41 protein-coding genes, 2 pseudogenes and 1 riboswitch are annotated in these 51,999 nt (G+C 66.7%); of the genes and pseudogenes, 27 read left to right on the top strand and 16 right to left on the bottom strand.

Annotated elements, in window-relative coordinates:
* From DMX12_RS24255 to DMX12_RS24155, 21 genes and pseudogenes are all read left to right on the top strand, one after another.
* Nucleotides 1–1,014 (top strand): class I SAM-dependent methyltransferase (locus DMX12_RS24255; protein WP_110679663.1); only part of this gene is annotated, 1,014 nt, incomplete at its 5' end.
* Nucleotides 1,015–1,018: 4 nt separating this feature from the next.
* Nucleotides 1,019–2,299: an MFS transporter gene (locus tag DMX12_RS24250; protein WP_029886048.1), complete on the top strand. Its 1,281-nt coding sequence runs from the start codon at nucleotides 1,019–1,021 to the stop codon at nucleotides 2,297–2,299.
* Nucleotides 2,296–4,665, top strand: coding sequence for a thiamine pyrophosphate-binding protein (locus tag DMX12_RS24245; protein WP_110679660.1), 2,370 nt, complete (start codon nucleotides 2,296–2,298; stop codon nucleotides 4,663–4,665). Before DMX12_RS24250 ends, DMX12_RS24245 begins: the two co-directional genes overlap by 4 nt.
* The gene (locus tag DMX12_RS30175) at nucleotides 4,665–7,184 is read left to right on the top strand and encodes an aminotransferase class III-fold pyridoxal phosphate-dependent enzyme (protein WP_110679659.1); all 2,520 of its coding nucleotides are present in this window, start codon (nucleotides 4,665–4,667) and stop codon (nucleotides 7,182–7,184) included. Before DMX12_RS24245 ends, DMX12_RS30175 begins: the two co-directional genes overlap by 1 nt.
* Nucleotides 7,185–7,354: 170 nt before the next feature.
* Nucleotides 7,355–8,527 (top strand): molybdopterin-synthase adenylyltransferase MoeB, encoded by a 1,173-nt coding sequence (moeB, locus tag DMX12_RS24235; RefSeq protein WP_110679658.1) that lies wholly within the window; start codon nucleotides 7,355–7,357, stop codon nucleotides 8,525–8,527.
* A gap of 10 nt (nucleotides 8,528–8,537) precedes the next feature.
* The gene (locus DMX12_RS24230; protein ID WP_110679657.1) at nucleotides 8,538–8,948 is read left to right on the top strand and encodes a Mov34/MPN/PAD-1 family protein; all 411 of its coding nucleotides are present in this window, start codon (nucleotides 8,538–8,540) and stop codon (nucleotides 8,946–8,948) included.
* A 46-nt stretch (nucleotides 8,949–8,994) separates the two neighbouring features.
* Nucleotides 8,995–9,267, top strand: coding sequence for a MoaD/ThiS family protein (locus DMX12_RS24225; RefSeq protein ID WP_009681732.1), 273 nt, complete (start codon nucleotides 8,995–8,997; stop codon nucleotides 9,265–9,267).
* A gap of 70 nt (nucleotides 9,268–9,337) precedes the next feature.
* Nucleotides 9,338–11,140 carry a CoA transferase gene (locus DMX12_RS24220; protein ID WP_110679656.1) on the top strand — a complete coding sequence of 601 codons (1,803 nt, stop codon included), beginning with the start codon at nucleotides 9,338–9,340 and terminating at the stop codon, nucleotides 11,138–11,140.
* Nucleotides 11,137–12,786 (top strand): class I adenylate-forming enzyme family protein, encoded by a 1,650-nt coding sequence (locus DMX12_RS24215; RefSeq protein WP_009681730.1) that lies wholly within the window; start codon nucleotides 11,137–11,139, stop codon nucleotides 12,784–12,786. The genes DMX12_RS24220 and DMX12_RS24215 overlap by 4 nt, the downstream gene beginning before the upstream one ends.
* Before the next feature lie 3 nt (nucleotides 12,787–12,789).
* Nucleotides 12,790–13,998 (top strand): acyl-CoA dehydrogenase family protein, encoded by a 1,209-nt coding sequence (locus DMX12_RS24210; protein ID WP_110679655.1) that lies wholly within the window; start codon nucleotides 12,790–12,792, stop codon nucleotides 13,996–13,998.
* Nucleotides 13,995–15,173 carry a CynX/NimT family MFS transporter gene (locus tag DMX12_RS24205; RefSeq protein ID WP_009681728.1) on the top strand — a complete coding sequence of 393 codons (1,179 nt, stop codon included), beginning with the start codon at nucleotides 13,995–13,997 and terminating at the stop codon, nucleotides 15,171–15,173. Before DMX12_RS24210 ends, DMX12_RS24205 begins: the two co-directional genes overlap by 4 nt.
* Nucleotides 15,157–16,215, top strand: coding sequence for a glucuronyl hydrolase (locus DMX12_RS24200; protein ID WP_110679654.1), 1,059 nt, complete (start codon nucleotides 15,157–15,159; stop codon nucleotides 16,213–16,215). The genes DMX12_RS24205 and DMX12_RS24200 overlap by 17 nt, the downstream gene beginning before the upstream one ends.
* A 200-nt stretch (nucleotides 16,216–16,415) precedes the next feature.
* Nucleotides 16,416–16,727, top strand: coding sequence for a hypothetical protein (locus DMX12_RS24195; protein WP_110679662.1), 312 nt, complete (start codon nucleotides 16,416–16,418; stop codon nucleotides 16,725–16,727).
* 80 nt (nucleotides 16,728–16,807) lie between these two features.
* Nucleotides 16,808–17,011 (top strand): annotated as a pseudogene (locus DMX12_RS24190) (type VI secretion system protein TssA); the annotation flags it as partial.
* Nucleotides 17,012–17,068: 57 nt separating this feature from the next.
* Nucleotides 17,069–19,585, top strand: a complete 2,517-nt coding sequence (locus tag DMX12_RS24185; RefSeq protein ID WP_110679653.1) for an excinuclease ABC subunit UvrA — start codon at nucleotides 17,069–17,071, stop codon at nucleotides 19,583–19,585.
* 100 nt (nucleotides 19,586–19,685) lie between these two features.
* Nucleotides 19,686–20,195, top strand: coding sequence for a sigma-70 family RNA polymerase sigma factor (locus tag DMX12_RS24180; RefSeq protein ID WP_029887859.1), 510 nt, complete (start codon nucleotides 19,686–19,688; stop codon nucleotides 20,193–20,195).
* Nucleotides 20,192–21,155: pseudogene (locus tag DMX12_RS24175) on the top strand (FecR domain-containing protein). Before DMX12_RS24180 ends, DMX12_RS24175 begins: the two are co-directional and overlap by 4 nt.
* A gap of 111 nt (nucleotides 21,156–21,266) precedes the next feature.
* The gene (locus DMX12_RS24170) at nucleotides 21,267–23,669 is read left to right on the top strand and encodes a TonB-dependent receptor (RefSeq protein ID WP_110679652.1); all 2,403 of its coding nucleotides are present in this window, start codon (nucleotides 21,267–21,269) and stop codon (nucleotides 23,667–23,669) included.
* Between the two features lie 213 nt (nucleotides 23,670–23,882).
* Nucleotides 23,883–25,532: an MFS transporter gene (locus tag DMX12_RS24165; RefSeq protein ID WP_110679651.1), complete on the top strand. Its 1,650-nt coding sequence runs from the start codon at nucleotides 23,883–23,885 to the stop codon at nucleotides 25,530–25,532.
* Nucleotides 25,529–26,662, top strand: a complete 1,134-nt coding sequence (locus tag DMX12_RS24160) for an HlyD family secretion protein (RefSeq protein ID WP_110679650.1) — start codon at nucleotides 25,529–25,531, stop codon at nucleotides 26,660–26,662. The genes DMX12_RS24165 and DMX12_RS24160 overlap by 4 nt, the downstream gene beginning before the upstream one ends.
* A gap of 326 nt (nucleotides 26,663–26,988) precedes the next feature.
* Complete coding sequence (locus DMX12_RS24155; RefSeq protein WP_054912540.1) at nucleotides 26,989–28,284, top strand: MFS transporter; 1,296 nt, start codon at nucleotides 26,989–26,991, stop codon at nucleotides 28,282–28,284.
* Nucleotides 28,285–28,313: 29 nt separating this feature from the next.
* Here the strand turns inward: DMX12_RS24155 and madM are convergent, their stop codons facing one another.
* The 9 genes from madM to mdcA all read right to left on the bottom strand — a co-directional run bounded on the left by madM (nucleotide 28,314) and on the right by mdcA (nucleotide 35,656).
* Nucleotides 28,314–29,078 carry a malonate transporter subunit MadM gene (madM, locus tag DMX12_RS24150; protein ID WP_009686722.1) on the bottom strand — a complete coding sequence of 255 codons (765 nt, stop codon included), beginning with the start codon at nucleotides 29,076–29,078 and terminating at the stop codon, nucleotides 28,314–28,316.
* A 2-nt stretch (nucleotides 29,079–29,080) separates the two neighbouring features.
* Complete coding sequence (madL, locus tag DMX12_RS24145; RefSeq protein WP_009686721.1) at nucleotides 29,081–29,503, bottom strand: malonate transporter subunit MadL; 423 nt, start codon at nucleotides 29,501–29,503, stop codon at nucleotides 29,081–29,083.
* Nucleotides 29,504–29,626: 123 nt separating this feature from the next.
* Nucleotides 29,627–30,547 (bottom strand): malonate decarboxylase subunit epsilon, encoded by a 921-nt coding sequence (mdcH, locus tag DMX12_RS24140; RefSeq protein ID WP_110679649.1) that lies wholly within the window; start codon nucleotides 30,545–30,547, stop codon nucleotides 29,627–29,629.
* A complete protein-coding gene (locus DMX12_RS24135) occupies nucleotides 30,544–31,158 on the bottom strand; it encodes a malonate decarboxylase holo-ACP synthase (RefSeq protein ID WP_029887237.1) in 615 nt (204 codons plus the stop codon). The genes mdcH and DMX12_RS24135 overlap by 4 nt, the downstream gene beginning before the upstream one ends.
* A gap of 1 nt (nucleotide 31,159) precedes the next feature.
* Nucleotides 31,160–31,951: a biotin-independent malonate decarboxylase subunit gamma gene (gene mdcE, locus DMX12_RS24130; RefSeq protein ID WP_110679648.1), complete on the bottom strand. Its 792-nt coding sequence runs from the start codon at nucleotides 31,949–31,951 to the stop codon at nucleotides 31,160–31,162.
* Entirely contained in the window at nucleotides 31,948–32,796 is an 849-nt protein-coding gene (locus tag DMX12_RS24125; protein WP_110679647.1) for a biotin-independent malonate decarboxylase subunit beta, read from the bottom strand. The genes mdcE and DMX12_RS24125 overlap by 4 nt, the downstream gene beginning before the upstream one ends.
* The gene (locus DMX12_RS24120; RefSeq protein ID WP_009686716.1) at nucleotides 32,789–33,088 is read right to left on the bottom strand and encodes a malonate decarboxylase subunit delta; all 300 of its coding nucleotides are present in this window, start codon (nucleotides 33,086–33,088) and stop codon (nucleotides 32,789–32,791) included. The genes DMX12_RS24125 and DMX12_RS24120 overlap by 8 nt, the downstream gene beginning before the upstream one ends.
* A 1-nt stretch (nucleotide 33,089) precedes the next feature.
* Nucleotides 33,090–33,995: a triphosphoribosyl-dephospho-CoA synthase gene (locus DMX12_RS24115; protein ID WP_110679646.1), complete on the bottom strand. Its 906-nt coding sequence runs from the start codon at nucleotides 33,993–33,995 to the stop codon at nucleotides 33,090–33,092.
* Nucleotides 33,995–35,656 (bottom strand): malonate decarboxylase subunit alpha, encoded by a 1,662-nt coding sequence (mdcA, locus tag DMX12_RS24110; protein WP_110679645.1) that lies wholly within the window; start codon nucleotides 35,654–35,656, stop codon nucleotides 33,995–33,997. The genes DMX12_RS24115 and mdcA overlap by 1 nt, the downstream gene beginning before the upstream one ends.
* A 328-nt stretch (nucleotides 35,657–35,984) precedes the next feature.
* On the opposite strand from mdcA, the gene DMX12_RS24105 reads away from it, so the two are divergent.
* On the top strand, nucleotides 35,985–37,055 hold the full coding sequence (locus DMX12_RS24105; protein WP_047149723.1) for an enoyl-CoA hydratase/isomerase family protein: 1,071 nt from the start codon (nucleotides 35,985–35,987) through the stop codon (nucleotides 37,053–37,055).
* Nucleotides 37,056–37,071: 16 nt separating this feature from the next.
* Nucleotides 37,072–38,223: an acyl-CoA dehydrogenase family protein gene (locus DMX12_RS24100; RefSeq protein ID WP_054913468.1), complete on the top strand. Its 1,152-nt coding sequence runs from the start codon at nucleotides 37,072–37,074 to the stop codon at nucleotides 38,221–38,223.
* 39 nt (nucleotides 38,224–38,262) lie between these two features.
* Here the strand turns inward: DMX12_RS24100 and DMX12_RS24095 are convergent, their stop codons facing one another.
* Nucleotides 38,263–39,195 carry a LysR family transcriptional regulator gene (locus tag DMX12_RS24095; RefSeq protein ID WP_009686710.1) on the bottom strand — a complete coding sequence of 311 codons (933 nt, stop codon included), beginning with the start codon at nucleotides 39,193–39,195 and terminating at the stop codon, nucleotides 38,263–38,265.
* 124 nt (nucleotides 39,196–39,319) lie between these two features.
* Between DMX12_RS24095 and DMX12_RS24090 the strand changes: the two genes are divergently transcribed.
* Complete coding sequence (locus DMX12_RS24090) at nucleotides 39,320–39,580, top strand: DUF2790 domain-containing protein (RefSeq protein WP_110679644.1); 261 nt, start codon at nucleotides 39,320–39,322, stop codon at nucleotides 39,578–39,580.
* A gap of 1 nt (nucleotide 39,581) precedes the next feature.
* On the opposite strand, the gene DMX12_RS24085 is transcribed toward DMX12_RS24090, so the two are convergent.
* Nucleotides 39,582–40,274, bottom strand: a complete 693-nt coding sequence (locus DMX12_RS24085; protein ID WP_029887228.1) for a tRNA (adenine(22)-N(1))-methyltransferase TrmK — start codon at nucleotides 40,272–40,274, stop codon at nucleotides 39,582–39,584.
* Between the two features lie 136 nt (nucleotides 40,275–40,410).
* Between DMX12_RS24085 and DMX12_RS24080 the strand changes: the two genes are divergently transcribed.
* Nucleotides 40,411–40,791 carry a RidA family protein gene (locus DMX12_RS24080; protein WP_054913469.1) on the top strand — a complete coding sequence of 127 codons (381 nt, stop codon included), beginning with the start codon at nucleotides 40,411–40,413 and terminating at the stop codon, nucleotides 40,789–40,791.
* A 123-nt stretch (nucleotides 40,792–40,914) separates the two neighbouring features.
* Nucleotides 40,915–42,915, top strand: coding sequence for a U32 family peptidase (locus DMX12_RS24075; RefSeq protein ID WP_110679643.1), 2,001 nt, complete (start codon nucleotides 40,915–40,917; stop codon nucleotides 42,913–42,915).
* A gap of 47 nt (nucleotides 42,916–42,962) precedes the next feature.
* Here DMX12_RS24075 and DMX12_RS24070 read toward each other — a convergent pair whose 3' ends face one another.
* Nucleotides 42,963–44,288 (bottom strand): sigma-54 dependent transcriptional regulator, encoded by a 1,326-nt coding sequence (locus DMX12_RS24070; protein ID WP_054913470.1) that lies wholly within the window; start codon nucleotides 44,286–44,288, stop codon nucleotides 42,963–42,965.
* Nucleotides 44,289–44,628: 340 nt separating this feature from the next.
* On the opposite strand from DMX12_RS24070, the gene DMX12_RS24065 reads away from it, so the two are divergent.
* Nucleotides 44,629–44,895, top strand: coding sequence for a hypothetical protein (locus tag DMX12_RS24065; protein WP_009686703.1), 267 nt, complete (start codon nucleotides 44,629–44,631; stop codon nucleotides 44,893–44,895).
* A gap of 106 nt (nucleotides 44,896–45,001) precedes the next feature.
* On the opposite strand, the gene DMX12_RS24060 is transcribed toward DMX12_RS24065, so the two are convergent.
* From DMX12_RS24060 to cobW, 4 genes are all read right to left on the bottom strand, one after another.
* Nucleotides 45,002–45,580, bottom strand: coding sequence for a VWA domain-containing protein (locus DMX12_RS24060; protein WP_110679661.1), 579 nt, complete (start codon nucleotides 45,578–45,580; stop codon nucleotides 45,002–45,004).
* Between the two features lie 89 nt (nucleotides 45,581–45,669).
* On the bottom strand, nucleotides 45,670–46,680 hold the full coding sequence (locus tag DMX12_RS24055; protein ID WP_110679642.1) for an ATP-binding protein: 1,011 nt from the start codon (nucleotides 46,678–46,680) through the stop codon (nucleotides 45,670–45,672).
* A 1-nt stretch (nucleotide 46,681) separates the two neighbouring features.
* On the bottom strand, nucleotides 46,682–50,443 hold the full coding sequence (gene cobN / locus DMX12_RS24050) for a cobaltochelatase subunit CobN (RefSeq protein WP_110679641.1): 3,762 nt from the start codon (nucleotides 50,441–50,443) through the stop codon (nucleotides 46,682–46,684).
* Nucleotides 50,444–50,446: 3 nt separating this feature from the next.
* The gene (gene cobW / locus DMX12_RS24045; RefSeq protein WP_110679640.1) at nucleotides 50,447–51,514 is read right to left on the bottom strand and encodes a cobalamin biosynthesis protein CobW; all 1,068 of its coding nucleotides are present in this window, start codon (nucleotides 51,512–51,514) and stop codon (nucleotides 50,447–50,449) included.
* A 99-nt stretch (nucleotides 51,515–51,613) separates the two neighbouring features.
* Nucleotides 51,614–51,827: riboswitch (cobalamin riboswitch) on the bottom strand.
* Between the last annotated feature and the right edge of the window lie 172 nt (nucleotides 51,828–51,999).

The raw sequence follows: 51,999 nt of genomic DNA, 5'->3' as shown, positions 1-51,999 counted from the left end.
ACCCACCCCTTGCAAGCCTGTTGGGACCTGCAACTGGGAGGGCTGGCGGCCGACGCCTTGCAACTGGCGCTGGCACACGGCCTGTTCGATCACCTGCAGCAATACCTCGCCCCCGCCCAGGTGGCGCAGGCCCTGGACTGGCAAGCCGAGAGCGCCGACTACTTCCTGGAACTGCTGTGGAGCCTGGACCTGCTCGAACGCCATGCTCAGCGCCCGGCGCGCTACCGCAATAGCCCGCTGGCCGACCGCCACCTGCGCAGCGGCGCGGCCCAGTACTGCGGCGATGCCTTGATGTTCCGCCACCGCGTGCTGCGGGAAACCGGCGCACAACTGGACGGCTACCTGCGCACGGGCATGCCGCGCCAGGTGCCGAGTACCGCCCAGCTCGACCGGGGGTGGGCCAATGCCGCGCGCTTGCAGATCGCCCAGGAACAACGAGCGGTCACCTGCGACAGCGCCTGTGCCTTGCTGGCCAGCCTGCCGGAGTACCCACGCCTGCAACGCCTGCTCGACCTCGGCGGCGGGCCGGGCCTGGTGGCCATCGCCCTGGCCCGGCAACTGCCGGCGCTCAGCGGCGTGGTCCTCGAATACCCCGAGACGGCACAGGTGGCCGCCGACAATATCGCCGCCGCCGGCCTGGGCGCCCGGCTGAGCGCGCGCGGCGCAGACCTGAACAGCGACGACATCGGCAGCGGCTACGACCTGATCTGGTGCTCGTCGGTGCTGCACTTCGTCGACGACCTGCCGGCCACCTTGCAGCGCCTGCACGCGGCGCTCGCGCCCGGTGGCCTGCTGGTGTGCTGCCAGGCTGAAGTGCCCCAGGCCCGTCAGGTCGCGGCCCAGGTGCTGCCCTACTACCTGCACATGCGCCTGCAAGGCCGCCACGTACTGGCCGAGGGCGAGCTGGCGCAGCTGCTGCGCGACAGCGGCTGGCGTGGTGTAGAGCAGGTCGATGGCGTGCGCTACCCACTAACGCCGGTAACGGCAGTCATCGCCCGCAAGGCCAAGGAGTGACACCATGACCCGCCCCCCTGTCATCGCCCTGCAACTGCTGTTCGGCTGGCTCAACCTGGCCTTGGCCGTGCCGAGCATCTACCTGATGTTCGGCCTGCCGCTGGTCATGCGCCAATACGGCTGGAGCGGGACCGAGATCGGTCTGTTCCAGCTGGCCGGGCTGCCGGCGGTGTTCAAGTTCCTCATGGCCGTGCCGGTGCAACGGGTGCGCCTGGGGCGCTCGCCGTTGCCGCGCTGGCTGGCGTTGCTCGGTGGCGTGCTGATCGTGCTGTACGCGCTGATCGCCCGCGACAACCTCATCGAACAGCGCCTGGCGCTGTTCGCCATGACCTTCGCCATCAGCATCGTCGCCACCTGGATGGACATCCCACTCAATGCCCTGGCGGTGCAATGGCTGCCGCGCCACGAACAGGTGCGTGCCGGCAGCATCCGCGCCGCGGCCTTGTTCGTGGGTGCGATCGTGGGCGGCGGCGCGATGTTGCTGGTGCAGTCGCGCCTGGGCTGGCAGGCGCCGTTCGTGATCATGGGCGCGGCATTGGCACTGGGGGTGCTGGCGCTGCTGCTCGTAGCCAGGCGCCTGCCGAGCGTGCCCACACCGGCAGCCATGGCACCGGGCCTGGTGGCCGATTGGGCCGGCTTTTTCGGCCAGCCGGCGGCACGCCAGTGGACTTGGTTGCTGCTCAGCGCCTTCCCGTTCATCGGGGCGGCCTGGCTGTACCTTAAACCCCTGCTGCTCGACCAGGGCATGGCCCTGGAGCAGGTGGCCTGGCTGGTGGGCATTGCCGGGGGCACGCTGGGCGCATTTGCCAGCCTGGTGGGCGGGCGCCTGATTCCGCTGCTGGGCACAGCACGGGCGATTGTCCTGTACCTGCTGGCGGCGCTGCTGGCCTTGGGGGTGCTGGGCCTGGCGGTGTGGCTGCGGCTGGGCCAGCCCTGGCTGATCGCCGGTGCATTACTGCTGGCCTTGGCCATGGGGGCGGTGTCGGCGCTGATGTTCGGCCTGACCCTGTTCTTCAGCCGCCAGCAACGCAGCGCCAGCGACTATGGCCTGCAGTCGAGCCTGTTCGTGGTCACCCGTCTGGCTGCACCGGTGCTCGCCGGCCTGCTGCTCGACCGCCTGGGCTATGGCGGCCTGTTGGCCAGCCTGGGCGCTGGCCTGGCGCTGGCGCTGGTACTGGCGTGGCGGGTGCGCCACAGCATCGCCCGCAGCACCGACGCCCTGTTGCGCACCCCCGGCGACGCCGCCCCAGGCACCGCTTCCATCACCCTTGAGGGCAAACCATGAAGCCACACCGCTACGGCATCTGCCTGATCAGCCGCGATCCGGCGCTACGGGCCGACGTCAGCGCCGTGCTCGACCGGCTCAACCACTGGCTGGGGCATGAGACCCCGCACGCCAGCCAGCATTGGCCCGACGCCCAGTTGCAGAGCCTGTACCGCCAGGTCGCCGGCCAGGCCGAAGCCTACCTGCGCCAACAGGCCAAGCCAGGTGCGCTGGCCCTGGAACTGCTGGCCTTCGACGACCTTGCCCAGGCCCAGGCGGCGCTGGCCACCGCCTGCCCCTGCGACCACGTGCTGCTGGATACCCGTGACCTGCAAGCGCAACCCGAGCACGACCCCTTGGGCGCCCTGCTCGACACCCAGCCCGAAGCCCGCCGCTCGCCCAGCAGCGCCGTGCTGCTGTGCCATGCGCAGCACCTGCAGCACTGGCTGACCCGCCTGGGCGGCAACCGCCTGCTGCGCGTGCCCCACGAAGACCGCGCGCTGCGCCGCGCCGACCTGCTGCGCCTGTTCGTCGACCACCTCGAGCACGCCTACTGCAACCGCTTGCTGGCACGCACCACCCTGCAATCGGCTGAGCCGGTGAGCCTGGCCCGCGACATCCAGCAGCGCATGACCCAACGCTGGGGCCAGGCCTGGGATTGCCATTTCTTCACCGGCTCCATGGTCGCCGGCCTGCTCGACTCGCTGGGCGAGCTGCTGCGGCCAACCGCCTGCGGTTTCCACAGCGCCTGCAACGAGCACGCCCTGGCCGTCAGCGCCCTGGCCGGCTGGCAGCTGTACCAACGGGCCTACGTGATCGTGATGACCTCGGGCATGCTTGACGAGATGCGCGGCACCCTGGCCAACCTCAAGCGCGCCGGTGCGCCGGGCCTGGTGGTCTGCGCCGACTCGCCGGAGTCGGTCTGGTTCGCCTTCCAGGGCACCCTGGACGCCGACAACGATGGCCATCAGGTCATCGCCGCCCGCGGCCTGTGGCAGCGCTTCGTGCGCCGCCCGGATGAAGCCGCGGCCTGTGTCGAACAGGCCTTCGCTGCCCTTGACCAACGCCCGGCGCCGACTTTCCTGTTCGCCACCCAGGCGGTGCTCGAATCCCGCGCGCAGCTGGAAGGCCCGCCCCCGCCCATGCCCGCCACAGCCACGCAGCAGGCGCTTACGGCACCGGAATTGGCGGCGCTGGAGCAGTTGCTGGAGGTGATCAACCACACGCCGTCACGCCTGCTCTGGCAATGCGGGCGGCTGGCTGCCGACGAGCGCCAGCGGGTGGTCGAACTGGCGCGCCGCGCTGGCATCGCGCTGGCCGACAGCATTGTCGCACCCGGTAGCGTATGCGCCTATCAGGACCAGGAGCCGGTGCCCAATTACCTCGGGCCGCTGTCGATGTACGGATTCAGCCGCCGCGTGCACGCGTTTCTCGAAGGCACCGACAACGAGCCGGGCAAACCCTGGCTGATGTTCGTCAAAAGCAAGATCGACCAGTCCGCCACGCCCTACTCGGAAGGTCGCCTGCCCAGGCTGTTCCACATTGCCCAGGTCAACCACCAGCCCGGCCATATCGCGCCGTTTTGCGAGCTGCCAGTGCCGCTGGCCCTGAACAGGGTGCTCGACTACCTGGAGCCGCGCCTGGCCGTACCGGCCGCGCTGCTGCGCACCCGCCGAGAGCGGCTGCAAAGGTTGCAGCGCACCCGCGAAGTGCTGCCCAGCGACCAGATCGAAACCCTGCCGATGACGCCGAACTACTTCTTTCATCGCCTCGGCCAGTTGCTTGGCGAGCTGATCGAGCGCGATGGCTACCGCTACACCGGTGTCTACGACGTGGGCCGTTGCAGCCTGTCGGCCCTGCGTAACCTGCCCCGTACCGACGCCGGCTTCTCCGGTTGGTACGGCCGGGCGCTGATGGGCGATGCGCTGATGTCGCTGCCCTACATAGCCCTGAACGACGAGCGCCATGTGCTGGCGTTCATTGGCGACGGTGCCCGCGCCCTGGTGCCGGACATCGAGCAGCGCCTGGCGATGAGCCTGGCCAGCAGCGCCGATGCCGGCCAGCGCAACGTCACGGTGATGTACCTGGCCAACGGCGTGCTGTCGATGATCCAGACCTACCTGGACAAACGCTATGCCTGCCACGGCGCCAGCCAGGTCAACGTGCCGCTGGCCGAGGGGCCGCTGTGGGAAGAGCGCGCGTTCGGCCCGCTGCGTGTCTGCCGCGCCCGGCTGCTGCAGTTCTGCCCCGACACCCTGCGCCAGGCGCTGACTGCGCCGGGGCGCCTGAACTTCTTCGACGTATGGCTGGGCCACAACTCCGAGGGCGATGGCTTGAGCCTGGTCTCGGAAACCGCCTGGAGCCGCCTGAACATGGAAAACTGCTGATGAAATTCGGATTCATTGCCCACCCCACCTCCACTGGCCTGCTGCATCAGGTCAAGCTGGTGGACATGCTCGACCGCACCCTGGAAGAACAGGCCTGGGGTTACCAGGCCGAGCGCTGGCAGCAGCGCAACCTGGTGCCGTTCATCGATTTCGGGCGCATCGTCAGCGCCTGTGGCGCCGAGTGCTCGGGAATGCTGCAGTTCATGCCGCTGACCGCCGAGCAGATGCTGCGCCAGCCGCGCGCGATTGCCGAACGGGTGCTGCAGGGCGTGGCCGCGCTCAAGGCCGAAGGCGCCGAACTGGTGGGCCTGGGCGGCTTTACCGCGATCGTCGGCAACCGCGGCGTGGCGACCATGCAGCAGGCCGAGGTGGCCGTTACCACCGGCAACTCGCTGACCGCCTTCGCCGCCTACGCCAACCTGATGGACAGCCTGCGCCTGCTGGGCATCGCCGCAGCGGACGCCGAGGTGGCGGTACTCGGCTACCCGGGGTCGATCGCCCTGGCCGTGGCGCGGTTGCTGGCCGAACAGGGCTGCCGGCTGCGCCTGGTGCACCGGGGCAACGCCCAGCAGGCCCAGGCGCACCTGGACTACCTGCCCAGCCAGTACCACGCCCAGGTCACCCTGCATGACAACCTTGAAGACTGTTACGCCCAGGTGCGCTTCTATGTAGCCGCGACGTCCAGCGGCGGCCTGATCGACCCACGCCGGCTGCTGCCAGGCTCGGTGGTGCTGGATGCCGCCTTGCCCAAGGACGTGATGGACGTGCCCCACCAGCGCCGCGACATCCTGCTGGTGGACGCCGGCCTGGTCTCCGCCAGCCCCGCCGTGCACCTGGGGCTGCGCAGCCTGGGCCTGGAGCCCAAGCGCAGCCTCAATGGCTGCCTGGCCGAAACCATGATCCTGGCGCTGGAGGGCCGCGCCGAGCCATTCTCCCTGGGCCGTGAGTTGCCGGTGCACAAGGTGCTGGAGATCGGCCGCATCGCCGAGCGTCACGGCTTCAGCCCTTCGCCCATGAGCCATGACGGCGAAGTGCTCGCCAGCGAGGCCTTCGACCGCCTGCACCGCCACCACCACCCGCGCCGTGCGCTACGCGCCAGCGACGCGACCGACGAGCCCCTGGCCTTGCGCCGCGAAGTGCTCAACAGCTTTGCCGAGCACATCAACCCGGTGCTGCGCGAGTTCTACCGGTTCAACCACATCGAGCGGGTGTTCAGCCAGGGCCAGGGCTGCTGGCTCACCGACCTGGACGGCCGGCGCTTTCTCGACTTCGTCGCCGGCTACGGCTGCCTCAACACCGGCCACAATCACCCGGCCATCAGCCAGGCCTTGCAAGGCTACCTGCAAGCGCAATTTCCCACCTTCATCCAGTACCTCTCGGCGCCATTGCACGCCAGCCTGCTGGCCCAGCGCCTGGCGGCACTGGCGCCCGGTGGGCTGAACCGGGTGTTCTTCAGCAACTCCGGAACCGAGGCGGTAGAGGCGGCACTGAAACTGGCCCTGGCCGCCAGCGACAAGCGCAGCGTGGTCTACTGCGACAACGGCTACCACGGCAAGACCCTGGGCGCACTGTCGGTGACCGGCCGGGCCAAGCACCGCACCCCCTTCGAGCCCCTGCTGCCGCGCTGCGACAGCCTGCCCTTCGGCGACCTGCACGCGTTGCGCAGGCGCCTGGAGCAAGGCGACGTGGCTGCCTTCATCGTCGAGCCGATCCAGGGCGAAGGCGGCGTGATCCTGCCACCGCCCGGCTACCTGGCTGGGGTTCGTGCGCTGTGCGATGAGTTCGACTGCCTGTGGATACTCGACGAGATCCAGACCGGCCTGGGCCGCACGGGCAAGCTGTTCGCCTGTGAGTGGGACAATACCGCGCCAGACATCATGGTGCTTTCCAAGTCGCTGTCCGGCGGCCTGGTGCCAATCGGTGCCACGTTGTCCCGCGACGCCGTGTGGGAACGTGCCTATGGCGATATCGACAGCTTCGCCCTGCACACCTCGACCTTCGGTGGCGGTAACTTCGCTGCCGCCGCAGCCCTGGCGGCGCTGGATGTGCTGGAGCAGGACGGCCTGTGTGCCAATGCCGCCGAAGTGGGGGCGTTTCTGCAGGCCGGCTTGCAGCGCCTGGTGGACCGCTACCCGTTTCTGGTGGCGGTGCGCGGCCGCGGGCTGATGCTGGCGATCGAGTTTCACCAGGACATGCGCGGCGGCGTGCAGGCGTTGGTCAAGGAACTGGCGGGGCGCATACCGGGCCAGGCCATGGCCACCTACCGCATGCTGTCGGGCGCTGCCCGCGCGCACCTGGAGGCCGCCGCCCAGGCATTGGAGCAGAACCTGGAAGACATGTTCGTGCTGCGCTTCATGACCAAGCTGTCCGAGGAACATGGTGTGCTCACCTTCGTTACCGCCAACAACAACCGGGTGATGCGTATCCAGCCGCCGCTGGTGCTCACGCGCGAGGAAGCCGAACGCTTTCTGAGCGCCTTCGCCAGCGTCTGCGAGGACTTGGCCACGTTCCAGTCCTGAGCCACGGGGGCTGCCACGCAGCCCCTTTGCGCCCTGCCACCGCCCCGCCGACAAAACCCATAGTTTTACCGCGCTTTGCCATACGAATCGGGCCGCTCGGCGGATTGAACCGGCGGCCCACACAATTGAAAATGGTTCCAGTTCGTATCTACTGAATGGAAGAAAGCGATATGACCTTACCGCCTCTGGTCGAGCCCGCAGCCGAGCTCAGCCGCGAAGAAGTGAACCGCTACAGCCGTCACCTGTTGATTCCCGACATCGGCGTACTCGGCCAGCGCCGCCTGAAGAACGCCAGGGTGCTGGTGATCGGCGCCGGCGGGCTGGGCTCGCCGACCCTGCTCTACCTCGCCGCAGCCGGCATCGGCACCCTGGGCGTGATCGACTTCGACCGGGTCGACGAGTCCAACCTGCAACGCCAGGTGATTCACAGCGTCGACACCCTCGGCGAGCTCAAGGCCGAGAGCGCTCGCCAGGCCATCGCCCGCCTCAACCCCCTGGTCAAGGTGCACACCCATACCGAACGCCTGGAGGCGGACATGGCCGTGGAGCTGTTCAGCGGCTACGACCTGATCCTCGACGGCACCGACAACTTCGCCACCCGCTACCTGGTCAACGACGCCTGCATCCTGGCCGACAAGCCCTACGTATGGGGCTCGATCTTCCGCTTCGAAGGCCAGGCGTCGGTGTTCTGGGAGAATGCCCCGGGCGGTCGCGGCCTGAACTACCGCGACCTCTACCCGGAGCCACCGCCGCCGGAGCTGGCGCCCTCCTGCGCCGAAGGTGGCGTGCTGGGGGTGCTGTGCGCGGTCATCGCCTCGATCATGGCTACCGAAGCGATCAAGCTGCTGACCGGCATCGGCGAGCCACTGCTGGGCCGCCTGATGGTCTACGACGCGTTGCAGATGAGCTACCGCGAGCTGCCCTTGCGCCGTTTGCCGCAGCGCCAGCCGGTCACCGCCCTGGGCGACTACCAGGCGTTGTGCGGGCTGGACCGCCCCGCTGCCAGTGATGCAGCGCCCGTGCCGCAGATCAGCGCGGTGCAGCTCAAGTCGCTGCAGGATGCCGGACGCGCGCCGGTGATCATCGACGTGCGCGAGCCGACCGAATGGGACATCGTGCGCATCGACGGCGCGGTGCTCATGCCCAAGTCTGCGCAGGTGGCGACGCAGATCGTCGAGCGCTACGGCCACGACACCGACCTGGTGATCACCTGCAAGTCGGGCATGCGCTCCAGAGCCGTGGCCGGCGACCTGCAACGGCTCGGCCACGGCAGGGTGCGTGACCTGCAAGGCGGCGTGCTGGCGTGGGTGCGCGAAGTGGAACCGGCCCTGCCGAGCTATTGAGGGCGCCCGCATGGTTCTGCGCATCACCGCTCAGGCCCTGGAACAGGTAAGGCACCTGGCCCAGGCCGCGCATCCCATCGAGGCCTGTGGGCTGATTGCCGCCGCCAGCGGCGAGCCGCTTGCACACAGGGTGGTACCGATGCGCAACCAGGCCGCCAGCCCCACCTGGTTCAGCTTCGATCCGCGCGAGCAGTTGCAGGTCTGGCGTGAGCTGGATCAGCGCGACGAAGACTGCCGGGTGATCTACCACTCGCACACCGCCAGCGAAGCCTGGCCAAGCCGCGAGGATATCGCCCTGGCCAGCGACCCCCAGGTGCATTACCTGATCGTCTCGACCTGGGGCGAGGTGCGGCACGCCGCGCGCAGCTTTCGCATCATCGACGGACGGGTGTTCGAAGAGCCCCTGTGCGTCCAGCCCTGACCCTTGCCGGCACCCCCGGCACAACGTGTACCACAAGGAGAAAAGCATGTCGGTTTCCGTGATCGTCCCCACCCTGCTGCGCCCACTCACCGACGGCCAGAAGCAGGTCCAGGCCCAGGGCGATACCGTGCGCCACATCATCGAGCACCTGGACAGCCGCTACCCCGGCATCAAGGCCCGCTTGGTGAAAGACGACCAGGTGCACCGTTTCGTCAACATCTACGTCAACGACGACGACATCCGCTTCGCCGACGGCCTGGCCACGCCTATCCGCCCCGGTGACCAGCTGACCGTACTGCCCGCCGTGGCCGGCGGCTGACCCACCGCTCACCGCTTCGCGGGCCCGCCCGCGAAGCCTGCTCGCCCGTAACCTGTCCGCGAGATCCGCCATGTCCCGTATGCTAGATGACGCCAGCCTCGGCTGGCGCAGCGGCCCCTCCCTGCCCGGCTGGCAGGGCCTGAGCCGCGCCCTGCAACACCACGGCCAGTGCCTTGGCCTGCGTGCCCTCGACGGCCTGGCCGAAGGGGCCGCGCTGCAGTTGGCCCACCCTGATCTGCACCCCGTTCACATGCGGTTCGTTGCACCGCCAGGTCTGCCCCTGGAGAGCACCAGCGAGTTCATACAGCAAGCGGCCTGCGGCCTGATGTCGGTGCACGGCCGTGCCAGCGGGCGCCCGCAAGCACTGGGCGTGGATTACCTGGCCGCCCTCAACGCCGCCCTCGCCTGGCAGGCCAGCCTGGCTGCTGCCGTCGGCCAACTGCGCGGCGGGCAGTTCACCCAGGTAAGCCTGGACCCGCTGCGCGGCGGCCTGCTGAGTATCGGCCAGTACCTGGCTGGCGCAACCGCACCGGAAGACGCCGAACGGCTGCTGCCGGGGCAAGACGACGCCCTTGCCCGCCCGCCGTTCGTTTCCCTGGAAGGCACGGCCTTCGAACTGGAAACCCTCGACAGCCAGCCCTGGCGCCACTTCTGGCACGCCCTCGGCTTGCCCGACAGCCTGGCCGGCAAAGCCTGGCAGCACTTTCTGCTGCGCTATGCCAAGGCCGTGGCGCCGATGCCGGCCGAATGCCTGGACGCACTGGCGCGCCTGCCGCTGGCGCAGATCCGGCAGCAGGCGCGGGCCAGCGGGGTAGCGCTGGTGATACTGCGCAGCCCGGCGCAGCGCCAGGCCGATGCCGACTACCCGGCCAGCCTGCACACCCCCTGGCGGCTGACACCCGGCCCGCAGGCACCGCTGCGACCAGCCCCGCGCCCAGCCGCGCTACCGCTGCAAGGCCTGCGCGTGCTGGAGTCATGCCGCCGTATCCAGGGGCCGCTGGCCGGGCACCTGCTGGCCCTGCTAGGTGCCGAGGTGATCCGCCTGGAGCCGCCAGGCGGCGACCCCCTGCGGCACATGCCGCCCTGCGCCGATGGCTGCTCGGTGCGCTTCGACGCGCTCAATCACCTGAAGACGGTACGCGAAGTGGATATCAAGTCCGCTGCAGGTCGCGCCGAGATCCACGCCCTGTGCGCCGACGCCGACGTGTTCCTGCACAACTGGGCCCCCGGCAAGGCCGCCGAGCTGGGTCTGGATGCCGCCGACCTGCAGCTTGCCCAGCCGAGCCTGGTGCATGCCTACGCCGGGGGCTGGGGCGATGCCCCGGTATCGGCGCCCGGCACCGACTTCACCGTGCAGGCGTGGTCCGGCGTCGCCGAGCGCATCGCCCGCGCCAGTGGCACACGTGGCGGCACGCTGTTCACCGCGCTCGATGTTCTGGGTGGTGTGATCAGCGCGCAAGGCATCTGCGCCGCGCTGCTCGACCGCAGCCTGCACGGGCGCGGCAACCAGGTACACAGCTCGCTGCTGGGCGCCGCCGACCTGCTGCTGGCCACCCCCTGCAACAGCACCCCGCCCAGCCTGCTGCAAGGGGTGTTCGAGACCGGCGACGGCCTGCTCGCACTGGACTGCCAGACACGCCAGCAGTGGCAAGCGCTGGGGCAACTGCTGGGCGGCACCTGCACCCCCGCAGAGCTGCCCCGGCGCCTGGCCAGCGCCGACGCCCGGCACTGGCAGACGCGCTGCCAGCAGGCTGGCATTGCCGCCAGCCAGGTGCATCAGGACCTGGCGTGCCTGGCCAACGACCCGCGCCTGGCCGACTGCTTCGGTCAGCGCGCCTACCGATCCGTTCAATCACCCTGGAGTTTCACATGAACACTGCCGGCATCATCGACCTGGTACCCCAGGCTGCCCGTCGCCGCTGGCGCGAAGACGGCAGCTACCCTAATCGCGACGTGTTCGACCTGTTCCGCGAACGCGCCCGGGAAACGCCGGCCAAACCGGCGGTGCTGTCCCCCGAGGGCGACGTCAGCTATGCCGAACTGCTGGGCGCAGCCCTGCGCCTGGCCGGCAGCCTGCGCCAGTCGGGCATCGTTGCCGGCGACGTGGTGGCCTACCAACTGAGCAACAGCTGGCGCTGCTGCGCCATCGACCTGGCGGTGGCGGCCCTGGGCGCCATCGTCGCACCCTTCCCGCCGGGGCGCGGCAAGCTCGACATCCAGGCGCTGGTGCGCCGCTGCGATGCCCGGGCGGTCATCGTACCGGCCACGTATGCCGACATCGACCTGTGCGAGGTCATCGAGTCGCTACGCCCAACCCTGCTCTCGTTGCGCGTGCTGATCGTAGACGGCGCACCGCGTGCAGGCTGGTCGACCCTCGACGCCCTGTTCGAGCATGCGCCGATCGACAGCACCAGCCTGCCGCGGGTATGCCCGGACTCGCCAGTACGCCTGCTGGTGTCTTCCGGTACCGAATCCGAGCCCAAGCTGGTGGCGTATTCGCACAACGCACTGATCGGTGGACGGGGGCGCTTCCTGCAGCGCATCAGCGACGACGGCGCCGAATTCCGCGGCCTGTACCTGGTCCCGCTGGGGTCCTCGTTCGGCTCTACCGCCACCTTCGGCGTGCTCAGCTGGCTGGGCGGCTCGCTGGTGGTACTGCCGCGCTTCGAGGTGGGCGAGGCGATCAAGGCCATCGCGCGCCTGCGCCCAACCTTCATCCTTGGCGTGCCGACCATGCTGCAACGCATCGCCGCCGACCCGGCCCTGGCGCAGATCGACACCTCCAGCCTGCGCGGGCTGATCTGCGGCGGTTCGGTGATCGACCAGGCCACCGTGCTGCGCTGCAGCGAAGCGTTCGGCTGCGGTTTCATCAGCCTGTATGGCTCGGCCGACGGGGTGAACTGCCACAACACCCTGGACGACCCGCTGGAAGCGGTGCTGGGCAGCGTGGGCAAGCCCAACCCGGCGGTCTGCGAGATACGTATCGTCGACGACCTGGGCCGCGAAGTGCCCCAAGGCAGCGTGGGTGAAATCACGGCACGCGGCCCGCTGAGCCCGATGCAGTACGTCAATGCGCCTGAGCTGGACGAGCGCTATCGCGACGCCGAGGGTTGGGTGCGCACCGGCGATCTGGGGTTCATCGACGCGGCCGGCTACCTCAAGCTCGCCGGGCGCAAGAAGGACATCATCATCCGCGGCGGCGCCAACATCAGCCCGGTGCAGATCGAAGGCCTGGCCATGGCCCACCCGGACGTGGTGAGCGTGGCCTGCGTGCCGGTGCCCGACCCGGACCTGGGCCAGCGCGTATGCCTGTGCGTGACCCTGCGCGACGGCGCCCCGCGCTTCGCCCTGCAGGACATCACCGGGTTCCTGCGCGAACAGGGGCTGGAAGTGAACAAGCTGCCGGAATACCTGCGCTTTTATCGCCACCTGCCACTGACACCGGCCGGCAAGGTCGACAAGCGTGCCTTGGCCGCCGACGCAGCCGGGCTGGGCGAGCCCGTGCGGCAGGTGGGCTGAGCCATGGCCAACGAGCACGTCATTGAACTGGCGCAACGGGTACGCCACTTCGTCGAGCGGCAGATTTTGCCCCGTGAGGCCGAGCTGGGCCGCTGCGACGCGGCGGCAGCGCGGCTGAGCGCCGAACTGCAGGCGCAGGCCAAGGCCGCCGGGGTATTCGGCAATTTCTACCCCGTGGCCGACGGCGGTCGCCTCGCGCGCCTGACCGACTACCTGGAGGTGGCCGCCGAAGAAGGCCGCAGCGAGTTCGCGCCGGCGATTCTCGGCTGCGACGCCACGCTGGACTGCCACATGCTGGCACGCCACGCCAACCCAAGCCTGCGCGAGCGCGTGTACCTGCCGCTGGTGCGCGGCGAGCAAGTGCCCTGCTATGCCATGTCCGAGCCCGACAGCATCGGCTCGATCCCGGGCACCCTGAACAGCCGCGCCCAATGGCAAGGCGACCACTGGCGGCTGACGGCGCGCAAGTGGTTCATCTGCCGTGCCGAGCGGGCAGATTTCGCCACCGTCATCGCCCGCACCGACGAGGGCCCGTTGCAGACCGGCCTGTCGATGCTGGTGGTGCCCTGCAACAGCCCAGGCTTTCGTTTTGTGCGGGCACTGGCGCTGCTAGGTCGTCAGCAGGGCCAGGGGGAGCTGCACCTGGAGGCGGTGCGGGTGGAGCCTGACCAGGTGCTGGGCGCGCCAGGCCAGGGCCTGATGCTGATGCAGCAACGCCTGGGCCTGGGCCGCCTGTTGCGCGCCGCCCACTGGCTGGGCCTGGCCCGGCGCTGCTTCGACGATCTGTGCGCGCGGGTGCACTCGGCCCGCGGCGCGCAGGCACGGCTCGCCGACAAGCAACTGGTACGTGCCCGGGTATACCGCTGTTACCGCGAGATCGCCGCGGCCCGGGGCCTGCTGCGCGAGGCAGCGGCCACCTTCGATCGCGGCCAGGCCAGCGCCATCGAAGTCAACCTGGCCAAGCTGGCGGCCTCCGATGCGCTGTCGCTGGCCGTGGATTCGGCGATCCAGATAATGGGCGCCGAGGGCCTGAGCGAGCTGTCGCCGCTGTCGGGCATCTACCGCGGCGCCCGCACCACGCACATTCTCGACGGCACCGACGACGCGCTGATCAGCACCCTGGGGCGCGACCTGCTCCAGGCCACGCGCCCCGGCCGCGCCTTCGACGTGCTGACCCCTTCCGTTCCTTCGCCTGCCAAGGAGGCCCCATGAAGCGGCATGTTCCGCTGGCCGCCCTGCTCACCTGCGCCATGGGCCTGCCGATGATGGTGTTCTACGCGCTGGGTGTACTCGGCCCGCAACTGATTCAAGCGCTGGGGCTGGACCGTGAGCAACTGGGCTGGCTGACCACCAGCGCATTCGGCCTGGCGGCGCTGCTCTCGCCATGGGCCGGGGCGCTGGTACAGCGCATTGGCTCGCGCCGTGGCTTGCAGGCGCTGTTCATGCTGGTGGCACTGTCCTTCAGCCTGGTGCTGGTGCTGCCGGGCTTCGTCGGGCTGGTGATCGCCCTGGCCTTCTGCGGCGTGGCCCAGGCGCTGGCCAACCCGGCTACCAACCAGGCCATCGCCCAGGCGGTGGACGCACCGCGCGCCAGCCTGGTAGGCATCAAGCAGGCCGGGGTGCAGGCCTCGGCGCTGCTCGCCGGCCTGGCCCTGCCGGTGCTCAGCCAGGCCCTGGGCTGGCGCATGGCGCTGGGCTGCTGGGCGCCATTGGCGCTGCTGCTGGCGCTGCTGGTCGCTCGGCAGATCGCCCCGGCGCCCCAGGCGCATCGACCGCCCGTACGCGTACAGCGGCCCAACGGCTGGCTGCTGCGGCTGATGGCCATCCAGGGCTGCGCCGGGCTGTGCCTGTCGGCCTTCATCACCTTTTTTGGCGTGCATGCCAGCAGCCTCGGTGTGACGCCCGCGAGCATCGGCCTGATGATCAGTGCGTTCGGCGTCACCGGTGTGCTTTCACGGCTGCTGCTCACGCCGTTGGGCGCGGCTTTCAGGGATGAAACCGTGTTGCTGGGCGGCCTGTTCCTGTTCGCCCTGGCGACGATCGTGTTGATGCAACTGGCCACGCCCGCGCGCCACTGGCCCCTGTGGGCGGCGGTGGTCGGAATGGGCCTGAGCCTGGTCGCCAGCAACGCGGTGGCCATGAGCATGCTGCTGCGCGAACCCCGCTTCGGCGGGGTTGCCGGTAGCGCCGGGCTGCTGTCGCTGGGGTTCTTCGGCGGTATCGCACTGGGCCCACCGCTGTTTGCCGTACTGCTGCGCCAGCCCGGCGGCTTCACTGCGGGCTGGACACTGCTGATGATCGCCTTGTGCCTGGGCGCCGGGCTATGCCGCAGCCTGTACCGGGCGCGGCAGGTGTCGGAGGGCTGCGCCGATGCCGGAACAGCGTAAACGCGAGGCGATCATCGAAGCCCTGCTGGCGCCCCTGCCGCGCATCTCGCAGCAGTGCGATGGCCATTTCCCGTTGTACCGCGTCGATCGGGACTCGCCCTGGAAACTGTCGCGCCGCGGCTCCTGGCTGGGCGGCTTCTGGGCCGCGCTTTGGTGGCGGCGCGCCCAGGCCAGTGGCGACGCGGTGGATGTGGCCGAAGCACGGACCTGGAGCGCCCGGCTGGCCGCACAGCTTGGCGAACCGAGTGTTAACCGCAGCTTCGTGTTCTGGTACGGCGCCGGCCTTGCCGCGCGCCAGTCGTGCGATGAGCAGGCCCGTGGCCTGGCCACCCAGGCGGCCGCGGCACTGGCCGCGGACTACGATCCGCAGTTGGGCGGTTGGTGGCTGGGCACAGGGCTGGGGGCTGGCGAGCCTGGCGCCAGGACCTTGGACATCGACGCACTGGCCCCGACCCTCGCCCTGTTGCATGCCAGCCCGGACGCCGGCCATTGGGCCCTGGCACGGCAACACCTGCAGCGTTGCCTGAACAGCTTGTCCGAGCCCTCGGGCGCCTGGGCCAATCAGGCCCTGTTGCTGCCAGGCGGTAACTGGCAGCGTACCGCACCAGGCCAATGGGCACGGGGGCAGGCCTGGGCGATGCTGGGGCTGGCCGAGGCCGTAGGTCGCTATGGTGGTGAATACGCCGAGGCCGCAGGCCGGGCCTGCGAGTACTGGACCCAGCGCTGGGGCGCGGCCGCCGCCAGCGGCCGCCCAGGCGCCGACGAGGCCGACCCCTGCGCCATCGCCATCGCCTCGGTGGCCTTGCTGCGCCTATGGCAATGCCTGCCGGGGCGTAATGCCTGGTGCGAGCTGGCCTGCCGGCAGATAGCCGGGCTGCTGACAACGTCGGTGCGGCACGGCTGCTTCATCGGCCACCGCTATCGCCTTGATGCGCAGCGTACCGGCCTGGTGGAAACGCCCTGCGCGACCTTTTTCCTGGTCGAGGCGCTGCGCGCCCAGGGTCAGGTACTGGCTGGCGACGGCGGCGTGGCGGGGTGGTGAGCGGCGGGCGTGCCGGGGCGTTCGCCTTTGGACAGATCGGCCTTGCAGCAAACCGAAGTTTTTGTGAGTGAAGTTGCTCCTACCACAGAGCCCAATGGCACAATTTCACCCACCGGTGCGGCAATGCAATACCTCACACCTAATCGTAGCGAATGGGGCACTCCAAAATTGATAGGCACCCTTTCCAACTAGGGCTGAACATGAACACCGAAAAACTCAAACAGGAGTCGGTCAAGCTTCGCCTGCTGATCGACAGCCTGAAGGCACAGGACCCCGCCGCCATGAAATTGAGCGTCGAGCTAGAGCCACTGCTGCATGCGGCAGAGCAACAGCTGATCCACTGCGCCATGGAATGGCGCGACATCCCGGGTCACTACCTGTTCACTGAAGAAGGCTTGCAGCAGTATGCTGATCTCGAGCATGCGTTTGCAGAGTTTCGCATTGAGTTGACAGGTGGAGAGTCAGCTACGTTGGCCCGGCTCAAAGCGTGTATGGGCGAGAAACCCCAATGAGATAGCAACTGATTTCCTATGTCGTGACCCCGGCAGCCGATCCTGGATGAGGGTGCAAACCGGCGGCCCACTCGATCGCCCGGGACGAAGCCTTCAGCATGCTGGCCGGCATCGCACAGTTTTTCAAACAGACTGAACCGCAAAGCCCGGTGCCGTATCTGATAGAACGTGCCATCAAGTGGGGCAACATGCCGCTGGAAGGCTGGCTGAGCGATGTGATCAAAGACAGCAATGTGGTGGACAACATTCGCGACGTACTTGGCACCCGCGAACCGAAACCCTGACCCACGTCAGCGACTATGCTGCTACCGTGAGCTTCCCGTACCGCCAAGGAAAGCGCCATGCCGCCACGTTCCACTCCCCCCACCGGTTTCGTTCGTGTCCGTGGTGCCCGCGAGCACAACCTGAAAAACATCGACGTGGATATTCCGCGCGATGCGCTGGTGGTGTTCACCGGGGTGTCCGGCTCGGGGAAATCCTCACTGGCGTTCTCCACCCTGTACGCCGAAGCCCAGCGCCGCTATTTCGAATCGGTGGCACCCTACGCGCGGCGCCTGATCGACCAGGTGGGTGTGCCGGATGTGGATGCCATCGAAGGCTTGCCCCCGGCAGTTGCCTTGCAGCAACAACGGGGCACGCCAAGCGCCCGTTCTTCGGTAGGCAGCGTGACCACATTGTCCAGCTCCATCCGCATGCTCTATTCACGCGCGGGGCAGTACCCGGCAGGCCAGGCCATGCTGTACGCCGAGGACTTTTCGCCGAACACCCCGCAGGGTGCCTGCCCGCAGTGCCACGGCCTGGGCCGCGTCTATGAGGTGAGCGAGGCGACCATGGTGCCCGACCCGTCACTGACCATCCGCGAACGCGCGATCGCGGCCTGGCCAATGGCCTGGCAAGGGCAGAACCTGCGCGACATCCTGGTCACGTTGGGGTATGACGTGGACATACCCTGGCGCGACCTGCCCCAGGCCCAGCGCGACTGGATCCTGTTCACTGAAGAAACGCCCACCGCACCTGTCTATGCCGGCCTGACCCCGGCGCAAACCCGCCAGGCCCTCAAGCGCAAGCTGGAGCCCAGCTACCAGGGCACTTTCACGGGTGCCCGGCGCTATGTCATGCATACCTTCATGCATTCGCAAAGTGCACAGATGCGCAAGCGCGTCGCCCGGTACATGCGCCCCAGCGCCTGCCCGCTGTGCCACGGCAAACGCCTGAAGCGTGAAGCGCTGGGCGTGACCTTTGCCGGGCTGGACATCGCCGAGCTGTCGCAGTTGCCGCTGCAAGCGCTTGCCGAGGTGCTGCGCAAGGTCGCGGCAGCGGGCTACCTGGAGCCACAGCAAAGCCAGCTGACCCTGGAAAAGCGCCTGGCCGCGCAGCGCATCGCCCATGAGCTGCTGGAGCGCATCGACACCCTGCTCGAACTGGGCCTGGGCTACCTGGCCCTGGAGCGCAGCACGCCCACCTTGTCATCTGGCGAACTGCAACGCCTGCGCCTGGCCACCCAGCTGAATTCGCAGCTTTTCGGCGTGATCTACGTACTCGACGAACCCTCGGCCGGCCTGCACCCGGCCGACAGTGAAGCGCTGTTCCAGGCACTGCAACGGCTGAAGCAGGCGGGCAACTCGGTGTATGTGGTGGAGCACGACCTGGACACCATGCGCCGGGCCGACTGGCTGGTGGATGTAGGCCCCGCCGCCGGCGAGCACGGGGGTAGCATCCTGTACAGCGGGCCCCCGGCGGGGCTGGCCAAGGTCGAACAGTCCTGCACCCGCGCCTACCTGTTCGGCGCCCAGGCCCAGGCCCCGCGTGCGCCACGCCAGCCCCGTGGCTGGCTGAAGCTGGAAGGCATCAGCCGCAACAACCTCGACAACCTCAGCGCGGCATTTGCGCTGGGCTGCTTCACGGCGGTAACGGGTATTTCCGGTTCGGGCAAGTCGAGCCTGGTCAGCCAGGCCCTGCTGGAGCTGGTGGGCGCGCACCTGGGCCATGCCGGACAAGGCGACGAGCCTGAGGAGCAGAGCCTGGAAGACGAACCGCAACAGACCAGCAGCGGCCATGTCAGCGCCGGGCTCGAGGCTATCAAGCGCCTGGTGCAGGTAGACCAGAAGCCGATCGGGCGCACGCCGCGCTCCACCCTGGCGACCTACACCGGGTTGTTCGACCATGTACGCAAGCTGTTTGCCGCCACCGAACAAGCCAAGGCGCAGGGCTTTGACGCCGGGCGCTTTTCCTTCAACGTGGCCAAGGGCCGCTGCGCCAATTGCGAAGGCGAGGGTTTTGTCAGCGTCGAGTTGCTGTTCATGCCCAGCGTGTACGCACCCTGCCCGACCTGCCACGGTGCGCGCTACAACCCCGAAACCCTGGCGGTCAGTTGGCAAGGCATGAACATTGCGCAAGTGCTGCAACTGACCGTCGACCAGGCCCTGCAGGTGTTTGCCGAACAGCCTCCGGCCCGGCGGTGCCTGCAGGTGCTGCAAGACATCGGCCTGGGTTACCTGCGCCTGGGCCAGCCGGCCACCGAGCTGTCCGGGGGTGAGGCGCAACGCATCAAGCTGGCGACCGAACTGCAACGCATGGCCCGGGGCGCGACCCTGTACGTGCTGGATGAGCCGACCAATGGCCTGCACCCGCAAGACATCGACCGGCTGCTGCTGCAACTGAACCGCTTGGTCGAGGCTGGGCACAGCGTGGTGGTGGTGGAACATGACATGCGGGTGGTGGCGCAGAGTGACTGGGTGATCGATATTGGGCCAGGTGCCGGGGCTGCCGGGGGCAAGGTGGTGGTCAGCGGAACGCCGCAAGTGGTGGCCAACTGCAAGGAAAGCCGCACGGCGGCGTTTCTGGCCAAGGCATTGTAAGGGCCTGTACCCGCACTTTTGTACATTGCCAGTTCTGCAACCCGGGGCATAGAATGCGATCAATTCCTAATTGCACCTATTTCCCGGAAACCCGCGCCCCATGCCGCCCGCCGACCCCACCCTCAACCTGCACGTTCAGACGCTGTACACCGAGCACCACGGCTGGCTGCAGGGCTGGCTGGGGCGCAGGCTGGGTAATGCCTGCGATGCGGCTGATCTGGCCCATGACACCTTCCTGCGCCTGCTCAGCCGTCAGGGCAACAGCTATTTCGGCGGTGAGCCTCGGGCATTGCTGACGCACATTGCCAAGGGCCTGGTGATAGACCGCTGGCGTCGCCAGGATGTCGAACGGGCGTATCTGCAGGCCATCGCGCATCTGCCCGAACCAGAAGTGCCGTCGGCCGAAACCCGCTGGATGATCCTCGAAACGCTGTACCGCATCGATGCCATGCTGCGCGAGTTGCCGGCGCGGGTTCGCCACGTGTTCCTGCTGTCGCAACTGGACGGGCTGACCTACGCGCAAATCGCCGAACAACTGCAGGTTTCGCTGGTGACCATCAAGCGCGACATGCGCACCGCCTTCCTCGCCTGCCTGAGCATGGACGAATGAGGCCACCTATCGACCCCCTGATCCTCGGCGAGGCCGCCGACTGGCTGGTGCAACTGCAGTCGGGCGCAGCCACCGACGATGACCATCGCGCCGTCCAGGCCTGGTGCCAGCGCAGTAGCCAGCATGCCCTGGCCTGGCAGCGCGCCGAGGCCATCCTCGGTGAGTTTCGCCGCCTGCCTGCGCCGGTTACCGGGGAAACCTTGCGCCGGCTCAGCCGCCAGGGTGCGGTCAGCCGCCGCCAGGCCCTGCAGCGTCTGGGGATGTGGCTGCTGGCGGCACCAGCAGCCTGGATGGCCTGGCGCGAGGCACCCTGGCAGCAATGGGCCGCCGATGCCCGCACGGCGGTTGGCGAACAACGCTCACTGACACTGGCCGACGGCAGCCACGTACTGTTGAACACCCACACCGCCATCGATATCCGCTTCGATGCCCGGCAACGCCGTATCGCCTTGCTGGCAGGTGAAGTGCTCGTGACCAGCGCCAACGACCCGGCAACCCCGCCGCGCCCGCTGGTGGTGACCACCCCGCAGGGCCATGCGCGGGCGCTGGGCGCGCTTCAGCGTACGTATCGACGGCGCACTGACCCGGGTAGCGGTGTTGCAGGGCACCGTCGCCAACCGCCCGCTGCACGCCGCCGCCAGCGTGCAGCTCAAGGCGGGCGAGCGCTCCGCGTTCGATGCCGACCGTGTACTGCCCGCCACCCCGCTGGAAAACGGCGACCTGGCCTGGGAACACGGCATGCTGCTGGCGCGCGACATGCGCCTGGCCGACCTGTTGCAGGAGCTGGGCCGCTACCGCCCGGGCGTGCTGCGCTGCCACCCGGCAGTGCGCGGCCTGAAAGTGTCTGGCGCCTTTCCGGTGACCGATACCGATGCCAGCCTGCGGCTGCTGGCCGACACCTTGCCGGTAACTGTCCAGGGCCTGACTCGCTATTGGGTGACGGTCGAGCCCCTGAGCTGACCCGGGCTCAGCGCCACGGGAATCAACGACAGGCATTTTGATACCTTTTCCGGCGTCGTCCGGTGATCAGTGCAGAACCTCCCTTTTCTGCACCTACAGGACCCTCGCCCAATGCCCCATTTGCCTTTCAAGGCACTGAGCCTTGCCATCGCCATGGCCGCCCTGGCACCAGCGGCGATCGCTGCCGACGCCACCACCCGCGACTATCACCTGGCCGCTGGCCCGCTGGCCGATGTGCTGGCACGCTTCGCCGCCAATGCCGGGGTGCCCTTGTCATTCGACCCGGCGCTGCTTCAGGGCAAGCAAAGCCAGGGCCTGCAGGGCAGTTTCAGTGTGCCGGAGGGTTTTGCTCGCCTGCTGGCCGGCAGTGGCTACAGCCTGATCAGCACCGGCAGCGGGGGCTACACACTGGCGCCTGCAGTGGACCTGGGCAGTGCCCTGGAGCTGGGCGCCACCACCATCAACAGCAACCTGGCCGCCAGCGGCGATACCTGGCAAGGCGGCCAGCTGGCGCGTAGCGCACGCCTGGGTGTGCTTGGGGAACAGCCGACCAGTGATGTACCGTTCAGCGTCACCAGCTACACCGCCAAGACCATTGCCGATCAACAGGCGCGTACCCTGGGTGATGTGTTGCTCAATGACGCGGCAGTGCGCCAGTCGGCAGGCTTTGGCAATTTCTCGCAGGTGTTCACCATCCGCGGGCTGCCACTGAGCACTGACGACATCAGCTACAACGGCCTGTACGGCGTGCTACCGCGGCAGATCATCACCACCGAAGCACTCGAGCGCGTCGAGGTGTTCAAGGGCCCGAACGCCTTTCTGAACGGCGTCGCCCCCCAGGGCAGCGGTATTGGCGGTGCGGTCAACCTGGTTCCCAAGCGTGCCGCAGACACGCCAACCCGCCACGTCAGCCTCGATTATGCCACCGGCGCCAATGTCGGCGGCCACCTGGACCTGGGCCAACGTTTTGGTGAAGACAACCGCTTCGGCGCCCGTATCAACCTGGCCCAGCATGACGGCGGCACGGGTGTGCACGACGAAGCGCAACACGCCACCTTGGTAGCTGTAGCCCTGGACTACCGGGGCGAACGCCTGCGCCTCTCCACCGACCTGGGTTACCAGAAAGAACGCATCAACCAGGGCCGGGCGGTGATCTACCCAACCGGCAGCAAAGTGCCCCATGCCCCCTCGGCGCGCGACAATTACGCCCAACCGTGGACCTGGTCACAGCTGGAAGACACCTACGGCATGCTCAACGCCGAATACGACCTCAACGACAACTGGGTGCTTTATGCCGGTGCCGGGGCCAAGCACACTCGCGAAAACGGCGAATACTCCTCGTTGTACGTCAGCGACGCCAACGGCACTGCGCGGGGTGGCTACCTCTATTCACCACACGATGAGGACAACAAGAGCGCCATGACCGGTATCAATGGCCAGTTCGCCACGGGGCCGGTCAGCCATCGGCTCAACGTCGGGCTTTCGGGCATGTGGGGCGAACAACGTTCGGCTTACGCCGCAGTTGCCGCTGCCAACCGCTATGCCACCGACCTGTACCACCCGGTCAAGGTGCCGCGCCCGACCAATACGTATACGGGCAGTGACCTGCACGACCCGCGTATCGTGGGCAAGAACCGGGTCAAGAGCGTGGCGATGTCCGACACCCTTGGCTTTGTGGATGACCGTGTGCTGCTGACCCTGGGCGTGCGCCGGCAATCGATCGGTGTCGACGGCTGGTCTACCGCTAGCGGTGAGCGCAACGCCAACTATGACGAGTCGGTGACCACGCCGGTCTATGGCCTGGTGCTCAAGCCGTGGGAGCATGTGTCGTTCTACGCCAACCGCATCGAGGGCCTGGCACAAGGCCCCACTGCCCCGTCGAGCGTGACCAATGCCAATGAAGTGTTCCCGCCCAGGCGCAGCAAGCAGGTCGAGGCCGGGGTCAAGCTGGACTGGGACAGCTTTGGTGCAACGCTTGGCCTGTACCGCATCGAGCAGCCCAACAGCACCACGTTCCGCAGCGCCGGTGCCGAGCGCGACACCTTCAGCATGGACGGCGAGCAGGTCAACAAAGGGGTGGAATTGAATGTGTTCGGCGAGCCGGTGCACGGCTTGCGCCTGCTGACCGGTGCAGTGTTCATGCACACCGAGCTCAAGAACACTGCCAATGGCGCCAACGACGGCAACCGTGCGCCGGGCGTGCCGCGCTTCCAGTACAACCTGGGCGCGGACTGGGACGTTCCAGGCATCGCCGGCGCGGCATTGAATGCGCGGGTGCTGCGTACCGGCGGCCAGTACGTCAATGCCAGCAACAGCCTGAACATCCCGGCCTGGACCCGGGTCGACCTCGGCGCACGTTACCGTTTCAAGCTGGATGAGCAGTGGGTGACCTTGCGGGCCAACCTGGAGAACGTCGCCAACAAGGCCTATTGGGCGTCGGCCTCGACCACCAACAACTACCTGACCCAAGGCACACCACGGGTGCTGCGCTTGTCCGCCAGCGTAGACTTCTGACGCCCCCGTCAGCCAGCAGCCCCGGCCCTTTAGCGGGTAAACCCGCTCCCTTGTAGGAGCGGGCGTGCCCGCGAACACCGGCGCAGCCGGTGCCAGCCACCGCGTCGGGTTCTGTGCCACCCGCGAATACGGTGCTACCGGCAACGCACAATATGCTCAAAACCAAAGCCTGCACCTAGCAGCACCAAGCGCCGCTCAAGTACAGTCTGCCCCATGAACAAATACGCCCCACACGCGTGGCTACCCCACGAAAAGCCCACCTTGCCAGGCTCCCCCTCCACGCCTTTGCATTCGCCAGCCAAACGCCTGGCGTATGGCGTGGTCGGCCTGCTGGTAGCCATTACCGGTGGCTTGGGCAACGCGCTGGTCACCGCCAACCTGATGTTCCTGCAAGGCGCGCTAGGTGCCACCACGGCGGAAATGGCGTGGCTGCCAGCGGCCTACGTGATGACCAACGTGTCCATGAACCTGCTGTTGGTGAAATTCCGCCAACAATTCGGCTTGCGCGCCTTCACCGAGGTGTTCCTGGTCCTATACGTCCTGGTCACCTTCGCCCACCTGCTGGTCAACGACCTCAACTCGGCCATCGCCGTACGCGCGGCACACGGCATGGTAGGGGCGGCGCTCAGCTCGCTGGGGCTGTACTACATGATCCAGGCCTTCCCCGCCCAATGGCGGTTGAAGGCCATGGTACTGGGCCTGGGCGCTTCGCAGCTGGCATTACCCCTGGCGCGGATCTTTTCCGAAGACTTGCTGCAGATAGCCGAATGGCGCGGGCTGTACCTGTTCGAGCTCGGCCTGGCCCTGGCGGCACTGGGCTGTGTCCTGCTGCTCAAGCTGCCGCCCGGTGACCGCTTCAAAACCTTCGAGCCACTGGACTTCCTGACCTTCACCCTGATGGCCAGCGGTACCGCCCTGCTTTGTGCCGTGCTGTCGCTGGGGCGCATCGACTGGTGGCTGGAGGCCCCGTGGCTCGGCGTGGCGCTGGCGGCATCGATTGCGCTGATGCTCAGCGGCCTGGCCATCGAACACAACCGCCGCAACCCGTTGCTGATGACCCGCTGGCTTGGCAGTGGCGCCATCATCCGTCTGGCCCTGTGCGTGGTGCTGATCCGCATGGTCACCTCGGAGCAATCCACAGGCGCGGTAGGCTTTCTGCAGGCCTTGAACATGAGCAGCGAGCAGATGCGCAGCCTGTACTGGATCATGCTGCTGGGTGCCGTGGCGGGCCTGGCCAGCAGTGCCCTGACCATAAATCCCAACCACCTGATCATCCCGCTGTTCGTCTCCTTGCTGGCCATGGCCGTCGGTGCATTCATCGACAGCGGTTCCAGCAACCTCACGCGCCCGGCACAAATGTACTTCAGCCAGTTTCTGCTGGCCTTTGGCAGTACCTTCTTCCTGGGGCCGTCGATGGCCCTGGGTATCAGCCATGTGCGCGCCAACCCCCGTAACCTGGTCAGCTTTTCGGTGCTGTTCGGCATCTGCAACAACGTCGGCGGCCTGGTTGGCGCGGCACTGCTCGGCACCTTCCAGACCTGGCGGGAGAATTTCCACTCCAGCCACCTGATGGACCACCTGAGTTATTTGGAACCACTGGTCAATGCCCGCGTACAAAGCGGTGCAGCAGCCTACAGTGGCATCCTCGCCGACCCGGCCCTGCGCACCGAAGCCGGCATGCGCCTGCTGGCCACGGCCGCCAGCCGCGAAGCCAATGTCATGGCCTACAACGATGTGTTCGTACTGATCGGCAGCATCGCCATACTGACCATGATCTGGATCTGCATCCGTAGCACCTGGCTCTGGTACTCGAAACGCCAGGCCACCACCACCGACTCCACCCCTGGTGTGCCCACCCGATGACCGACGACACCCGTACCACGACCACCACCGCCATCGCCGAAACCCCGGAAGGCGCAACGCCGCCCAGCGAGCCGGGTAGCCCAGTACGCACGCGGCGGGTGCGGGTGCTGTCCTCGATCTGCTTTGCCGCCGTGGCCCTGGCAGGTGTTCTGCTGGTGCTCTATGCCTGGCGCCTGCCGCCCTTCAGCAGTGCCATCGAAAGCACCGAAAACGCCCTGGTGCGCGGGCAGGTCACCCTGATCGGCCCCCAGCTCAGTGGCTACATCGTCGACGTGCCCGTGCACGACTTCCAGTTCGTCAAGGCCGGCGACCTGCTGGTGCAACTGGACGACCGTATCTACAAGCAGCGCCTGGCCCAGGCCCTCGCCCAGTTGCAGCAGCAACAAGCAGCCCTGGCCAACAACCTGCAACAGCGCAAGAGCGCCGAAGCCACCATTGCCCAGCGCCAGGCCGCCATTGGCGATGCCCAGGCCCAGGCGGCCAAAGCCAAGGCCGACCTGCGCCGCAATCAGGCGCTGGTCAGCGACGGCTCGGTTTCCCGCAGTGAACTGGACGTGACCCGCGCCAACGAGGCAGCTGCCGTCGCCAGCCTGGCCCAGGCCAAGGCCGCGCTGGAAATCGCCCGCCAGGACCGGGAGACCGTGGTGGTCAACCGGGCTGCGCTCGAAGCGGCCGTCGAAAACGCCAAGGCCGCCGTGGAGCTGGCGCGCATCGACCTCGACAACACCCGGGTTACCGCCCCGCGTGACGGCCAACTGGGGCAGATCGGCACGCGCCTGGGTGCTTATGTCAATTCAGGGGCACAGTTGATGGCGCTGGTTCCCGACACCCTGTGGGTCATCGCCAACATGAAGGAAACCCAGATGGCCAATGTGCGCATCGGCCAACCCGTGAGCTTTACCGTGGACGCGCTGAACCACCTGAAGCTGTACGGGCACGTGCAGCAGATTTCGCCGGCCACCGGTTCGGAGTTCGCCTTGCTGCAGGCCGACAATGCCACCGGCAACTTCGTCAAGATCGCCCAGCGGATACCGGTACGGATCACCGTGGATGCCGACCAGCCACCCGCCCGGCAGTTGCGGCCGGGGATGTCGGTGGTGGTCAGTATCGATACCCGGGTGCAGCCTTAGCTGCCGGGCGCAGTTGCCTGGCTGCCTGCGGCGTCTCGTCGCAGGGCCAGGCCCCTTGGGCAAACCCTCGCAACCCCGTAGAATCGCGCTTCCTTTTCGCCCGTCGCCGTCAACGGTGGCAACCAGCAGCAATGACAGAGTCCGTGCCTGAACACATGCCCACCATGTGAAATAGGCTCAACCCTCCCCGCCCGGCCCCATCCCCTACGGCCCAGCGGTTGAGTCTTGCCCAGGTCGCATCCGTGCAGCTACTCGCCCCTTGCGGGGTCGAGCCGGTGTGCGCGTCCGAAAAGGCGCTCATTCCGCTCATCCAACCAGAGGTACCTATGTCTCCGCGTTTGCTGGCCATGGCGCTGGCGCCCCTGCTCGGGCTGTTCATCATCGCCCTGGGCAACGGCTTCATGTCTTCCCTCACCACCCTGCGCCTGGGCGCTGCCGGTGAGTCTGCCACCACCATTGGCATCGTTTCGTCGACCTACTTCATCGGCCTCACACTGGGCGCCATCTTCAACGACCGGCTGATCCTGCGCATCGGCCACATTCGCGCCTATACCAGCTTCGCCTCGCTGATTGCCGTGACCATCTTGCTGCAGGGCTTGTTCTACGACGTAACCTGGTGGTCGGTGCTGCGCCTGATCAACGGCTGGGCCGCCGTGGGCGTGTTCCTGGTGATCGAAAGCTGGCTGCTGCTGGCCGGCGACGCGAAAATCCGCGGCCGCCTGCTGGCGCTGTACATGATCGCCTTCTATGGTGCCGGGGTCATCGCCCAGGCCGGCCTGGGGGAGATCACCCAGTTGGGCGATACCGCGCCGTTCATGCTGGCCGGCGTGCTCGCCGCGCTGTCGGTGCTGCCCATCGTGATCCTGCCGCGGGTATCGCCCTTGCTGGAGCAGGTCGAACCCCTCAAGCCCCGGCAGTTGCTGGGCGTGGCCCCTTCGGGCCTGGTGGGTTGTTTCGGCTCGGGCGTCGCCATCGCCGGCATCTATGCCCTGCTGCCGCTGTACCTGCAACGCATCGGCCTGGAGGTGGGCGAAGTCGGCAACATGATGGCCTGGGTCATCCTTGGCGCCATGCTGTTGCAGTACCCGGTCGGGCGCTGGTCGGACCGCAAAGACCGCCTGGACGTACTGCTGGCGCTGGCCGCCTTGTGCGTTGTGCTGTCACTGGTCACGGTGTTCCTGCCCTCGGACTCGTTCCTGCTGCCGGCCATGCTGTTCCTGTTGGGCGGTGGCGTGTTCACCCTGTACCCGGTCGCGGTCAGCCATGCCGCCGACCGCGCGCCGTCCGATGCGCTGGTGCCGATGATCCAGGGTTTGCTGCTGATCAACTCACTGGGCTCGGCCATGGCACCGGTGGCCATTTCGCCGATGATGACCGAGTTTGGCGAGGCCGGACTGTTCTGGGCGTTTGCCGTGGTCAACCTGGCGATGCTGTGCTTCTTCATGTGGCGCCGTGGCAAGCGCCCGGCGGCAGAACACCCGGCCCCCTTCGCCGCCTCGACCACGTTCTCGCCCACCGGTGCCGAACTGCGGGTAACCGAAGACCTGATGCATGCCGCGCAAGAGCATCCGCCGCTGGAGCCCGCCGACCCTGCACCGCCTGCCCAGAGCCAGGCCCACTGAGCCAACGGGCTGCCATGCAGCCCGGTTGTCTACCCCACCAACCCTCGCACACAGAAGTACAGGATCGACGGACCCATCAGGCACCCCAAGCCGGTATGGAACGTGGCGGTCAGTGCCCCATAAGGCACCAGCCGCCGGTCCGTCGCCGCCAACCCGGCGGTCACACCCGACACAGTCCCCGCCAAACCGCCGAACACCATTGCCGAGCGTGGGTTGTCCAGCGCCAGCAAACGGGCCGATACCGGGGTGAATACCATCACCAGAATCGCCTTGATCAAACCGGTGGCGATCGAGAGGGCCATCACGTCCGAACTGGCACCCAGCGCCGCGCCGGTCACCGGGCCGACGATGTACGTCACGGCGCCGGCACCAATGGTGGTCATGCTCACCGCGTCGCGGTAACCAAAGGCGTACGCCACGCCCGCCCCGACAATGAATGGCAAGACCGTGCCGAGCAGCAGCGCCACCGCGCCTATCATCCCGGCACGGCGAGCCTCGGTGGCCTGCACCTCGAACGCCGTGGCAACGATGGCGAAGTCGCGCAGCATGGCCCCGCCCATCAGGCCGATGCCGGAAAACAGCGCCATGTCGGCCAGGCCTTTCTGGCCGCCTGTGAGGGTACCGCCCACCCAGGCCAACACCAGCCCGATGACAATGGCGATGGCCGAGCCGTGCACGCGGCCGAAGGTCAGGTACCTGGACAACAACACCGACAGCCACATGATGCCGCCCACCACCGCGAAGGCAGTGATCAGGCCGTTATGTTCCAGGGCATTATCAATGATCGGCCACATGTTCAGCGCCCCCCTGCAGGGGCAGCATGCCCATTGGCCTGGGGTGGCGCCTCGACCGCTGGGAGCGGTTCGCCGCGGTGGCTGCGGCTGATCAGTGCAATGGTCGCACCGCACACCAGCACCGCACCTATCGCAGCCAGCAGCGCCACCGGCCCGCCGTGCAGGGCAGTGACCACGTTCTGTTGCGCCGCCATGGCCACCACGACCGGAATGTACATGGCACCCCAGAAGCCCACACCGAACTCGCACTCCTTGCTCATGCCACCGTGACGGTGCATGTAAAGGCGTGCGCAGATCAGCAGGATCATGGCGATGCCGACCCCGCCTACATTGGATTTGACGCCCAGCAGTACGCCCAGGAAGTCGCCGACGATAACCCCAGCCAGCGTACAGACCGCCAGCAGTGCCACACCATAGATGATCATTGTTGTTGTCCTCAGGTAGTGTCGAAGTTGCTTGTTGTTGTTCTTCGCCATCGGTAAACCCGCAAGCGCCGCACTGGCTTCATTAACGGGCGTAGCCCGTGCCAGCCGGCGCGATGCCCGCCATCATCGCCGGTCCGCCACCTCCTGGCGCAGCAGCGCATCCAGGCTGTCCCATCGGGTGCCTTCCACCGCCAGCACCCTGCCCTGTTCGAACACCGGCCGGGCCAGGCCGCTGAGCGTGCTGCCAGGCGGCATTTCCAGGTGCAGGCGCACGCCGCGTTCATAGGCATTGCGCAACGCTGCCCGCCAGTCCACCCGGCGCGCCATGTTGCCGGCCAGATCGTCGCGCAGACGCTGCGGGTCGACTATCACCCGTGCGCTGCTGCCACTGAGGTAAGTGATACGTGGCCGCTGCAGTTCGACCGCAGCGAAGGCCGCAGCCAGCTCTGCTGCCGGGCCAGCCAGCAACGGGCAATGCGATGGCACGCTGACTGCCAGCCGGCGCGCGATGCCCCTGCCCAGGCTGCGCGCGCGGGCCGCCACCGCCGCCATCGCCGTTTCGCTGCCGGCAATGACGATCTGCTGCTCGCTGTTGAGGTTGGCGATATACACCTCGCCGCCCACCTCGCCCAGCAAGCGCTCGACACTGGCCAGCTCCAGGCCACTGAGCGCAGTCATGCCATAGCCACGCGGATAGGCCCGTTGCATCAGTTGGCCGCGCAGGGCAACCAGGCGCACAGCGTCGGCAAAGCCCAAAGCACCGGCCACCACTGCCGCCGGGTAAGCACCGACCGACAAGCCCGCCACGCAATCCGGCCCTGGGCTGCGCTGCATCAACCAGCGCGCCCAGGCCACGCCACTGAGCAGCAGGCACAACTGCACGGCGCGGGTCGACTGCAGGGCGTGCTCGCTGTCCAACGCCAGTGCGTTCTGGCCAAGGGCATCGCTGGCCTCTTCCAGCACCGGCGCGCTGCCTTCGGGCAGGCGCTGCAACATGCCGACCTGCTGGGCACCCTGGCCCGGAAACGCGAACAGAGTGCTCATGCGGCACGCTCCCGTACAGCCCACGGGTCTTCGCACAGGCATGGCCCCACGGGCGACTTGAGCAACACGCGCTGGGCGAAACCGGCCCACTCGCGCAACGCCACAGCCCCGCCCGGGGTTTCCAACTGCGCATCGATACGGCATGGCGCGCCGTCCAGCATCGCCAAAAGCGTGCGGGCCTGTATACGCGCCAGCGGTTGCGGCGTGCGTACCAGTATGTCCAGGTCGCTGTCGGCGTGCAGCACGTCAATACCCGTTGCAATCTGGTAACCCACGCCACCTGTCGGCCCCCAGGCCAGGCCGCAGGCATCGAGCATTGGCGCTACCCAGGCCAGGGCCTGCAATGCTGGCCAGGCGCGCTGAGTTGGCCGCTGCAAGGCTTCGGGGGCCTGCTGGCGTTGAATGTCGCCAACCCGCATCAACGCTGCCAGGCGCTGCGCCCGCCCTTGGCCACGTACGCCCACGGCGACCCAGCCGGCGTCACACACCGCGCGGCGCACGACCACCGGCTGGCCGCCGGCCAACACTTCCCGTGCCCACAGCGGCGCGTCGGCCGGCAGGGCCGAAGTGGGCATGCCCCACAGCAGGTCATGGGGGCGTGGCGCGTTCACCTCAGGCACCCTGCCATTGGCGGCGCAGTTGCTCACGCACTTGCCGCGAGGCACTGCGGTGTTCGCCCGCCAGCCGCGACGACAGGTCGGTCGAGCTGCCAATATCCCGGACCGCGTCGGCAAGGCAGGCACGCACCCGGGCAATGTCAGCGCTGCAAGGCGCTTCGGCGTTGGCCACCGTCAACCGACGCCACAGCAGGCCCAGTGACGCATAGCTGGCCAGGTCATAGGCCATGGGCGGCACCTCGGCGGCCAACGCTTCCAGTTGCTCGACACTGCGCAGGGTAATCCGCGCGGCTGCCGCCTTGCCCATGGCATGCACCATTACCCCGGCATCGTCCAGGGCGATCAGGCGCTGGGCCTGGTAGCCGTGGGCAAGAAAAGCGCCAGACATGGCCTTGCCGACCAGCAGCCCGATTACCGGGTGACCGGCCAGCCGGGCCTGGGCGTAAGCCTGCACAGCGCCAGCCAAGGCCTGATGGATACCCAAGGCCTCCTCACGGCGACCGTAGGCCTGGCTAGGCACATCGATTACCGCGACAATTGCGCGCTTGTGCCCCTGGCTGTCAGCGTCGACCGCGTCGCTCACGGCCTTGGCCAGGCCCCAACCCTCCAGCAGGCCGACTTCGCCCCCGCGGGCGCGGGGGAACGGATTGGCGGGGTCGGGGACCACGGCGATAAAGCGCGCCAGGCGGTTGTCCAGTTCGCCATCGATGACCTGCAACGACGCCGGGTAGCCCGGCAAGGGCTGGCCGCCCGCCAGGCCCGGCAGCCAGTTCATGGCACGGTTCATTGGGCTTCTCCTTGGTAAAGGGCACGCACAGCGGCAGCGTCCAGTTGCGGGCACTCGGCGCCCAGCCGGGCCAGGCGCTCGAGGTACCAGGCGTGTTGCCGGGCGCGGTCAGCGCCAGGCGAGTCGAGCAGTTGCAGCAGGCAGTCGCGCAGCGCCTGGATGTCATCGGCCACATAGCCATCGACCAGCCCGCTGGCATGGCGCTGTTCGCCGCCGCTCAGGCTCCAGATGAACGGCCGGTCCTTGGCGTCATACTCGGCAATGCCGGCTTCCTGTTCGATGACCTGAGGCCCGTTGAGGCCCAGGCGGGCCTCGCGGGTGACCAGTAAATGGCTGCACAAGCCAGCGGCGATCGACATGCCGCCGAAGCACCCGACGGAACCTGCAATCAGCCCGATTACCGGCTGCCAGGCCCGCAGTTCGACGATCGCCGCCTGGATTTCGGCAATCGCTGCCAGGCCAAGGTTGGCTTCCTGCAACCGCACACCGCCGGTTTCGAGCAGCAGCACTGCACACGTGGGGATGCCATTGCGGTTGTCTTCGATGGCCAGCTCCAACGCCCCGGCAATCTTGGCGCCGCCCACCTCGCCCATGCTGCCGCCCTGGAAGCCGCCCTCGATAGCGGCGACCAGCGCATTGCGCCCGTTCAGCGTGCCTTTGGCGATGACCACGCCGTCGTCAGCCTGCGGCACGATGCCCTGCAAGGGCAGCCAAGGCGACATCAGCCGGTCGAAGGGGCCGAGCAGCTCGCGGAAACTGCCCGGGTCGAGCACGGCGCGGGCGCGCTGCCGGGCACCCAGTTCTACGAAGCTGCGGCTGCGCAGCAGGCGTGCGGTGTCAGTCATGGGCGATCTCCTCGAAGCCTTGTTCCAGGCGCAGGCGGACCACCCCCGGGGTGGCGCCGAAGTCATGAATGTCGATGTTCACGGCCGGCCAGGCGCGGCCCTCGAACAGGCGCTGGAACAGTTGCGCCCAGCGCGCGGCGCTGCCATCGACCGAAGTCACCACCTGGATCTGCAGGTGGCCGGCGGTGCCGGGTTCGATCAGTACTTCAAGGTCGCCGGAGCTGACACAGCCCACCAGCGTGCGGCCACGCCCTGGTTCGGCGGCGGGGAAATCGAAGGTCAGGGTTTCCATGTCACAGGCTCCCGGCTTTGTCGAGGAACAGGCAGGCGGCCAGTAGATCGGCGGCGCCGCCCGGTGAGGCGTTCAGTTGCAGCAGTTGCTGGTCCAGCGCACGCAGGTGGCGGCGCCCGGCCAGGGTGGCACTGCCCCCGGCACCCAGTACCGCGCGGGCGCCCTGCTGCACGGCGGCCAGCCCGGCAGGGCCGCTGCGCCACAGCACACAGGTATCGCTGAGCACGGCCATGATGGCGAGCAAGGCATCGAGCCGGGCGTTGGCCTCACTGGCACCGCTGGCACGGCTGCGTTGCAGGTTTGGCAAGCCGTGGCCGATAACTGCAGGGAAGCCTTGTTGCGCCTGTTCGCGGGCACCGCTGCTGCCATAGCGCTGGCGCACCTGCAGGCCATGGCTGTGCTGCTGCGGCATGGCCGGGTCGTCGAACAGGGCGATGCGCCCGGCCCGCGCGGCCACCGTGCTGGCGCTGGCATCGGGGTCGAGGGCCTTGGCGGCGACCAGCAGGCCCAGGGCCCAGATAGCGCCGCGGTGGGTGTTGACCCCATGGGTCGCGGCCAGCATCGCGGCTTCGCCTTCACGGCCGAGCTGGCCCAAGCTGGCGCGCAGGGGTTGGCCGATGGTGCCAATGGTTTGCGCGGCTGCGGCCATGTTGCGCAGGCAGGGCCACAGGGCCAGGGCCGAGGCGTGCATCAGGGCCAGGGTCATGTCGGTGTGAGCGCCGTTGCTGCGGCGGTCGACCAGGCCGGGTTTGGGGGACAGTTCGGCTTCGTCGATCAGGGCTTCCACGGCCAGGTCGGCCAGGTGGTCTGGCAGTTGAATCCGGGTTGTGTGGGCTGGCCTCTTCGCGGGTAAACCCGCGCCCACAGGGACCGTAACAGGTTCAAGGCGCAAGTCGTGTGCTTTCATCACCAGCTCCTGAACCGTGCCGGCGGGTTGTACAGGCCGCCGGACCAGTCAACCAGGTCGGCAACGCTGCGCGCTGCCAGCAGCTCGCGGCTGGCGTCGGTGCGGCGGATGCCCAGGTCTTCGGGCAATGCGACCAGGCCTTGCTGGCGCAGGCGCGCAGTGTCTTTCGGGTCATGCCGCAGGCCGATGGCGGTAACCCCGGCCACAGCGGCAATCATCTGCTGGCGCTCTTCCAGGCTGCGGGCCTTGTACAGGTAGGCAATGCCCTCTTCGGTCAACAGGTGGGTAACGTCGTCACCGTAGATCATCACCGGGGCCAGCGGCATGCCGGCCTTTTTCGCCACGGCCACCGCATCCAGGGTTTCCACGAAGGTCGGTTTGCCGCCTTCCTGGTAGGTTTCGACCATCTGCACCACCAGCTTGCGGCCGCGCTCCAGCAGGGTTTGCGGCACGGTCATGTCGAGCCAGGCCGGCGTTGCATGGCGCCGGCCCCGGGGGTCGTGGCCCATGTTCGGCGCCCCGCCAAAGCCGGCCAGGCGGCCGCGGGTGACTGTCGACGAATGGCCATCGCCGTCTACCTGCAGGGTCGCGCCAATGAACAGGTCCACGGCGTACTGCCCGGCCAGCTGGCACATCATGCGGTTGGAGCGCAGTGAACCGTCACGGCCGGTGAAGAACACATCGGGCCGCTGGGCGATGTAGTCCTCCATGCCCAGCTCGGTGCCAAAGCAATGCACGCTTTGCACCCAGCCGCTTTCGATAGCCGGGATCAGCGTAGGGTGCGGGTTGAGGGTCCAGTTGCGGCAGATCTTGCCCTTGAGCCCCAGCGACTCGCCGTAGGTGGGCAGGATCAGCTCAATGGCAGCGGTATTGAAGCCGATGCCATGGTTCAACGACTGCACCTGGTGTTTTTCGTAGATGCCGCGAATGGCCATCATCGCCATCAGCACATGCACCGGCTTGATATGACGCGGGTCGCGGGTGAATAGCGGTTCGATGTAGAAAGGCTGGTCGGCAACCACCACGAAATCGACCCATGATGCCGGGATATCGACCCGCGGCAGGTCATCCACACGGTCGACCAGCTGGTTGACCTGGGCGATGACGATACCGTCGCTGAACGCGGCCGGCTCCACCAGCGCTGGGGTGTCTTCGGTGCTGGGCCCGGTGTACAGGTTGCCCTCACGGTCGGCCATGAAGCCTGCAACCAAGGTCACGTTGGGGATCAGGTCGACCAGCAGCCGCGAGTACAGCTCGATATAGGTGTGGATCGCGCCGACTTCGAGCAAGCCGTCTTCAAGCAACTGGCCAATGCGCAGGCTTTGTGGCCCGGCGAAGGAAAAATCCAGCTTGCGGGCGATGCCGCGCTCGAACAAGTCCAGGTGCTCGGCACGGCTGACGCTGGGCATGATCATGTGCAGGTCGTGCAGGCGCCCAGGGTCGACTTTGGCCAGCGAACGCGAGAGGAAGTCGGCCTGCTTCTGGTTGTTGCCTTCCAGCACCACCCGGTCGCCGGGGGCCAGCAACAGCTCTAGTGCTTCGACGATACGCTCGCTGGGCAGCACCGCACCGTCGGCAAGGTGGCGGACCTGATCGAGGCGGCGTTGCTTCTCGGCACGCCGTCGCGACCATTGCGGCGGTGGATTCTGTGTTGTTGTCATGGTGACTCCACGGGTTCGCTGTCGTGGGGTCACATTAGGGCGGGGGCCAGCCGGGCATCAATCAAGCTCGGCGCTGGATCGTTACGCTAAGGTTAATGATCGTGATTCTGGTAGACCAAACACCAAGAACATCGGCGCCCATCCACCAACCCAATCCGGTAAACCTCAAACCTTGCTAGAGTGGCAACACTGCCAGGCACGCAAAAATGCAGATTCCCCCTGCAGATTTGTCGATTGTACAAGGCAAATTCGCATGCAAGGATCGCCAGATCCTCCAGCGAAATCCAGACTTCACTTGGAAAATCAATAACAAAGCAGGGAGAAGGCAATGACTGCGCACGCTTACACCTCGGCCACCGACCATGTACTGGCCGAGGTCCGCAACCAGGTCGGCCACCTGACACTGAACCGCCCCGCCGGCCTCAATGCCCTTACCCTGGACATGGTCCGTAGCCTGCGCCACCACCTGGAACAGTGGGCCCGGGACCCGCACGTACGGGCGGTGGTGCTGCGCGGTGCAGGCCCCAAGGGTTTTTGCGCCGGTGGCGATATCCGTTCGCTGCACGACAGCTTCAAGGCCGGCGATACGCTGCATGAGACCTTTTTCGTCGAGGAGTATGCCCTCGACCTGGCCATCCACCGTTACCGCAAACCGGTGCTGGTGCTGATGGACGGCTTCACCCTCGGCGGTGGCATGGGCCTGGCTCAGGGCTGTGACCTGCGTGTGGTGACCGAGCGCAGCCGGCTGGGTATGCCCGAAGTCGGCATTGGCTATTTCCCCGACGTGGGCGGCAGTTATTTTCTGTCGCGCCTCCCTGGCGAGCTGGGCATCTACCTGGGTGTGAGCGGCGCACAGGTGCAGGCCGCCGATGCGCTCTATTGCGGCCTGGCCGACTGGTACCTGGCCAGCGACCAGCTCGCCGCCCTGGACCAAGGCCTGGACCAGCTGAGTTTCGGCGACCACCCGCTCAAGGACCTGCAGGGCCTGCTGGCCAGGCTCGGTAGCCAGGTGCTGGAGGATGCCCCGCTGGAAAAGCTGCGCCCGGTCATCGACCACTTCTTCGCCCTGCCCGACCTGCCAGCCATCGTCGAGCAATTGCGCACGGTCAGCATTGGCGACAGCCACGCCTGGGCCACGGCCACCGCAGATCAGCTGGAAAGCCGCTCGCCGCTGGCCATGGCCGTTACGCTGGAGATGCTGCGCCGGGGCCGCCAACGGGACCTGGAGGCGTGCTTTGCCATGGAGCTGCACCTGGACCGCCAGTGGTTCCAGCATGGCGATATCATCGAAGGCGTACGCGCCCTGATCATCGACAAGGACAAGCAACCGCGCTGGAACCCACCCACCCTGGCTGCACTGCAACGCCAGCGGGTCGACCAATTCTTCGAAGGCCTGTGAGCCCGGGAGTACACCGATGCAAGACCTGGAACTGAGCGAAGAACAGATCATGATCCGCGACATGGCGCGCGATTTTGCCCGTGGCGAAATCGCCCCGCACGCCCAGGCCTGGGAAAAGGCCGGCTGGATCGATGACGACGTGGTACGCAAGATGGGCGAACTGGGCCTGCTGGGCATGGTCGTGCCCGAAGCCTTTGGCGGCAGCTACACCGACTACGTTGCCTATGCCCTGGCGGTAGAGGAAATTTCCGCCGGTTGTGGCGCCACCGGGGCGATGATGAGCATTCACAACTCCGTGGGTTGCGGCCCGCTGCTGGCATATGGCACGGCCGACCAACAGCAGCAATGGCTGCCGCGCCTGGCCACGGGTGAAGTGATCGGCTGCTTCTGCCTGACCGAGCCGCAAGCCGGCTCCGAGGCGCATAACCTGCGGACCCGCGCAGAGTTGGTAGACGGCCAATGGGTAATCAATGGCGCCAAGCAGTTCGTCAGCAATGCCCGGCGTGCCGGCCTGGCGATCGTGTTTGCGGTAACCGACCCGGACCTGGGCAAAAAGGGCCTGTCGGCCTTTCTGGTGCCCACCGACAACCCGGGCTTCAAAGTCGACCGCAGCGAACACAAGATGGGCATCCGCGCCTCTGATACCTGCGCGGTCACGTTCGACAACTGCCGGGTACCGGCCGCCAACCTGCTGGGTGAGCGCGGCAAGGGCCTGGCCATCGCCTTGTCCAACCTTGAAGGGGGCCGGATCGGTATCGCCGCGCAAGCGCTGGGCATCGCCCGTGCGGCATTCGAAGCAGCGCTGGGTTATTCACGGGACCGTGTGCAATTCGGCAAGCCGATCAACGAGCACCAGAGCATCGCCAACCTGTTGGCCGACATGCAGGTGCAGGTCAACGCTGCGCGGCTGCTGATTTTGCATGCTGCGCGCCTGCGCAGCGCCGGCAGGCCGTGCCTGTCAGAGGCATCCCAGGCCAAGCTGTTCGCCTCGGAAATGGCCGAACGGGTGTGCTCGATGGCGATCCAGGTACATGGCGGCTACGGCTACCTGGAAGACTACCCGGTAGAGCGTTACTACCGCGATGCCCGGATCACCCAGATCTACGAAGGGTCGAGCGAAATCCAGCGCATGCTGATTGCGCGGGAGCTGAAGCACTACACGCTTTAGTAGGTCGACGACCGGGCCCTGGCGCCAGGCTCTGCCCACCTAGCGCCAGTAGCGGGCGTCGTCCACCAGCTCGGCGTGCCTTTCGAACAGCGCTGGCAACTGCTCCTTGAGGTAGTCGATCCAGGTACGCACCTTGGCATCCAGGTAGTGCCGTGACGGGTAAATCGCATACAGCGCACTCTCGCGCAGCCGATACGGCGCCAACAGGCGGCACAGCCGCCCCTGCCCGATCGCCTGGCTGGCGGTGTAGAACGGCAACAGGCCTATGCCCATGCCCAACTCGCTGGCCACCAGCATGGCATCGGCAACATTGGTGGAGAAACCGTCCTTCGGTACGATCACACACTGGTCGACCCCCTGCGGGAACACCCAGTCACCTTCGTACATGGGGTACGACATGCGCAGGCAACGATGGCCGTGCAAGTCTTCGGGGCTTTCCGGTACGCCATTGGCTTCCAGGTAGGCCGGGGCCGCGCAGGGGATACTGAAGATATTGCCCAGCGGCACGGCGATCAGCTGCGAATCGGGCAACGCGCCGTCAACGGTAATCACCACATCATGCCCTTCGGCCAGCGGGTCGGGGTTGCGCTGTGACAGGGTCAGCTCGATCACCACCTCCGGGCACAACGCGTTGTAGCCGGCCACCAGCGGCATCAGCAACAGCCCCAGGCCATGGGGACAGTGCAGGCGTAACCGCCCACGCGGCGTCAGGTGCGCACCACGGGCCTCGCCCACCGCTTCTTCGGTCAGCAGCATGATCTGCCGCGCCCGCTCGAGAAACCGCTCGCCGGCCTCGCTCATGCGCAAGCGCCGGGTGGTGCGGTGCAACAGGCGGGTCTGCAACTGGTTTTCCAGCTCCGCCACGATGCGCGAAACCTGTGCCGCAGAGATGTCCAGGGCGTTGGCGGCCGCCGCGAAGCTGCCGCATTCCACCACACGGGCGAAGGTACGCATGGCATGCAGCATGTCCATGAAAGTGAGCTCCTTACTGGGTGTTATTGTTACGTTAAAGGCAGGAATCTATCACGATCTAGCCCATTTATTGTGTAAGGCCTTTGAATACATCATTAGTCATACATTGTAAAAGGAGCCAGCCATGAAACCCTCCCTCGCTGTAATCGCCATTTCCGCTGCCTTGGCTTCGTGCGCAGCCCTCGCCGCCACGGGCAACGATCAGCCAGCCAGTAGCAACTATGCATACGGCATGCACCTGGATGTGGCCAAAGTGATTTCCATCACCCCGCCCAGCAACGTCGGCGACTGCCAGATCGGCACCGCTCACATGGTGTACCTCGACCACCATGACCAGAAGCACGAGATCAGTTACCGGGAGATGAGCAACTGCCCGCAACAGTGACTCAGGCCAGCAGCTGCGTTATCCAGCCTACCTGCTGGTTGAAGTCGTCTATCTTCGCCTGCGGCACTGCGCCCCGGGCCCGCTGGAAATTGGCCAGGGTGTGCTGCTTCTGGCGCAGCATGCGCTGCCATTTACCCAGGAACGCCGCGCTTTTTTCCTGCATCAGCAACGGCCCGAAGTACAGCTGTTGAGCGGTGTACACCGCCCTGCCCGGCTCGGCGACGATGATTTCGTAGTCGAAGCGGTTTTCCCGCAGCAGTTCCTCGTGGACGATCCGGTAGCCATTGCCGGCCAGCCACTGGCGTAGTTCGCGCTCACCGCCGTTGGGCTGCATTACCAGGCGGGTGACACCGGCCAGGCGCTGCGGGCCTGCCTGCAGGATGGCGCACATGGTGTCGCCGCCCATGCCGCACAGGCTGACCACCGTGATACGGTCCTGTGGCTCGATGGCTGCCAAGCCATCGGCCAGGCGCACGGCCACAGAGGCCTCCAGGCCGTTGCGGCTCACCGTGCGTTGGGCCGAGGCGAACGGCACCTGCGCCACCTCACCGGCCACCCCGGCCTCGATCACCCCGCGCAGCATCAACGCCACCGGCAGGAAGCCGTGGTCCGAGCCAATGTCGGCCAGGCGCGCGCCCTGCGGCACATAGGCAGCCACGCGCTCCAGGCGCCGGGACAAAGTCTGTTCGTTCAACGTAAACCTCTGGTCTGGCAATCGGCCGCGATTCTGCCGGTGAACGCCGCGCTTTACAAACGCCGGGGTGCGCTCGACCGGTGCGTTGCGCTCGCGTAGGCTTGCCGCTTCCTTCCGTTGCAAGGCAAACCACACCATGGCTCAAGCAGACATCATCTATACCCCCGACCCGGACGCCGACTCGATTTCTTCCGACGTCGCCGAGTACAACGGCGTGCTGGTCACCACCCAGATCCCAACCCGTGCCGACGGCAGCCTGGAGCTGGGTGGCATCGTCGCGCAAAGCGAGTGCACCCTGCAGGCCTTGAAAGTGGCGCTGGAAAAAGCCGGCAGCGGCATGGACCGCGTACTGCACCTGACCATCTACTTGACCGACATGGCCGACCGCGCGGCATTCAACGAAGTGTACCAGCGCTTCTTCAGCAAACCCTGGCCGGTACGTGCCGCCGTTGGCGTGGCCGCCCTGGCGTTCGACGGCATGCGCGTCGAAGTGACGGCGATGGCCGCCAAGCGCTGACCGACCGTCGTTGCCGCCCCCTCGCACCCTGGCTGCACACCTTCGGGCAGCCCAAGGGTGCCGCCAGCCCGTTTCGCCGCTACAATGCGCGCCTAACCCGTGACAGCCCGAAAATACAACGACATGTCCCTTCCAAAGAACCAGCTGGAACTGCTCAGCCCTGCGCGTGACGTGGCCATCGCCCGTGAGGCGATCCTGCACGGCGCTGATGCCATCTACATCGGCGGCCCAAGCTTCGGCGCGCGCCACAATGCCTGCAACGAAGTCAGCGACATTGCCGAACTGGTCGAGTTCGCCCATCGGTACCATGCGCGCGTGTTCACCACCATCAACACCATCCTCCACGACAACGAGCTGGAGCCGGCGCGCAAGCTGATCCACCAGTTGCATGACGCCGGTGTCGATGCACTGATCGTGCAGGACCTGGGGGTGATGGAGCTGGATATCCCGCCGATCGAGCTGCACGCCAGCACCCAGACCGACATTCGCACCCTGGAGCGGGCGAAATTCCTCGACCAGGCCGGTTTCTCGCAACTGGTGCTGGCCCGCGAGCTGAATTTGCAGCAAATCCGCAGCATCGCCGCCGAAACCGACGCGGCCATCGAGTTCTTCATCCATGGTGCACTGTGCGTGGCATTTTCCGGCCAGTGCAACATCTCCCACGCGCAAACCGGGCGCAGCGCCAACCGTGGCGACTGCTCGCAGGCCTGCCGCCTGCCCTACACCCTGAAGGATGACCAGGGCCGCGTGGTCGCGTTCGAGAAACACCTGCTGTCGATGAAAGACAACAACCAGACCGCCAACCTGGCCGACCTGGTCGATGCCGGCGTGCGCTCGTTCAAGATCGAAGGGCGTTACAAGGACATGGGCTATGTGAAGAACATCACGGCCCACTACCGCAAGGAACTGGATGCCATCCTGGAGGGCCGCCCGCACTATGCCCGCGCTTCCAGCGGGCGCACCGAGCACTTCTTCCTGCCCGACCCGGACAAGACCTTCCACCGCGGCAGCACCGACTACTTCGTCACCGACCGCAAGGTCGATATCGGCGCGTTCGACTCGCCAACCTTCACCGGCCTGCCGGTGGGCGTGGTGGAAAAGGTCGGCAAGCGCGACCTGCACGTGGTGACCGACGTGCCGTTGACCAACGGCGACGGCCTGAATGTGCTGGTCAAACGCGAAGTGCTGGGTTTTCGCGCCAACATCGCCGAGCCCCGTGGCGAGTTTGAAGAAGACGGCCAAACACGCTACCGCTATCGCGTCGAGCCCAATGAAATGCCCGAAGGGTTGCACAAGCTGCGCCCCAACCACCCGTTGTCGCGCAACCTGGACCACAACTGGCAACAGGCCCTGCAGCGCACGTCCTCCGAACGCCGGGTGGGCATGGAGTGGCACGCGGTGCTGCGCGAGCAACGCCTGCTGCTGACCCTGAGCAGCGAGGAAGGGGTCAGTGTGCAGGTAGCCCTGGAGGGCCCGTTCGGCGTCGCCAACAAGCCCCAGCAGGCACTGGAGCAACTGCACGACCTGCTCGGCCAGCTGGGTACCACTATGTACCACGCCGACCGTATCGAGCTGGACGCCCCGCAGGCGTACTTCATCCCCAACTCGCAGCTCAAGGCCCTGCGCCGCGAGGCCATCGAGGCACTGACCGCCGCGCGGGTACAGGCTCACCCACGCGGCGCGCGCAAGGCCGAGACCACGCCGCCGCCGGTGTACCCCGAGTCGCACCTTTCGTTCCTGGCCAACGTGTACAACCAGAAGGCTCGCGACTTCTACCACCGCCATGGCGTGCAACTGATCGACGCCGCCTACGAGGCCCATGAAGAGCACGGCGAGGTGCCGGTGATGATCACCAAGCACTGCCTGCGTTTCAGCTTCAACCTGTGCCCCAAGCAGGCCAAGGGTGTCACCGGCGTACGCACCAAGGTCGCGCCCATGCAGCTGATTCAGGGCGACGAGGTACTGACGCTGAAGTTCGACTGCAAGCCGTGCGAGATGCATGTGATCGGCAAGATGAAGAGCCATATCATCGACCTGCCGACACCGGGCAGCGCGGTTGCACAAGTGGTTGGGCACATCAGCCCCGAAGACCTGCTCAAGACCATCCCGCGCGGGCCCCATTGAGGGGTTCGGCCCTGGGTGATGTTCGCCCAGGTGCCGTGGTGTAACGCTCAGCGTATCTGGTGCTTGTGCAACAAGCGGTAGAACGTCGGCCGCGAAACCCCCAGCACCTTGGCAGCCATGCTCAGGTTGTCACTGTGCCGGTTGAGCACATCGCACAAGGCCTGGCGCTCGGCGCGATGCTTGTATTCTTCCAGGGTGCCTAACGGCTGCTGTTCCTGGTCGTGCAACTGCAAGCCCAGGTCCTGCGCCTCGATCTGCCGCCCTTCGGCCAGCACCAGCCCGCGGCGTACGCGGTTGGCCAGCTCGCGAACGTTCCCCGGCCAGTCATGGTGGCCCATGGCTGCCAAGGCGTGTTCACTGAAGGAACGCGGCCGGCGCCCGGTTTCCAGGCTGTAGAAATGGGCAAAATGGTTGGCCAGCATGGACAAGTCGCCGTGCCGGTCGCGCAGCGGTGCTGTCACCACCTGCAATACGTTCAGGCGGTAATACAGGTCTTCGCGAAAACGCCCCTGCTCGATGGCCCGTTCCAGGTCCACGTGGGTCGCCGCCAACACCCGCACATCCACCGGTATTGGCTGGCTGCCGCCTACCCGCTCGATGTGCTTCTCCTGCAAAAAGCGCAGCAGGTTGGCCTGGAGTTCCAGCGGCAAGTCGCCAATTTCGTCCAGGAACAAGGTGCCGCCGTGGGCCGCTTCGATACGCCCGACCTTGCGCTGGTGCGCCCCGGTAAAAGCCCCTTTCTCGTGGCCGAACAATTCGGACTGGATCAAATGCTCAGGGATGGCGCCACAGTTGATGGCGATGAACGGCTGATCACTGCGCTGCGACTGGCGGTGCAGCGTGCGCGCCACCAGCTCCTTGCCAGTGCCGCTTTCACCGCGGATGAGCACAGGTGATTCGGTAGGCGCCAGTTTGCCCAGCAGCTTGCGCAGTTCGCGAATCGGCCGGCTGTCACCGAGCAACTCGTCGTTCGCTTCATCGACCTTGACCGCACCCTTGCCGCGCAGGCGCGCCATGCCGAACGCCCGGCCCAGGGTAACCTGCACGCGCGAGACGTCGAACGGCAAGGTGTGGAAGTCGAAAAACCACTCACACACAAAGTCACCGAAGGCTGGCATGCGCAGTTGGTCGGCGCTCAGCACGGCGATCCACTCGGTGTTGCTGCGCTTGATCATGTCCTTGACCGCGTCCGGGTGCCGCAGGTGCGCGGCCTGCAAGCGCAGCAGGCCCACATCGCAGGGGTGGTCCAGTGCGGCGGCGAGCATGCAGCTGTCGACATCCCAGCCGGCGTTGCGCAGGCCCGGCAATAGGCGGTGGCAATCGTCGCAGGGGTCGACGATCAGCAAACGGCGTTGCGCGGCAGGCTGTTGCATGACCGATCCTTGGCGCCATTGTTTGATTTTTTTAAAGTAAAACAGCAAGTTGTGGCGCCCGTTTAACAGTAGCAACGAAGTTGACACTGCCCAGTACCGTCCGTCTGCCGACGCATTTTTTTACAAACGCCCACGGGAATTTTCGCACTTTAACGACATCACATGGCGGCGCAGGGAATAACGGAGATAGCCCTGGCAAAAAATTTATTCGCAATGTGTGACTTGCTACCGCACAGCGAGCATCAGTACACATAACCCCGCGCTGCACTTCGCGCACCTGAGGCGACTTTTAAGCAACGCGGACTTACTTCGCTGTTTGGGACCATAGAGAGACCGAACCATGAATGCCCCGCTCCGTGTCAACGAAGCACTGCTGATTGCCGACCACGCCTTCGAACCCTTCCAGTGCGTAGCCTGGGATGCCCCCAATGGCACTGGTGAACTCAGCCTGGCAGTGATCGACCGGACCAACACCCGCATTGGCGCCAAGCAGGTGTCTTCGCGCATCTACTCCGACCCCGCGCAGTGGGCCAGCCTGATCGAGGAAGTGCGCGCCGAATTGTGCGAAAAAGGTTACGACCTGCAACCTTGGTCGATGCCGAAATAATACCGGCGTTTATAACAAGTGCGTGCAGCGCCATGCACTTGTGCAACTTTCATCGTGCAGGCCTGACAACTTTGTCACTTGCGACATTGTGCCGCAGTGCCCCTGTTCAATACGCCAGCTTGAAGTGGTGCAAGTGCTGATAATCCGCCTGCAATTGCTCGGCCAGGCGCTGGGCACGCCCTAGCCGTACCGGTGCCAGTTCCATGTCCACCAACAGCGTGGCACAAGGCATGGGTTGGACCGTGTTGCTGTGCTGCACGCGCCCATCGGTAAACACCAGGCAGCGCAGCACTTCTTGCGGGTGTGCCCGCTGGCGTGCCTGCAGCCAATGCCGGGCCTGCTCCAGGGCTGCGAACAGTGGCGTGCCCCCGCCAGCCCCCAACGCCTGTAGCCATGGCTGCAAGGCCGCCGACGCCTTGAGGCCATGGCGCTGCCACTGCGGCGTGCGCCCGCTGGCCGTGAGCAGCGCCAGGCGAGCACGCTGGCGATAAGCCTGATCGAACAGTGCTGCCAACACCCCCTTGGTCTGCGCCAAGGCCTGGTGGCGGCGGGTTGAGGCCGACGCATCGACGATCACCAACCACAGTTCGGCAGGCCTGGCCCGGCGTTGCTGCCAGCACAGGTCCTGGCGTTGGCGTGGGCGCCCCTTGAGCAAAGTCGGCAGCCAGGCGACCCTACCTGCCAACGCGTCGCGTGCGCGCCCTCGGCTGGCACCGTGCTGCTTGCCTGCACCCGCCTTGGCATCCCCCCCTATGGCGTGTGGCTGGGGGGGGCTCAGGGCTTTTTTGCCCAGTTTGGCACCTCGCGACGGGCGCCACTGGCCACCGGCTGCGCGGGCAATGCACCCCAATCGCCCTGCCCGCCTTGTTCACCAGGGTTGCTGCCGGCCGGCTGTTCGGCCTGTTGCGGGGGGGCTGGCGGATTGGCCTGTGGCGCCACCCGGCGGCGATGGCGCAAGGCAAATTCGGCTACGGCCTCCACGTCGGTTTCTTCAATGGCTGCACCACCGCGCCAGGCACAGTGGGCGCGCGCCGCGCGCAGCCAGACCAGGTCGGCGCGCACGCCATCCACGCCAGCAGCAAAACAGCGCTCGGTGATCCAGGCCAGTGCCTGGTCGTCCAGCGCAATGCCCGCCAGCACATGGCGCGCCGCCTGGCAGCGCTCGCGCAACTGCGCCTGCGCCTGCGCCCATTGCGCGCAAAAAGCCTGCGGGTCATGGTCGAAGGCCAGGCGCCGACGGATGATCTGCTGCCGGGCCGCAGGTTCGGGCAAACCTTGCAGGGCCACATTAAGGCCGAACCGGTCGAGCAACTGCGGGCGCAGTTCGCCTTCTTCCGGGTTCATGGTGCCGATCAGCACGAAGCGGGCGCTGTGGCGGTGCGAGATGCCGTCGCGCTCGACGCGGTTGGTACCGCTGGCGGCCACGTCAAGCAACAGGTCGACCAGGGTATCTGGCAGCAGGTTGACTTCATCCACATACAGCACGCCGCCATCGGCCTGGGCCAGCACCCCTGGGGAGAACTGAGCCTTGCCTTGGCCAAGCGCGGCGTCGAGGTCCAGAGTACCGACCAACCGTTCCTCACTGGCACCCAGCGGCAGGGTCACGAACGGGCCCTCACCCAGCAGGTCGGCCAGGCCACGGGCCAAGGTGCTCTTGGCCATGCCGCGCGGGCCTTCGATCAGCACGCCGCCGATTTTCGGGTCGATGGCCGTCAGGCACAGGGCCAGCTTCAGGTCCTCGGCACCCACCACGGCCGCCAGCGGAAATTGTACGGGTTCACTCATGTCAAGCCTGTTCCTCGCCGTCGAGCAGTTGCTCCTCAAGCGCTTCGCGGTAGTCACCAGGCGCTTGCCACAGGCCACGTTGCTGGGCCTCCAGCAGGCGCTCGGTAAGGTCACGCAAGGCCTCGGGGTTGTGCTCGCGCATGAAGTCGCGGGTGGCCGGGTCGAGCACATAGGCGTCGGCCAGCCCCTGGTAATGATGGTCGTCGATCAGGTGCGTGGTGGCGTCGAAGGCAAACAGGTTGTCCACCGTCGCCGCCATCTCGAAGGCGCCTTTGTAGCCATGTCGCTTGACCCCATCGATCCATTTGGGGTTCAACGCACGGGCGCGGATCACCCGGTTCAGCTCTTCTTTCAAGGTGCGGATGCGCGGCCGGTCCACCTGGCTGTGGTCACCGTGGTAACTGGCCACGCCGGCCCCGCCCAGGGTTTCCGAAGCCGCCAGCATGCCACCCTGGAACTGGTAGTAGTCGTTGGAATCGAGCAGGTCGTGCTCGTGGTTGTCCTGGTTTTGCAACACCGCCTGGACCTTGGCCAGGCGCTGGGCGAACTGGGCGCGGGCCGGGGTGCCGTCATCGCTGCCGCCGTAGGCATAGCCGCCATGGTTGAGGTAGACCTCGGCCAGGTCTTCGCGGCTGTGCCACAGGCGGCCGTCGATGGCGTTCTGCACCCCGGCACCGTAGGCGCCGGGTTTGGCCCCGAAGACCCGCCAGCCTGCCTCCCGAGCGGCCTGTTCGGCGCTTGCACCCTGGCCCTGCAGCGCAGCGCGCTCGGTGCGTACTCGGGCAGCCAGGGGGTTGAGGTCGTCGGGCTCGTCCAGCGCCGCCACCGCTTGCACCGCGGCATCGAACAGGCGGATCAGGTTGCCGAAGGCATCGCGGAAGAACCCGGAAACGCGCAAGGTCACGTCCACCCGTGGGCGGTCGAGCAAACTCAGCGGCAAGATCTCGAAGTCATCGACCCGTTGGCTACCGCTGGCCCACACCGGCCGTACGCCCATCAGTGCCATGGCCTGGGCGATGTCGTCGCCGCCGGTACGCATGGTAGCGGTACCCCACACTGAAAGGCCCAACTGGCGCAGGTGGTCGCCATGGTCCTGCAGGTGGCGTTCAAGAATCAGGTTGGCCGAGGCGAAGCCCAGGCGCCAGGCCGTGGTGGTAGGCAGGTTGCGCACGTCCACGGTATAGAAGTTACGGCCGGTGGGCAGCACATCGAGGCGGCCACGGCTGGGCGCGCCACTGGGCCCTGCCGGCACGAAGCGCCCGGCCAGCGCTGCCAGCAAGCCCTGCATTTCTGCGCTGCCGCAGGCATCCAGGCCCGGCGCCACCTCCATGCACAGGGCTTGCAGCACCGCATGCACGGGGTGCCATGCGGGGCTGTCAGGTAGCTGTGCACTGCCGGCCAGCGCCTGCTCGATCAGTTGCAGCGCCAATAGCTCCAGGCGCTCCCGCGTATCGCCACAGGTGCGCCATGCCTCGCTGGTTACCGCTTGCAACGGCTCGGGGCGGGCGCCCTGCCACGGCTGGCCGAGTTCGCAATCCAGTGGGTCGAAGCCGGGCACCAGCGCCTTGGCCAAGGTGCGTAGCAAGCTGGCATTGCCGCCTCGGCCATCGCCGCGCTCGACCCTGAGCAACGCCAGCAGCGTATCCAGCCGCAGGCGCCCGGCAGGCGATTGGCCAAACACATGCAGGCCGTCGCGGATCTGCGACTCCTTGAGGTCGCACAGGTAAGTGTCCATGCGCGGCAGCCACACGGCAGCATCGTCCAGCTGCCCCTCCAGCTGCAGCTCGCGGTCGATATGGTTGACCTTGACCAGTTCGAGGATGTCGCGCTGCAACTCGCGCGCCCGCCGAGGGTCGAGCAGTTGCGCCTCATAGAATTCGTCGGCCAGTTGCTCCAGGTGGCGCAACGGCCCGTAAGTCTCGGCACGGGTCAGCGGTGGCATGAGGTGATCGATGATCACCGCCTGGGTACGGCGCTTGGCCTGGGCGCCCTCACCGGGGTCGTTGACGATGAACGGGTAGATGTTCGGCAGCGGGCCGAGCAAGGCGTCCGGCCAGCACTGCGCCGACAGCCCTACGCCCTTGCCTGGTAGCCATTCGAGGTTGCCGTGCTTGCCGACGTGTATCACCGCGTCGGCAGCGAAGGCATGGCGCAGCCAGAAGTGAAACGCCAGGTAACCATGTGGCGGCACCAGGTCGGGGTCGTGGTAGACCGCGCTGGGGTCCACCTGGTAGCCACGTGCCGGCTGGATGCCGACAAAGGTCAGGCCAAACCGCAGGCCGGCGACCATCAGCCGGCCACTGCGGAACATCGGGTCCTGCTGGGGTGGCCCCCACCGTTCCAGCACCGCCTGGCGGTTGGCTTCGGGCAGGCGCGCGAACGCAGCCTGGTAGTCGGCCAGGCTCAAGCTCTGGGCGCAAGGGCGCTGGTCGAGGTTGTCAAGGTCGTTGGTCACGCCACCGAGCAACTGCTGGATCAGCTGCGTGCCACTGCCCGGCAGGTCGGCCACCGGGTAGCCTTCGGCTTGCAATGCCTTGAGGATGTTCAGGGCCGCAGCGGGCGTATCCAGGCCAACACCGTTGCCAATACGGCCATCCCGGGTCGGGTAGTTGGCCAGCACCAGGGCCACGCGCTTCTGCCCATTGGGCAGGCGCGCCAGCTCGACCCAACGGCGCGCCAGCTCGGCGACGAAGTCCATGCGTTCGGGGTGGGCGCGGTAGCACACCACGTCCGACTGGCTGCGCTCGCTGCGCCAGGCCATGTCCTTGAAACTGACCGGCCGGGTGATGATGCGCCCGTCCAGTTCGGGCAAGGCTATGTGCATGGCCAGGTCGCGCGCACCCAGGCCCTGTTCGCTGGCTTCCCAGCCGGGCTGGTTGTCCTGCGCGCAAATGGCCTGCAACACCGGGATATCACGGCGGAACGGGCGCAGGTTGGGGCGTTCGGGGCTGGAGAGGGCAAAACCGGTGGTGTTGACCAGCACCTCGGCGCCGACCTCGTCCAGCCAGGCTTCGACCTGCTCCAGGCAGGCGCTTTCCTTCAGGCTGGCCACGGCGATCGGCAATGGATTCAGACCGGCCGCCTGCAGGCGCTGGCAGAACACGTCGATGAACGCGGTGTTGGCCGCTTGCAGGTGCGAGCGGTAGAACAGCAGCGGCGCTACCGGGTGTTCGGGGTGCCACTGCGGGTACCAGTCTTCCAGCGCCGCGCTGCCCTTTTGTGGGTGGTACACCGCCGTGCGCGGCAACGGCTGCGGCTCGTCCCAGGCATAGTCGCGGCCCAGCCACTGGCTGGCCAGGCAGTTGAACAGGTTGATGGCGTTGGCCTTGCCGCCTTGGCGCAGGTAGTGCCACAGGCGTTCGGCCTGCGCGCCGGTGACGTTGCCCAGGCTGGTCAGTTCCGGGTCCGGGCGGTCGTCGCCCGGCACCAGGATCAGCTGCACGCCACGGGCTGCCAGTTCGACCAGTTGTTCTACGCCATAGCGCCAATAACCGACGCCACCGTGCAGCGACACCAGGATGACCTTGGCATGGCGCAGCACCTGGTCAACGTACAGGTCAACCGAGGCGTGGTTCTGCACCTGCATCGGGTTGGCCAGGCGCAGGCTGGGGAAGCCTGCGGGCAATTGCTCGGCCGTGTCGGCCAGCAATGCCAGGTGAGAATCGCCGCTGCAGAGTATCACCAGTTCGGCGGGTGTCTGGCCAAGGTCGGCGATGCTGTCATCCGGCACAAAGCCGCCGGGCTGGGTCCGCAGCAGGTGCATGGGTCAGGCGCCCAAGGCCTGGCGCAGGCGCGCTTCCAGCTGGGCCGCATCAAGGTCCTGGCCGATCAGCACCAGGCGGGTGATGCGCGGCTCGTCGGCACGCCAGGCACGATCGAAGTGCTTGTCGAAACGGGTACCCACGCCTTGCACCAGCAGGCGCATCGGCTTGCCCGGGATGGCAGCGAAGCCTTTGGCACGCAGGATGCCGAACTCCACCACCAGCTGGGTCAGGGCGTCGAGCAGCAGGCTTTCGTCGGCTTCCGGCAGGTCGATGGAGATGGAGTCGAAGGCGTCGTGGTCATGATCGTCATGGTCGTCGCCGTCGTGGTGCGAGTCGTGGTGGGTACGGCGGCCATCGATGTGCGCCTCGGACTCGGCGCCCACGCCCAGCAGCACTTCCAGTGGCAGCTTGCCGCTGCTGGCTTCGACCACTTTCACCGCCGGCGGCAGTTCTTCGGCGACTTCGGCACGCACCTTGGCCAGGCCTTCGGCGTTGATCAAGTCAGCCTTGTTCAATACCACCAGGTCAGCGCTGGCGAGCTGGTCGGCGAACAGCTCATGCAGGGGCGACTCGTGGTCCAGGTTGGGGTCCAGCTTGCGCTGCGCATCGACCTGGTCCGGGTAGGCGGCAAAGGTGCCGGCAGCCACCGCCGGGCTGTCGACCACGGTGATCACGGCGTCGACGGTGCAGGCGTTGCGGATTTCCGGCCACTGGAAGGCTTGCACCAGCGGTTTGGGCAGGGCCAGGCCGCTAGTCTCGATCAGGATGTGGTCCAGGTCGCCACGGCGTGCCACCAGCTCGCGCATCACCGGGAAGAATTCTTCCTGCACGGTGCAGCACAAGCAGCCGTTGGCCAGCTCGTAAACGCGGCCGGTGGCCTCCTCTTCAGTGCAACCGATGCTGCATTGCTTGAGGATTTCGCCATCGATGCCCAGTTCGCCGAACTCGTTGACGATGACCGCGATGCGGCGGCCCTGGGCGTTGTCGAGCATGTGGCGCAGCAACGTGGTCTTGCCCGAGCCGAGAAAGCCGGTAACGATGGTAACGGGGAGCTTGGCCAGTGTTTTCATGTCGCAGTGCCCTTGGCAGTATGGCGCGGGCATGCAGGACGACAGCCACCGGCCAGGCCGGCCGGGCTTGTTCGCCACCGGATCACCCCGCCCGGTTGAAAGTCGAAAACGTGATGAGGCAGGTCTCCTGGCTTGCACCGTTCCAGTTGCCTGCCACGGCAGCAGTCTGGCGGGATGACGCCTTCCCGCGCGTTGGCGCAGTGGCTGTGTCGATCCGTTGTCGGTGCTTACAGTTGCGGGGGCAGCCGCGGCTTGTACCGCGTTCCCGTCTTAGCTTCGGCCTGGCCGAAGAACCTCGAAGTGGCAAGGCTACGCAGTGGTTGGCGGGTGGTCAACCGTTGGCTCGCCTCGATTCTTTCAGCGCCTGTGAGATCGAGCGCCGCCCGCGCGGCGCATCGCGAGCTGCGCTCGCTCCTTGTATGTTGTGACTGGCCTGGCGGGAGAAGTTATTCTCGTCAGGCTGAAGAAGCACTTCCGGGGAGGCC

It is taken from the genome of Pseudomonas sp. MB-090624, from assembly GCF_003205245.1.
In the GTDB taxonomy this organism is placed as follows: Bacteria; Pseudomonadota; Gammaproteobacteria; order Pseudomonadales; family Pseudomonadaceae; genus Aquipseudomonas; species Aquipseudomonas juntendi.
This window is presented reverse-complemented; position numbering and strand designations above follow the sequence as displayed.

Coding starts and splice junctions, on each gene's coding strand:
- DMX12_RS24250 (WP_029886048.1), top strand. CDS start 1,019: ATGACCCGCCCCCCTGTCATCGCCCTGCAACTGCTGTTCGGCTGGCTC.
- DMX12_RS24245 (WP_110679660.1), top strand. CDS start 2,296: ATGAAGCCACACCGCTACGGCATCTGCCTGATCAGCCGCGATCCGGCG.
- DMX12_RS30175 (WP_110679659.1), top strand. CDS start 4,665: ATGAAATTCGGATTCATTGCCCACCCCACCTCCACTGGCCTGCTGCAT.
- moeB (WP_110679658.1), top strand. CDS start 7,355: ATGACCTTACCGCCTCTGGTCGAGCCCGCAGCCGAGCTCAGCCGCGAA.
- DMX12_RS24230 (WP_110679657.1), top strand. CDS start 8,538: ATGGTTCTGCGCATCACCGCTCAGGCCCTGGAACAGGTAAGGCACCTG.
- DMX12_RS24225 (WP_009681732.1), top strand. CDS start 8,995: ATGTCGGTTTCCGTGATCGTCCCCACCCTGCTGCGCCCACTCACCGAC.
- DMX12_RS24220 (WP_110679656.1), top strand. CDS start 9,338: ATGTCCCGTATGCTAGATGACGCCAGCCTCGGCTGGCGCAGCGGCCCC.
- DMX12_RS24215 (WP_009681730.1), top strand. CDS start 11,137: ATGAACACTGCCGGCATCATCGACCTGGTACCCCAGGCTGCCCGTCGC.
- DMX12_RS24210 (WP_110679655.1), top strand. CDS start 12,790: ATGGCCAACGAGCACGTCATTGAACTGGCGCAACGGGTACGCCACTTC.
- DMX12_RS24205 (WP_009681728.1), top strand. CDS start 13,995: ATGAAGCGGCATGTTCCGCTGGCCGCCCTGCTCACCTGCGCCATGGGC.
- DMX12_RS24200 (WP_110679654.1), top strand. CDS start 15,157: ATGCCGGAACAGCGTAAACGCGAGGCGATCATCGAAGCCCTGCTGGCG.
- DMX12_RS24195 (WP_110679662.1), top strand. CDS start 16,416: ATGAACACCGAAAAACTCAAACAGGAGTCGGTCAAGCTTCGCCTGCTG.
- DMX12_RS24185 (WP_110679653.1), top strand. CDS start 17,069: ATGCCGCCACGTTCCACTCCCCCCACCGGTTTCGTTCGTGTCCGTGGT.
- DMX12_RS24180 (WP_029887859.1), top strand. CDS start 19,686: ATGCCGCCCGCCGACCCCACCCTCAACCTGCACGTTCAGACGCTGTAC.
- DMX12_RS24170 (WP_110679652.1), top strand. CDS start 21,267: ATGCCCCATTTGCCTTTCAAGGCACTGAGCCTTGCCATCGCCATGGCC.
- DMX12_RS24165 (WP_110679651.1), top strand. CDS start 23,883: ATGAACAAATACGCCCCACACGCGTGGCTACCCCACGAAAAGCCCACC.
- DMX12_RS24160 (WP_110679650.1), top strand. CDS start 25,529: ATGACCGACGACACCCGTACCACGACCACCACCGCCATCGCCGAAACC.
- DMX12_RS24155 (WP_054912540.1), top strand. CDS start 26,989: ATGTCTCCGCGTTTGCTGGCCATGGCGCTGGCGCCCCTGCTCGGGCTG.
- madM (WP_009686722.1), bottom strand. CDS start 29,078: ATGTGGCCGATCATTGATAATGCCCTGGAACATAACGGCCTGATCACT.
- madL (WP_009686721.1), bottom strand. CDS start 29,503: ATGATCATCTATGGTGTGGCACTGCTGGCGGTCTGTACGCTGGCTGGG.
- mdcH (WP_110679649.1), bottom strand. CDS start 30,547: ATGAGCACTCTGTTCGCGTTTCCGGGCCAGGGTGCCCAGCAGGTCGGC.
- mdcE (WP_110679648.1), bottom strand. CDS start 31,951: ATGAACCGTGCCATGAACTGGCTGCCGGGCCTGGCGGGCGGCCAGCCC.
- DMX12_RS24125 (WP_110679647.1), bottom strand. CDS start 32,796: ATGACTGACACCGCACGCCTGCTGCGCAGCCGCAGCTTCGTAGAACTG.
- DMX12_RS24120 (WP_009686716.1), bottom strand. CDS start 33,088: ATGGAAACCCTGACCTTCGATTTCCCCGCCGCCGAACCAGGGCGTGGC.
- DMX12_RS24115 (WP_110679646.1), bottom strand. CDS start 33,995: ATGAAAGCACACGACTTGCGCCTTGAACCTGTTACGGTCCCTGTGGGC.
- mdcA (WP_110679645.1), bottom strand. CDS start 35,656: ATGACAACAACACAGAATCCACCGCCGCAATGGTCGCGACGGCGTGCC.
- DMX12_RS24105 (WP_047149723.1), top strand. CDS start 35,985: ATGACTGCGCACGCTTACACCTCGGCCACCGACCATGTACTGGCCGAG.
- DMX12_RS24100 (WP_054913468.1), top strand. CDS start 37,072: ATGCAAGACCTGGAACTGAGCGAAGAACAGATCATGATCCGCGACATG.
- DMX12_RS24095 (WP_009686710.1), bottom strand. CDS start 39,195: ATGGACATGCTGCATGCCATGCGTACCTTCGCCCGTGTGGTGGAATGC.
- DMX12_RS24090 (WP_110679644.1), top strand. CDS start 39,320: ATGAAACCCTCCCTCGCTGTAATCGCCATTTCCGCTGCCTTGGCTTCG.
- DMX12_RS24080 (WP_054913469.1), top strand. CDS start 40,411: ATGGCTCAAGCAGACATCATCTATACCCCCGACCCGGACGCCGACTCG.
- DMX12_RS24075 (WP_110679643.1), top strand. CDS start 40,915: ATGTCCCTTCCAAAGAACCAGCTGGAACTGCTCAGCCCTGCGCGTGAC.
- DMX12_RS24070 (WP_054913470.1), bottom strand. CDS start 44,288: ATGCAACAGCCTGCCGCGCAACGCCGTTTGCTGATCGTCGACCCCTGC.
- DMX12_RS24065 (WP_009686703.1), top strand. CDS start 44,629: ATGAATGCCCCGCTCCGTGTCAACGAAGCACTGCTGATTGCCGACCAC.
- DMX12_RS24055 (WP_110679642.1), bottom strand. CDS start 46,680: ATGAGTGAACCCGTACAATTTCCGCTGGCGGCCGTGGTGGGTGCCGAG.
- cobN (WP_110679641.1), bottom strand. CDS start 50,443: ATGCACCTGCTGCGGACCCAGCCCGGCGGCTTTGTGCCGGATGACAGC.
- cobW (WP_110679640.1), bottom strand. CDS start 51,514: ATGAAAACACTGGCCAAGCTCCCCGTTACCATCGTTACCGGCTTTCTC.